The sequence below is a fragment of the Bradyrhizobium sp. UFLA05-112 genome (assembly GCF_053572325.1).
In genome coordinates, this window is the sequence record NZ_JBANBK010000027.1 from 1 (window position 1) to 57,476 (window position 57,476).

Consider the following 57,476-nt stretch of genomic DNA (forward strand, 5'->3'; position numbering starts at 1 on the left):
CTACATCGTCGGCGGTTTCGTCAGTCCGACCAGCGGCTCCGCGAAAGTGAAGGGCAAGACGATCACGGCACCGGGGCCCGATCGCGGGCCGGTATTTCAGGAGTTCGCGCTCTTTCCATGGAAGACCGTCCTCGGCAACGTCATGTACGGACCGCGTCAGCAAGGCGTCCGTGCGACTGAAGCGGAAGCACAAAGCCGCGCGCTGATCGAGATGGTCGGCCTCAAGGGCTACGAGAATTTCTTTCCCAAGGAGCTGTCAGGCGGAATGAAGCAGCGCGTCGCGCTTGCTCGTACGCTCGCTTACCATCCCGAAGTCTTGCTGATGGATGAGCCCTTCGGAGCGCTCGATGCTCATACTCGTACACGGCTTCAGAACGACCTCTTGAACATCTGGGAACGAGATCGGAAGACGGTTCTGTTCGTGACGCACTCCGTCGATGAGGCGGTGTTTCTTTCGGACAAGGTCGTGATGATGTCGCGATCCCCCGGCCGTATCCGGCAGGTGGTCGATATCGATCTGCCTCGGCCGCGCCGGCGCACCGAGCTGCTGCTCGACCCGCGCTATCAGAAATACGTCGTCGATATCGAACGCATGTTCGATGATGGCGACGAGACGGGTGTGAAGGCATGACTTTGCCCGCTGCCATCGGTAGGCGCGTTGCTCCCGTGCTCGCCTGCGTCGGGCTACTCGCGGTGTGGCAGGTTGCGGCGCTTGCTCTGAAGAACGACAGTTTCCCGACCGCGCTCGAAGCCATGCGTGCGGTTCCTGCCATCCTTGGCGACAAGGAGTCCCTGATTAATATCCTGGCGTCGCTGCGTCGCATGACGATCGGATTTGCCGCAGCCGTCGCCGTTTCGATCCCCCTTGGGCTCCTGATGGGCCGAAGCCGGGCCGTGGCGGCGTTCTTCAATCCGCTTCTGATGGTGATCTATCCCGTGCCAAAGGCGGCGTTGATGCCGATCATCATGCTTTGGCTGGGCGTCGGCGATATCGCCAAGACGCTTGTCATCTTCCTAGGTGTCAGCCTGCCGGTAATTTATCACAGCTTTGAAGGTGCCAAGGCGGTCGAGGAGAAGATGCTATGGTCCGGGGCGGCCATGGGCCTGTCATCCGTACAACGCCTGGTCCGCATCGTGCTGCCAGCGGCGTTGCCGGAGATCCTGACTGGTTGTCGTACAGGGCTCGTGCTGGCGCTGATCACCATGATCACCAGCGAGATGATCGCCCGTCAGTCCGGCGCAGGCAATATCCTGTTCAATGCGCTGGACATGGGCCAGTACGACACCGTCTTCGCTATGATCATTATCGTCGGTGCCATGGGAATAGGCCTTGATGCTGCCTTCGAGAAGGTCCGGGCACGCCTGGTGCGGTGGTCGGAGCCTCAGTTCGACATGCCCCTGAGCTTTTCATGAAGTCGCGCGCGCTCTCTACGGACGTATTCCTCGGGCTTCTGCCGATCGCCTTGCTCATTGCATCGTGGCAGGGCTTGGTATCGTTTGGAGTTGCACCAGTCGCGTTGCTACCTCCACCGGGATTCGTATTTACGCGGTTGCTGCAACAGCTTGCCACCGTCGGTTTTCAGCAGGAGATCATCGCGACGCTGTTCCGGCTATTCGCGGGTTTCCTGATTGCGGTCGCGCTGGGCGTCAGCATCGGTATGGTGGCGGCCGCGAGTCCTGCGATCAACGCCATCGTGCGGCCGCTCGTACGGGTTCTCGCGCCGTTGCCAAAAGTCGCGCTTTATCCTGCGCTGCTGCTGCTACTCGGCTTCAGTCATGAATCGAAGATCGCGCTGGTCGCCGCGGATGCGCTGTTCCCGATCCTTTTGTCCACCTATTATGGTGCCTCCACCGTGGAGCAGAAGCTGATCTGGTCGGCGATGGCGGCCGGTACGCCGCGGCGGGAGATCTTGCTCAAGGTCGTGCTGCCGGCTGCGATGCCGTCGATCCTGACGGGCTGCCGCATCGGGCTCGTCATTTCGTGCATCGTGGTGTTCCTGGCCGAGATGATCACGTCGACCGACGGCCTCGGCCACGTGCTCATCACTGCGGCCCGCACGTTCCAGGCCGTTGACATGTTCGTGCCGTTGATCACGATCTCCCTGCTGGGATTGATACTGAACGCGCTGTTGCAAGCTGCGCGGTCGTACCTGCTGCGGGGATTTCCCGAGGCGTGATCTGAGCGAACAAGAGAATAAGAAAGTCGGGGAGCGAACCATGCTGGCGGATCGGATCGAGGCGAAATGGATCGACGCGTTCTGCGAGATTTTTGAGCGGTGTGCCGTCAAGGCTGGCGATACGGCCGCCGTCCTTTCGGAAACCCAGTCGCGTGCGCTCAACGTGCATCTGGCGGAGCTCGCTCTGCTGCGTATAGGCGCACGACCGTTCCATGTCGTTATGCCTACGCCGAGGAACCGCCATATCGTGCCCGTCCGTTCTACCGGGGCGAGCGAGGCGATCCAGCGGATGGCGCCCGTCATCAGTGCCCTGCAGCAGGCCGGTTTCGTGGTCGATTGCACCATTGAAGGCCTGATGCACGCCGTGGAGACGCCGGAAATCCTGAAGGCCGGTGCCCGAATTCTGGTGATCTCCAATGAGCATCCGGAAGCGCTCGAGCGCATGGTGCCGGATCCAGCGCTCGAAAAGCGGGTTCGCGCGGCAGCGAAGATGCTGCGCGGAACGAAGCGGATGCGCGTCACCTCGAAGGCAGGCACGGCTCTCGATGTCGACATGGTCGGGGCTTCGACGGTCGGGGTCTGGGGGTGGACCGACAAGCCGGGGACGCTGGCGCATTGGCCGGGCGGCATCGTCGTCAGCTTTCCAAAGAGCGGGACCATCAACGGGACTGTTATCATGGCGCCGGGTGACATCAATCTCACCTTCAAGCGTTACCTGACATCTCCCGTGACAATGACGCTGAAAGACGACTATGTCGTCGAACTCGAAGGAGAGGGCACCGACGCTGCCATGATGCGCGCCTACCTCGCGGCATGGGGTGACCGGGAGGCCTATGCGGTGTCGCATGTGGGGTTCGGCATGAACCCGGGCGCCCGCTATGAGGCCTTGTCGATGTACGATCAGCGCGACACCAACGGCACCGAACTGCGCGCGGTCTCCGGCAACTTCCTGTTCTCGACCGGCGCGAACGAATTTGCCGGCCGCTACACGGCGGGACATTTCGACCTGCCGATGATGGGAACCACGATCGAGCTGGACGGCGTTGCGGTGGTGCGTGACGGCGTGCTGCAAAACGTGTTCAGCTAGTCGTCGTCGAGCGCGGGCGGTCGCGCGAGGCCAAAATGCCGGAGCAGGTCGACCATCGCCTTGAGCCGTGCCTCGCGATAGGCGTCGATATCGAGCCCCGAATAATCGAGGAAACCTGCGCCGGTACGAAGTCCGATCCGGCCTTCCTGCATGTTTTGGGAAATGACTTCGGGCGCCCGATAGCGCTCGCTACCGAGGGCGCCTTCGAGATAGCGGCTGGCGTAGAAGAGAATATCGCCGCCGCCCCAATCGATGAACTCCAGGAGGCCCAGGACCGCATAGCGGAAGCCGAACCCGTAGCGGATCGCCTTGTCGATCTCCTCGGCGCTGGCAACGCCTTCCTCGACCATGCGCGCAGCCTCGTTCATGGCGAGCGCCTGGATGCGCGGGACGATGAAGCCGGGCGTTGCGGCGCAGACCACCGGCACCTTGCCGATGCCTTCGAGCAGCGCCTTGACTTGAGCCACAACGGCCGGATCGGTGGCGGCGCCTGGCGAGACTTCGACCAGAGGGATCAGATAGGCCGGATTGAGCCAGTGCACGTTGAGGAAGCGGCCTGGATGTTCGATCGCACAGGAGAGATCGTCGACGAGGATCGTCGATGTCGTGGAAGCAATGATGGTGTCGCGTCCGACCTGCCTTGATGCGGCGGCGAGCACGTCGCGCTTGAGTGCAACGACTTCGGGGACCCCTTCGAAGACCAGGCCAGCGCTGGACAGGGCTTCATCGCTTTCACTGGCCGGTACCACCGAGACCCGCCTGATGAGCATGTCAGCTTGCACATCGGTGAGCAGTCCAAGGCGCGTCAGACTCGCGAATGTCTTCCGGGCCTCATTCAACGCGTCGGCCTCGAGTCTTGCGAAGTCTTCCGCAGAGCGCGCCTTGACGTCGATCATCGTGACAGCATGCCCGGCATAAGCAAAGGCGACCGCAATCCCGCGGCCCATGCGGCCAGCGCCGAGACAGGCGATGTGGGCGCGGGCGGTCATCGGTCAAAGCCCTCGCGTAGCAATGTCTGCAATTCGGCTTGGCTGAGTTGGCCGAGACCCAAGCTTGCGAGCGTGCGACCACTTTGTGCAAAATCTTCGCCGCAGATTGCGCCGCCGATGGAGAGGAAGGCCCGCGCGAGCGGCGTTGCAACGCCGGTTAGCTCGGCGACCGAGACGAGGAACGAGAGCCCGAGCCGCAGATCTTCCCGCATGTAGCGATGGTCCCTCAGCACGATCCGCTCGCGCCAATCGCCGGAATCGGTCAGCCGATCATGCGAGCCGCGGCCATACATCCAGATCTCGCCTTCCTTTGCGTAATGGTGGGCAAGTGGGAAGTGCGGAGCTTCGTAGCCGAGCTCTTCGCGCACCGCGATGCGCTCGGCGTCAAGCGCATCCGTTACCCGTCGGATCGCGGCTTGCGTGCCTTCCTTATGGATGTCCCAGCGTTCAAAATGCTCGATCGGACCGGCGTTCATGACGATCAGCGGCGGATGGATGATAGGCCCTGCATTCATCAAGGCGCCGGACAGAGCGTCTCCGCACGGTTCAATCGCATCAGGAAACGCGCGGCCGATCACATCGAGCGCGTGTGGCGCCCGGCTGAGCGGGAATACGCCGACCGGCAATCGCTTAGCGCGGATCGTGATCGCGACCTCGAACGGTCCATGCTTGCGCGTCAGCCAGGGCAGCGTACCGGTTTCGGCAAAGCTCGCCTTTGCGCGGTTGCCGCAGTCGCGCAGAGCCAGAGCGAAGATCATCGAGCCGAAGGTTGCCGGCGGCAGAAAAACGACCTGCCCGTCTCGCAGGTGCGGTGCAAGCAGGCGAGCGATATCCTGCTGGGCAAAGGCCGGTGCGGGGCACAGGATCAGCTCGGTGTTGCTGATCGCCTCGGCAATGTCGGTCGTGACCAGCTCAAGCCAGACCTCGTGCCGGCCGCGGTGGTCCTTGACGAGGACGCGCGAACCGGCTGCGCGGTGCGCCGCCACTTGATCTCCGTCGCGCCGCCAGAGCCGAATCTCGTGCCCGGACAGCCCAAAATCACCGGCGGCCGCGAAGGAACCGTTGCCGCCGCCCAGCACGGCAATCTTCAAGAGACTTCTCCCTGTGCGCACGACTGCGCGTCGAGCTTCTTCAGCAGGAAATGCTGCACCTTGCCCAGCGCCGTGCGCGGCAGGTCGGTGACAAAGACGAACTCGCGCGGAACCTTGTAGCGTGCAAGCTGCGCCTGCAAATGCGCTTTCAACTGGTCGGCGTCGGGCCGACGGCCCGACCGCGGGATCACATAAGCGACCGGCACTTCGTCCCAGCGCGGATCAGGCCTGCCGATCACGGCGCACTCGCTGACATCCGGATGATCCATCAGGACGCGCTCGACCTCGGCTGGATAGACGTTTTCGCCGCCGGAAATGATCATGTTCTTCTTGCGATCCCGGACCCAGAAATACCCGTCGTCATCGCGCAGGCCAATGTCACCGGTGCGATACCAGCCGTCATGCAGCGCATCGCGCGTGGCGTCCTCGTTGCCCCAATACTCGAAGAATACGTTGGGGCCGCGCACTGCGATCTCGCCAGGCGTTCCAGGCGGCACCTCGGTGCCGTCAGTGCCAATCACCTTGGCCTCGCAGAAGAGGCCGGGCAGGCCAGTCGAGCCCGCGCGCGATATGTCTCCGCCGAGCCGGGTGTAAACGGCGATCGGGCAGGTCTCGGTCGAGCCGTAGACTTGCAAGACCGGAACACCGCGCGCGACGAAGCGCTCGATCAGGTGCGGTGGCACGATGGTCGATCCCGTGGCGATGGCCTTCAAGGACGAAACATCGGCCGCAGCCCAGCCGGGATGATCGCTTACCGCCTGGATGATCGCCGGTACCAATACCGTCAGCGTTGGGCGGTCGCGCTCGAAGCTGGCAAGCGCCGCCTCCGGCGTGAAGCGGGAATGAATCGTAACGCTCGCACCTGCGTGCAGAGCCGGCGTGGTCTGGATATTGAGTCCGCCGACATGAAAGAACGGCAGCACCGTCAGCACGTGATCGTCCGACGTCAGATTGTGCATGTGCTGGCTCATGACGCCGTTCCAGAACAGCGCTTCCTGACGCAGCACCGCGCCCTTCGGCCGCCCGGTCGTGCCCGACGTGTAGACGATGAGAAGCGGGCAGGCGAGATCGGCATGCGGATTGCGCCCATCATGGTCGCCGCATTCCAGCAGTGAGGCAAAGGTGCTGCCATCCGGTGGAGCGAAGTCGAGACCCAGAAGGCTGATGCCCGGCAGGCTTCGCTCCAGCTCCGGAATAACGCCGGCGAAAGCCTCTTCGAGTGCCAGCACCTTGGCGCCGGCGTCCGTGAGAATGAAAAGCTGCTCGGCCACCGCGAGCCGCCAGTTTAGCGGGACGAGTATCGCGCCGAGACGTGCGCACGCGTAGAGCAGGACGAGGTAGTCAGGCCGGTTCAAACTCAGGATCGCGACGCGATCGCCGCGGCCGACGCCGAACTGGGCCTTCAACGCGCTGGCGGTTCGCTCGATGCGCGCGGCAAAGGCCGCATAGCTCAAGCTTTCCCCTTCGAAATGGATCGCCGGCTTGTCCGGCGCGAACGCCGCGTTGCGATCGATCAGGTGACAGAGGTCCACCGTCAGTCGTCCGATTCGCCGGGCTCGTAGAGCGCTTCGCGCCCGATGCGATCGAGGCAGAGCTCGGCCGTCCAGGGCAGCATCAGCGAGCCACAGCGGCTGTCGCGATAGATCCGCTCCAGCGGCAGCGATCTGAGCATGGCCTGGCCACCACAAGTGCGGATCGCCAGCGCTGCGAGCTCGTTGGCACCTTCCATGACCGAATATTGTGCGGCGTAGGCCCGCAACACCTGCTCCTTGCTCGGATTGGCGCAAGCCTCGGTGACCGCCTGAAACCAGATCGCCTTGACCTGCTCGAGCTTGATCTGCATTTGCGCGACCGCGATCTGCTTGGTCGGATACATCCTGCGCTTGACCGGCGGCATGCCGGGAACCTCGCCGCGCAAATAGCGCACGGTGAAATCATACGCCGCCTGCGCAAGGCCCATATAGGTCGGCGACAACGTCAGGAACATGTGCGGCCAGCGCATTGCCGCCTGGAAATAGACGCCGCGCGGCATCAGGGCGGCATCTTCCGGCACGAACACGTCCTTGAACAGGAGCGTGCGCGAGACTGTTCCTCGCATCCCAAGCGGATCCCAATCCCCGACGACAGACACGCCTTCCGTCTTGGCGGGAATGGCGAGGTAGAGCGTGTTGCGCCGTGAGGCCTTTTCGCCTTCCTCGACTTCGGTGCAGAGCACGCCGTAGTAATCGGCATGGCCCGAGAGTGAAGCAAAGATCTTCTTGCCGTTGATGATCCAGCCGCCGCCAACGGGTTTCGCTTCGGTGCCGAAAGCAACGCCGCCAGCGGCCGCTGCGCCGCCTTCCGAGAACGGCTGCGAGTAGATCGCGCCATCCTCGACGATGCGCTTGTAGTGGACTGCGCGACGGCGCTCGTGCTCCGCACGCATGGCGTCATCCATGTCGAGGTCGTCGGCCAGCGGACCCGACCACAGGGTCGAACAGACATGCATGTTCCAGGTCAGCGCGGTCGCGCCGCAATAACGACCGATCTCAGCTGCAGCGAGCGCATAGGTCTGGTAGCCGGCCCCCAGTCCGCCATGCTTCTTCGGGACGGCGATGCCGAGCAGGCCGACGCGGTGCAGATCCCGGTAATTCTCGGTGGGGAACACCGCGTCGCGATCATAGCCTGCGGCGCGGCCGGCGAATACGCTCTGACCGATCTCCCGCGCCCGCGCGATGATGGAAGTCTGCTCGGCGTCCAGACGGAATGCGACGGGATCGAAAATCGGCGCGTCGAGCGCGAGCTTGTCGGCTGTGCTGCTCTTGCTGACTTGCATGGTCATTGTCCGGTCACCTGTGTTTTGGTCACGCTCGATTCCAGAAAATCGCCGATTGCTGCGTCGAACTCTTGGGGACGTTCGAGATTGGCGAGATGGCCGACGCCGGCGAGCTCCACGTAACGAGCGGTCGGAATATAGCCCGCCATTTTCGCCATCATCGGGGCAGGCGCATTGTTGTCTCTGGCTCCGGACAGGAGCAGCGTCGGAACGGCGATGCCCTTGAGCGCGCTCCGTCTGTCGAAGCCGATCAAGGCGAGCATCATCGCGCGATAGCTCGCCTCCGGCACGCTGGCCATGCAGTCACGCGCGACATCCACACCCTCCCTGTCCGGATCCTCGCCGACCAGCTCCTTGACGAGGGACGGGGCGAGCGAGCTCATGGTCTCGCCGCGATCGAGCGGGCCAAGCCGCGCCGCAATGAACGATTTCTGCCAGTCACCATCGGCCTTGCCGAAGGCCGGGCTGGTCTGCGCCAATACCACGGCGCGTGCAGCCTGAGGATATTGCGTCAGCCATTGCTGCACGATCATCCCGCCAATGGAATGGCCAACCAGGACGGGCCTGTCGGCTTCGACTTGTTGCAGGAACTCCTGCAAGGCCTCCGCCAGTGCGGCGATGCTAACGTTGCGGAGCGGTTTCGACCCGCCATAGCCAGGCATATCCCACGCAATCGTGCGAAAACGACTGCCGAACGTGGCAAGCTGGTGGCGCCAGGCGCGCGCTGCGCCGCCAATGCCGTGCAAAAAAACCAAAGGCACCGCATCCGGATCGCCAGCGGCCTCATAGGCGAAGCGTCCGTCCCTGGTGATCGTCGGCGTCGGTTGCTGCACGCGGCTTCCTCTTGCTCGGCCCGCCGATGCTAACAGGCCTGTTGGGGATGGGAAGAGATAACTTTATACTTAAAGCAATTTTCGGACCGGCGCCTCGCGAGGCTTAAAAGGGCCATCCATTGCAATAATTTGAAGCTTAAAATATATTCGAAAAGCTCGATCCACCGGTGCCTTCAGGGAGGCTGCGCATGTCGGGACTGCCGCGTTCTTCGCATGCGCTCGTGACAGGCGGTGGCCGCGGCATCGGCCGCGCGATCGCAGCAGCTTTGACAGGAGCCGGCGCCACGGTCACCATACTCGGCCGCAACGCAGCGACGCTCGAAGAGGCCGTCAAGGCAGGTGCCGCGCATTTTACTGCCGTTGCCGATGTCTCGGATGAGGCGGCGCTGAGGGCTGCAATCGCCAAGGCGGCCGAGCGGCAGCCCATCGACATCCTGGTCGCAAACGCTGGGAGCGCCGAGTCCGCGCCGTTCGCGAAGTCGGACGCCGCGCTGTTTGCCCGGATGATGGATGTGAATTTCATGGGCGTGGTGCACGCCGTCCGGGCCGTGTTGCCCGGGATGAAGGATCGGCCTTACGGCCGCGTCGTCGCGATCGCATCGACTGCGGGACTGAAAGGCTATGCATACGTCAGTGCTTATGTCGCCGCCAAACACGCCGTGGTTGGGCTCGTGCGTTCGCTGGCACTGGAAATGGCCGGTAGCAATATCACCGTGAATGCTGTCTGCCCGGGCTTTACGGATACGGACCTCGTTGCCGATAGCATCGAGACCATCATGAAGAAGACAGGGCGGAGCCGCGAGCAGGCGATCGCCGATCTCGCGCGGCACAACCCGCAAGGTCGGCTCGTCACGCCGCAGGAGGTGGCAGACGCTGTGCTCTGGCTTTGCGGTGAAGGCGCCGGCGCAATCACGGGCCAGGCGATCGCCGTAGCCGGTGGTGAAATATAGCCCGCAAAGTAGCGGTGGAACGAGAACGACAGGGAGTCCTCATGAGCAGACCAGCCAATCCCGTTACCGTGCCGTTGGCGGATTATTCGTCTCAGCATTTCCTGCTTGCAGTGGTTGACCATGTGGCCACGGTCACGCTGAATCGCCCGGACCGGAAAAATCCCCTGACGTTCGAGAGCTATCGCGAGCTCACCGACTTCTTTCGCGCCTGCGCGTTCGACGATGCGGTGAAGGCCATCGTCGTCACGGGCGCCGGCGGCAATTTCTCCTCGGGCGGCGACGTGTTCGAGATCATCGGCCCCCTCGTCAAGATGGACACCAAGGGGCTTACCGCCTTTACGCGCATGACCGGCGATCTCGTGAAGGCGATGCGGGCCTGCCCACAGCCGATCGTCGCCGCGGTTGAAGGCATCTGTGCCGGTGCCGGCGCGATCGTCGCCATGGCATCGGATATGCGGCTGGCGGCAAGTGGTGCGAAGGTGGCGTTTCTGTTCAACAAGGTTGGGCTCGCTGGCTGCGATATGGGCGCCTGCGCCATCCTGCCGCGGATCATTGGTCAATCGCGCGCCTCGGAGCTGCTTTACACTGGTCGTTTCATGACCGCGGAGGAGGGCGAGCGCTGGGGTTTCTTCAGCCGCATCGTCACGTCAGATCAGGTCCTGCCGCAGGCGCAACTGCTGGCGAAACAGGTCGCGGAAGGCCCGAGCTTCGCCAACACCATGACCAAGCGGATGCTGGCGATGGAATGGGCCATGTCGGTGGAAGAGGCGATCGAGGCGGAAGCCGTGGCGCAGGCGCTCTGCATGACGACGGCCGATTTCGAACGCGCTTTCGAGGCCTTCGCCAACAAGGTCAAGCCGGTGTTCAGGGGGGATTAGCCGCTCCGCAGCAAGAATATGCGAAGGCGGGAATTTCGAGGAGTTGTTAATTAAGGCTAAGCCCAGGAGCCGGGCGACGCGGAGGGTGAGGGCGACAAAGCCGCTTGCGGCGGAGTGACCGCCCATGCGACGTTAACCCCGTTGCCTGGCATGTATCGAGTGGAGTTTGGGCGATGAAGGCGATTATCGTCGGCGGCGGTATCGGAGGTCTCACGACGGCGTTGATGCTGCGGGCGCGCGGCATTGCTTGTGAGATTTTCGAACAGGCCGATACCATTCGCGAGCTCGGCGTCGGCATCAACACCCTGCCGCATGCCATGCGCGAGCTTGCCGGGCTCGGTCTGTTGCCGAAGCTCGACGAGGCCGCCATCCGCACCGACCAGCTCTATTATCTCAATCGTCACGGTCAGGAAGTCTGGCGCGAGGCGCGCGGCATCGACGCAGGCCATGACGTGCCGCAATTCTCGATTCATCGTGGCCGCCTGCAGGGCGTCATCCATCGCGCGGTCGAGGAGCGGCTCGGGCCCGAGGTCATTCACACCGGTTGTCGCCTGGGCGCCTTCACCCAGGACGAAGGCGGCGTCACCGCCTATTTCTTTGATCGCTCCGGCGCACACGTCCACTCGGCGCGTAGCGACATCCTGATTGGCGCTGACGGCATCCACTCGCGCGTGCGCGAGACGCTGTTTCCCAATGAGGGACCGCCTTGCTGGAACGGCCTGATGCTGTGGCGCGGCGCGCGCGACTGGCCGGTATTCCTCACCGGCAAGTCGATGATCGTCGCCGGTGGCCTGAACGCCAAGGTCGTGGTCTATCCGATTGCGGAGGGCTCGAGCCCCGCGAGCCGACTCACGAACTGGGCGGTGCTGGTGAAGATCGGCGAGGGCAATGCACCGCCGCCGCGCAAGGAGGACTGGTCACGGCCGGGCCGGCGTGAAGAATTGATGCCGCACGTTGCACGCTTCTCTGTGCCTTATGTCGACGTCAAGAGCCTGATCTCGGCAACCCCTGAGTTCTATGAATATCCCACCTGTGACCGCGATCCCTTGCCCTATTGGTCGTCGGGGCGGGTCACCCTGCTGGGCGATGCCGCACATCCAATGTATCCGGTCGGCTCGAACGGCGCGTCTCAGGCCATTCTCGATGCGCGCTGCCTTGCGGATCTGTTGGCGCGCTCCGAGCACCCGCGCCAGGCGCTGGTCGAATACGAGAAGAAGCGCCTGCCGATGACGGCCGAGATTGTCCGCTCCAATCGTCGGGGCGGCCCGGAAGGGGTGATCGACGCGGTCGAGCAACTCGCGCCGAATGGTTTCGACAATGTCGAGAACGTGTTGAGCTACTCGCAGCGCGAGGCGATCGTGCGCGGCTATGCGACGAAGGCCGGCTTCGCCGCGGTGCCAGGCCTTGCGGCTGTCAAGGCGTGATACGCCGCCCTTCGGCTAGGATGGCGGCGGGGGCAGGAAGTGGATGTTGAACTCCGCAGCCATCGCGACAACGTCCTCGGGCTTCTGCTCTTTCATGTTGTGAAGGCCCCAGAACAGGTCATAAAGCTTGCGGCTCGGTGATACCCAGAACAGCACCTTCGCCGTCTGCTCCGCCTTGTTGAAGATGCCGTGCGGGACGCCCATGCCGAGGCGGATCAGGTCACCGGGCGTCGCCTGCGCTTCGGTATTGCCGAGCACGAAATCGAGCTTTCCCTCCAGCATATAGAGATACTCGTCCTGGTCCGGATGGATGTGCGGCGGCACGAAAGTGCCGGGCGGCAGCGTCGCATGCCAGGAGAAGCTGTGCTCGGCATAGCTCTTTGGCACGTAGGTCTGGCCGAGAATGTTCCAGGAAATGCCCTGGATACCTTCATTGGCCCTCGTGATGCCGGTGATCTCGCTCTTCACTTGAATTCCTCCCTTTACTCGACCATCGACTCGGCACTCAGTTCGCCGGTTTGCAGTCTTTTGCGTAACGGTCGCCGTAGTTCTCGAAGACCTTTTGAACGATCTCGGTCTGGAATTTTCCGTCAGGACGCTTGGCGACCTTGGTCAGATAGAAATCCTGGATCGGATAGCCGTTGGTGTTGAATTTGAAGGCGCCGCGCAGCGAGGTGAAGTCGGCTTTCTTCAGGGCCGCGCCTACGGCGTCCTTGTTGGCGAGGTCGCCTTTCACCCCCCTGACTGCGCTGTCGATCAACATCGCGGCGTCATAGGCCTGGAAAGCATAGGTGCCGGGCACGCTGTTGTAGGCAGCTTCATAGGCGCCGACGAACTTCTTGTTTTGCGGGTTGTCGAGGTTGGGCGCCCAGTTCGCGCCGCCGAACATGCCCACGGCCGCGTCCTGCTGCGCCGGCAAGGTTGACTCGTCCACCGTGAAGGCCGATAGCACCGGGATCGTATCGGCAAGCCCCGCCTGCCGGTACTGCTTGACGAGGTTGACGCCAAGGCCACCCGGCATGAACGTAAAGAGCGCATCGGGCTTGAGCGAGGAAATCTTCGAAAGCTCCGGCTGGAAGTCCAGCGTGTTGAGCGGCATATAGGATTCCTCGACGATTTCGCCCTTGTAGTCGAGCTTGAAGCCGGCCGCCGAATCCTTGCCGGCCTGATAGTTCGGCACCATCAAATACATGCGCTTGTAGCCGCGATCCTGGGCCACCTTGCCGAGGATCTCGTGCACCTGGTCATTCTGGTAGGAGGTCACATAGAAGAACGGGCTACAGTCCTTGCCGGCAAATGTCGATGGGCCGGCATTGGGGCTGATCAGGAATGTCTTTGATTCCGTGACCGGGCGGTGGATCGCCTGCAGGATGTTGGAGAAGATCGGCCCGACCACGAAATCGACCTTGTCGCGCTCGAGCAGGCCCTTGACCTTGGTCACCGCCGCATCCGGCTTCAGCTCGTCATCGACGACCACGACCTCGACATCGCGGCCGCCCATCTTGCCGCCGAGATCCTTGACCGCGAGCGCGAAACCGTCGCGAACCTGCTGGCCGAGCGCGGCGGCGGGGCCCGACAGGGTCACGATCACGCCGAGCTTGATCTTCTCCTGCGCAAATGCCGGGTCCAGTGCGGTACCGACGAGCAAAGCCAATCCGGCCAACCTCAGTTTCTTCTTCATGATCTTTTTCCCGATATGCTTGCGCTCACGCTACAGCCCTGTCGTTCGATCCAAGCTTATTCTGATGACGGCATCCGCGGCAAGCAGGGCCGAAGCCTGCTGCATCCTGCGTCGCGCCATCAGCCCGGCGCCATCAGCCCGGCGTCATCAGCCCGGCGCCATATGCAAGCGGCGCGCCAATTGCTTGAAGCCTAAAGAAATTCGACCCGCACTGGTTGTTCGGCGCGTTTTGGGCTTGCGGCGGCGCGAAAATTACTTGAAGCTCAAAACGACAGTTGGCTCGCTTCTGCCGCCAGTGCTGTGACATAGTGACCGCACCACGATGCTCGATTCCGAGACCAAGGCTGTTGAACTTCCGGAAGACCACGCCGAAGAGCTACGGCTGTGGTTGCGCCTGTTGACCTGCACGACCCTGATCGAGGGTGAGGTGCGCAGCCGCCTGCGGGAGCGGTTCGACGTCACGTTGCCTCGCTTCGATCTGATGGCGCAGCTCGACAAGGCGCCGGACGGCATGACCCTGTCCGATGTCTCCAAGCGCATGATGGTCTCCAACGGCAACGTCACTGGGCTCGTCGAACGTCTCGTGGAATCCGGGCACCTCGACCGCCGCACGTCCGATACCGACCGCCGCGTCCAGGTGATCCGGCTGACGAAGCTTGGCCGCGCCGAGTTTCGCAAGATGGCCGCGGAACACGAGACCTGGATCGCCGACGTCTTTGCCGATCTCACGCCAAAGGACGTGCGTGAATTGATGCGCCTGCTGGCCAAGACCAAAGCGTCCGCCCAGAAATCCGCTTCGCGCCGCAAACTGTAGGCCGTTCCGCGGCGAACTCTCCCCCTGCCGTCAGAAAAAACGCGTGATGTCCAAAATCTGCTATTGCGCCAAATTATTTTAAGCCTAAAATGATTTTGCTGCCGGGTGCTCTCCAAGCTGAAAGGAGCGTGCGATGGCTAACGCCGCCAAGGTTCAACTTCCGGGCTCGTATGATGGCAGGGTTGCAACGGCTCACGCCGACACCTTTGCCCTGCAACATCTGCCGCCCCGCGATCTATGGCCCGAATTCATCTTCACGCGGCCGGAGCTGCAATATCCGCCGCGATTGAACTGCGTCAGTTACTTCCTTGATCGCTGGGTCGAAGAGGGGCATGGCGATGCGCCCTGCGCGATCAGTCCTTCCGTGAGCTACAGCTATCGCGAGCTGCAACGGCTCGTGAACCGCATTGCCAACGTGCTGGTTGGCAAGCTTGGCCTCGTGACCGGCGGACGTGTCCTGCTCCGCTCGGCGAACAATCCCATGATGGTCGCGACCTATCTTGCGGTCATCAAGGCCGGTGGAATCGTGGTTGCGACCATGCCGCTATTGCGTGCCAAGGAGCTTCTGTATCCGATTCAGAAGGCCGAGATCACGCTGGCGCTGTGCGACGGCAAGCTGTGCGAGGATATGGAGAAGGCGAAAGCGGCAGCGCCCGGGCTGAAGCACGTCGTCTACTGGGGCACCGGTGCTGCCGACTCGCTGGAAGCGCTGACCGCGGACGCAAGCTCCGAGTTCGAGGCGGTCGACACGGCGTCCGACGATGTTTGCCTGATCGCGTTCACCTCGGGCACGACCGGCGATCCCAAGGGCACCATGCATTTCCACCGGGATATGCTGGCGGTCTGTGACGGCTATGCGCGCAATATCCTGCGGGCGAAGCAGGACGATCGTTTCATCGGCTCTGCGCCGCTCGCCTTTACGTTTGGCTTCGGCGGCGTGTTGTTCCCGATGCATATCGGCGCGTCCTTCGTCGTCCTGGAGAAGACCACGCCGGACGATTTTCTCGCGGCCATCGAGCGTTACAAGACCACGGTCTGCTTCACGGCGCCGACGGCATACCGCGCGATGCTCGGCAAGATCGCAGGCCGCGATATCTCGTCGTTGCGCAAGTGCGTGTCTGCCGGTGAGACCTTGCCCAAGCCGACATTCGACGCCTGGCTGCACGCAACGGGCATCAAATTGATGGATGGCATCGGCTCCACCGAATTGCTGCACATCTTCATCAGCGCGACGGAAGACGAGATTCGCCCAGGCGCGACGGGCAAGCCGGTGCCGGGCTATGAGGCAAAGATCGTCGATGATGACGGCAACGACGTGCCATCAGGCACGATGGGGCGCCTCGCGGTCCGCGGGCCGACCGGATGTCGCTACCTTGCCGACGAGCGGCAGCGCAAATATGTCCACAATGGCTGGAACATCACCGGCGACACCTATGTGATGGATGCCGATGGGTACTTCTGGTACCAGTCGCGCTCCGACGACATGATCGTTTCGGCCGGCTACAATATTGCCGGTACCGATGTCGAAGCCGCTCTTCTGACGCATCCGGCGGTCGCCGAATGCGGCGTCGTCGGGGCGCCCGATGAGGCGCGCGGCATGATCGTGAAGGCGTATGTGGTCCTCGCCCCCGGCGTCGTGCCGGACGCGCGGCTCGCGAGCGATCTGCAGGAGCACGTCAAGCGCGAGATCGCGCCTTACAAGTATCCGCGCGCGATCGAGTTCGTGGCGCAGTTGCCGAAGACCGAGACGGGCAAGTTGAAGCGCTTTGCCCTGCGGCAGATGGCGCAGGCGGCGGCCTCGTCGCCTGGCGTCGGTCCCAAATAAGAGAGGAATGGACGATTGTCTGCAACGACGCCGAAAAGCCCGCAGCTCGCAACGCTGCCAATCAGGGAAGATGCAGCCCCGATCCGGATCCTGCAGCCCTCCGGCTGGCCGATGCCGAAGGGCTATGCCAACGGCGTGGCCGCGGAGGGACGCATCGTCGTCACCGGCGGTGTGATCGGCTGGGATACGGAAGAGCGCCTCGCGGATGGCTTTGTCGCGCAGGTACGTCAGACGTTGAGCAATATCGCGGCGATCCTAGCCGAGGGTGGCGCGCGGCCGGAGCACCTCGTGCGTCTCACGTGGTATGTTGTTGATATGGACGAGTACCTGGCCAACCTGAAGGCGCTCGGCCAGATTTACCGGGAGATTCTTGGCGCGCATTATCCAGCGATGGCGCTGGTGCAGGTCGTCAGGCTGGTCGAGAAGGCGGCGCGCGTCGAAATCGAAGCCACCGCCGTAATCCCGCGCTGATGCACCGATCAGCTCGCCTTGGCGAGATCGTCGTCCTCCGGTGAGTTCAGATAGACGCCGGAGATGGTGTCGACCCAGCACAGGTGGTCGTGCACTTTCTTCACGCCGTCGATGTTCTCGGTCAGGACAATTGCCGCCCGGCGTGCGCTTTCGTCCGTGATGACGCCGCTCAGGTGGACAATGCCGTCGCTGACGATCACGTTCAGTCCGAACGGGCACCAGTCGTTCTTTTCCATCGCGTCAATGATGCGGCCGCGAATGTGATCGTCGTCCGCCGTGGGATCCGGCACCTGGCGGGCAAGGCTCGCTACTGCCTGGAGCAGGTTGGCGCGAGAGACGAGGCCGACGACCTTGTCGCCGCGCACCACGGGCAGGCGCTTGATGTTGTTCTGCTCCATGATGTCGACGATCTCGGCAAGGGCCGTATCCTCGGTGATGGTCACCGGCGACGTCGTCATCACCTCGGAAACCTTGCTGCCGTGTTCCTGAACGAAATCGCTGGCCGATTGGCCGGGGCCTAGGATGAACTTCAGCCAGCGGCCACGCTTGCGCTGGGTCCCGATCTCGCTGCGTCGGATGAAGTCGCCCTCCGACACGATTCCGACCAGCTTGCCGCTCTCGTCGACCACGGGAAGACCGCTGACATGGCGCTTGAGCATGATGTTGGCGGCTTCGACGATGGTGGTGTCGGGCGTGACCGAGATGACCGACCGGGTCATGATCTGGTGGGCGCGCATGGAATAACTCCGCATGTCCTGGCAGAATTCGATCTCACAAGGCTAATGCAGGCCGGGTTTGGCGGTTTGACGCAGGTCAATGGGGCAGCGCGGCCGCGCTTGACGCAGCTCAAGGTGCGCCCGGCCCATGGGCATATTCTGGAATTTATAAGTTCCAGGGCCAGCCAGGAGGTCACCTTGAGCGAACTCGCCAGACTGCAGGATTTTGCGCCCGGGAAGCTGGTATCGGATCCCGCCCGGCAGGTCGCGGAGGCGAACCAGCGTGCGTGCGATCTCATGTTCAGCGTGCAACGGCAGTTCCTTGACGAGATTGTATTTGTCGCCAACGAGCTCCTGGACCGGACGCAGACCGAGACACATTTGTTCGCGGAGTTCCTCTCGAAACTGGCCGCCTCGCACTCGGTCAAGGATTGGAGAACGCTCTGCGCCGAATGCGGCCAGCATCAGCTCGATTTCATCCGGCGCGACTGCGACCGGATCTTCAAGCACGGCGACAGAGTGATCGCGACCACCGCCGGCCTCTTCAATGTTGCGTCTCGCGATTGAGCCCGAAATCGTAAAATACGGACGAAATGCGAGCCATGAGCGCCGGAAAGACCTCTCTCCTCCCGCGGGCTGAGGAGCCTGCTGCAGCGGCGGATCTGATTTCCGACGCGCCGGCAGGCACTGAGGCTTCCGATCCCGAAAAATCGGCCGAAGCAGTGACCGCTGAGCCAGCCCCATCAGCGGAATCCTATCCGGTTGACCGAGCCTTGCATGCGATGCTGGCGCGGCTGACCGGCGGCATCTCGCCCATCGCTCTGTCGCTCGCCTATCTCGATTGGGCCTCGCACCTTGTGGGCGCGCCGCAGCGACAAATGGAGATTGCGAAGGACGCTGTTCGAGATGCGGGCCGGCTGCTCCAGGCCGCGGCACATGCGTCGACACCCAATCAGGACCCCTGGTCCGTAATCAAACCGCAGCCTCAGGATCGTCGCTTCGCCAGGCCCGAATGGGAAAGTCCTCCGTTCAACCTGCTGGCTCAGGCGTTTCTGTTGAGTGAGCAGTGGTGGCACAAGGCGACGACAGGTGTTCGAGGTGTGGCATCCGCCAACGAGGCGGTCGTGGAGTTCTCCGTGCGCCAGGTCCTCGACATGCTGGCGCCGTCGAGCTTCGTCGCGACCAACCCGGAAGTGCTGCAAAGGGCCTTTCGGAGCGGCGGCCAAAATTTCGTATGCGGTTGGCAGAATTGGTGGAGCGACTTTCTGCGGATGCGTTCCGCCAACAAGGCGGTCGGTGACGGAGAGTTCTCGGTCGGCAAGACGGTGGCGGCCTCGGCGGGAAAGGTGGTCTACCGCAACGAATTGATGGAGTTGATCCAGTATCACCCTGCCACGCAGAATGTCCGGCCTGAGCCAGTGCTGATCGTTCCGGCCTGGATCATGAAGTACTATATCCTCGATCTGTCACCAGAGAACTCCCTGGTGAAGTATCTCACCGGCGAGGGTTTAACCGTGTTCGCGATCTCGTGGCGCAATCCCGGCGTCGGCGACCGCGACGTTGCCTTCGACGATTATCGGAAGCTGGGCGTGAAGGCGGCGCTTGATGCGATCGCCTGCATCCAGCCGCGTCGGAAGGTCCATGCCCTCGGCTACTGCCTTGGGGGAACCCTATTGTCGATCACCGCCGCCGCTATGGCGCGCGACGGCGACAACCGCTTGAAGTCCATCACGTTGCTGGCCGCGCAAACGGATTTTACCGAAGCGGGCGAGCTGACGTTATTCACCAGCGAGAGCCAGGTCGCATTCCTCGAGGACATGATGTGGGAGCGCGGCTATCTCGACACCACGCAGATGGCCGGCGCCTTTCAGCTTCTGCGCTCGAACGACCTGATCTGGTCGCGGTTGTCCCACGACTATCTCTTGGGCGAGCGCGCACCGCCGAGCGATCTGATGGCCTGGAATGCGGATGCCACGCGTCTGCCGTATCGGATGCATTCGGAGTATCTGCGTCGACTGTTCCTCAACAACGATCTGGCGGAGGGGCGCTATCATGTCGACGGGCGCAATATCGCATTGTCAGACATTCACGCGCCGATGTTCGTGGTCGGCACGCTGAGGGATCACGTGGCGCCCTGGCGATCCGTCTACAAGATTCACTATCAGGTCGATGCCGACGTGACCTTCCTGTTGACCAGCGGCGGCCACAACGCGGGCATCGTGGCGCCGCCTGGCGAGCCGGGGCACAGCTACCAGGTGATGACCAAGGCGGCAGAAGCACCCTATGTCGGCTGTGACGAATGGTTCAAACGCGCACCGCATTTCAAGGGGTCGTGGTGGCCGGAATGGACCAAATGGCTTGTCGCGCGATCTGGCGATCTTTGCGAATCGCCTCAAATGGGGCTCGGCAATGTCGATCGACTCCCGGATGCGCCCGGCGAATACGTTCTGACCTAGTCAGCAGGCTCCGTGCCGAGCCTCAAGCGTGAAGCTCCAAAAGGCTTCGTCTTGTTTAGCTTCTTGTAGGCAGTCGCCGCTTTCTTCAGCAGCTCTTTCTTGCGCTTGCGACCGAGGAAGTGAAAGCCTACGGCCGAGCCTTCATCATTCAACGTCTTGGCAAGCACGCGGCCTCTCGCATCGTCATTGAGTTGCCCCAGGCTGCGTTGCGCCCGACGCAACTGTTTCAGAATGGCCTTCTGCTTTTCAAGCGACTCATCGACGAACAAGTCCTCGAGGGACTCGATCGCATAGGACAGTCGTTTGTTGAGCAGGCGCAAGTGATGCCGCTTCTTCACGCCGAGTTCGGCGAGCTTGCGAGACCTCTTCAGGAGGATCCTTTCCCACGCGGCCAGCTGCTGCGCCGCGTGTTCGGCAAGCGGGGAGCGGCGCAATCTGATGGCCTCCTTGCCTCGTCGGGTTGACCAGGGTCCACTCTCGATCCAGCCGGATGTCTGCTCGATCAGGCGGCGATATCGGACCGATCGCAGCGCCCGCGCCAAAAGACGATGGCTTTCTGCGCGCTTTTCCTGCCACGACTGAAGCTCGGCAATCAGGGCAAGCTCCTCGCCGCTGGCGGCAACAATTCGTTCGATCGCCACATCGAGATCGCGCACCATGCCGAGTTGCCGGTGTAGCCACTTCAGTTCGGCCCAGACGACCGGCCGCATGGCGTCGTCGACTATGGGAGAAAAGAAGCGGATGGCGGCGCGAAGGCGTGTGAGCGCTATGCGAATCTGGTGCAGGGCGTCGGGATCGCCGCTGCATGTTTCCTCGTGCCGGGCCATGACGGCATTGAGGTGACGGCGAGCCACGATTCGAAATGCGGTATCGCAGGCCATTGCCGCGCTCAGGCGAGCCGGTGAGGCGCTCCGTGCCGACGCCGGCTTGACGCGGGCGGGGGCCTCCGGTGTCGTGCTGCGTCGCGCCATCGCCTTGGTTACCTGTCCCCCGCCATCCCCGTCCGGCAACGGTCGCGCGTTTGCTCTGGTGTTCCTGAGGCGTCAACGATCCTCCAGTCCAGATCGCCGATCTTATAGCGCTCCTGAAGCTCGGCAACCTCTCGCGTTGCATCTGACGCGTCGTCCCGCCGGCTGTCGATACGCGCCTGGCGCGTCGCCAGGTCCGCAATCAGAAAGAGCCCGCTCAGAGGGACGTTGCACGCCCGCGCCAGCGCGGCCATCCCGTTCCGCTCAGACTGCTGCGCAAAGACCGCATCGACGATGACGGAATGTCCCTGCGCCAGAACGTGCCGCGCGCGCTCAGTCAGGACATCATAGACCCGCGCGGTGACGTCGGGCTGATAGGCGGATTGCGGCAGCCGGTCCGTTTCCTGGATCTGAAACAGCCGTTTTCGAACGACGTCGCTGCGCAGCACGACGGCGCCCGGCTGTGGCGGGACGAGGGGTGCGAGCATGCGCGCGAGCAGCGATTTTCCGGTCCCCGAAAGGCCGCCGACTGCGATCAAGCGGGGAGCCGGCGGGTTGATCAGCGCCTGGGCCAGCCGAAAATAACGGCGCGCATCCTCGATGATCCCGCTCTCATCGGCGTGAGGCCTCGCCAGCTTCGCGAGCAGCACCTGGGCGCGGATCGCTGCGCGGATGGACATGAACAGCGGAAGCGCGCCGATCGCGTCGTGGTTTTCGGCCTCAGCCGTGACGAGATAGCGATTGAGGATCGCATTTGCGGCCGATTGCTGCTCGTAGTGCAGCAGGTCCATCAGCGTGAATCCGAGATCATAGAGTACGTCGATCGAAGCCATCTCCGGATCGAACTCGATGGCGTCGAACAGAACCGGTTGATTGTCGATCAGCACGATGTTTCCAAGATGCAGATCCCCGTGGCAGCGTCGCACGAAGCCCCGACGTCCGCGATCTCCGAGCAGGTCGCGGACGCGTAGGAATGCGTCATGTGAAGCCCGTGCCAACTCGTCGATCTCGGTCGTCGCGACATGGCTGCCCCGTCGCAGACCCGCGCCATTTCCGTCGATGAGCGCCGGGATCGTTGCAATCCAGCGAGGTGCCTCGACGCGTGCTGCGATCGCATGCGAGGCCGCGATCGCATCCGCGATTCCTGTGGCGAGATGCGCACCCAGCGGGCCCGCTTGTGCCAGGTGATCCAGCGTCCGGTTCTCATCGAAGCGGATCATGTCCACGGCGAACTCGATCGCCCGACCATCTCCTCCAATTCTCAGCGAGCCGTCATCATCCTCCGTGATCGCCACCACGCCCCGGTAGATTTGCGGCGCCAAGGGCTGGTTGATCCTGATTTCCTCCTCGCAGGCCGCCTTCCTCTTCTCCAGCGTCGAATAGTCAAGGAAGGGAAAGCGGACGGCCCGCTTGATCTTCAATGCGCGGTTGCCGTCGAGAAAAACCGAGGCCGCATGCGTATCGATCCGCGTGACGCCGGGCTGCGTGGTCGGATCGGTCAGGAATGCGAAGATCCGTTCCTGGGTCGAAGTGTCCGGGTGAGAGGTCGTCATGTGCCGATATCGTCAAGGCCGCAGCACGGCCGCTCCCAAAATCTGCCCGCCCCGCAACCTGCCCAGAACTTCGTTGGCCTCGCTCAGTGCAAAAACGGTGGTTTCGGTCCGGACGCCGGCCTGCAGCGCAATTTTCAGAAAATCCAACCCATCGTGACGGGTCAGGTTGGCGACGGAAAGCAGTTGCCGTTCCTCCCACAGCAGGCTGTAGGGAAAGCTCGGAATGTCGCTCATGTGAATGCCGGCGCAGACCACGCGGCCGCCTTTGCGGACCGCGCGCAAGGCGGCCGGCACGAGCTCGCCGGCAGGCGCGTAGATGATCGCGGCGTCGAGCGGCGCATCGGGCAGTTCGTCCGAAGCGCCAGCCCAGACGGCACCGAGATTGCGCGCAAAATCCTGCGCCGCGATGTCGTCGCGGCGCGTAAAGGCGTAGACTGATCGCCCCTGCCAAACCGCGACCTGGGCGACGATGTGGCCCGCGGCTCCGAAGCCATAGATCCCGAGCCTTTCCGCATATCCTGCCATCACCAGCGAACGCCAGCCGATCAGGCCCGCGCATAGCAGCGGCGCGATCGCGACGTCGTCGCCATCCTCGCCAAGCGGAAATGCGTAGCGCGCATCGGCAATGGCATCCGTCGCATAGCCGCCGTCGCGGGTGCAGCCGGTGAACAATGGATGATCGCAGAGATTTTCCATGCCCTCGCGGCAGAACCGGCAGGTGCCGCAGGTGTAGCCGAGCCAGGGGATGCCGACGCGATCCCCTAGCCGATGCGTGGTCACGTCAGGCCCGACGAGATCGACGCGGCCGACGATCTCATGACCGGGGACGATCGGATAGCGGATGTCAGGCAGCTCGCCGTCAACCACATGAAGGTCAGTACGGCAGACGCCGCAGGCACTGACCTTCACCCGGATCTGGCCGTCGCCAGGGATCGGGTCCGGCCGCTCATCCATCCGCAGCCGCGCTCGCGGGCCGGGCAACACCATCGCACGCATCAGTCTCTCCCGAACCCATCGCAGGTATCATGTCAATCCTAGAGCATGATCCGGAAAAGTGTGGAGCGGTTTTTCCGAAAAGATCATGCTCAAACAACCACCTAAAGCGCGATGACGATTCCCCAATCTTATCGCGCTTTAGCGTGCGAACGCGGCAAGTCCTTGACGTCCATCAAATCGGCGACTTGCCGGCCGGCGGCTCCCCTTGGCCTTGATAAGGATCAAGGGCCGGGCGGGGAGGCGGTCTATTTTGACCGACAGAGGAGAATCCCGATGCCCATCAAGGACGTCTTGTTGCCGCTTGTTGGTGAGCCGAGCACGTCGGCACTGGCCGCGATCGAGACATGTGTGGCGGCAGCCGCCGATCTCGGTGCGAAGATCACCGCGTTCGCGGTGGAGGAGGATGTTCTCGTCCGGCCGAAAGTCGTGATCTCATCGGATCTGGACAATGCGGCGGAGGCTCATGCCCTGCGCAGTGTGACGGGGGTGCAGGATCTGTTGAATGCATTCAGGATCGCGGCATCCCGCTTGAACATTCGGGCTGACGGCCAGTTGCACAAAGTGGAAGCGGAGGCGATTGCGGCGGCGGTGGCGGAGCGCGCGCGCTACAGCGATCTCACGCTGGTCCCGGTCAAGGCCAACGACAGCCGGTCGGAACACCTCATCGAGCAATTGATTTTCGAATCCGGCCGACCGCTTTTGCTCTGTCCCGAAGCGCATGCCGACAAGCTGCGGGTTGAATTCGAGAACGTCATCATCGCGTGGGACCGTTCCGCGCCTGCGGCACGAGCCGTCGGCGATGCCCTGCCGATCCTCCAGGCGGCGGCCTCGGTTCGGATCATCACGGTGACGGACGACGCGGCCGACGACATCATGAAATCCGGGACCGGCCTCGTCGACCACCTCAGGGAGCACGGAGTCCCCGCGTCCTTTGAAACCGTGAAGATCGACGGCAGCTCGATCGGCAAGGTGCTCGGAAGCTGGGCAAAGGAGCATGCCATCGATGCGATCGTCATGGGAGCCTACCACCATTCCCGCCTGAACGAGATCGTCTGGGGCGGCGTGACCAAGACCGTCATCGGTGAGCCACCCTGTTGGGTTATGATGTCGCATTAGATGCTTCAGCCATCTGTCATGGCCGGGTTCCAAACACGTCGCCCGGCGCCGAGTGAATGATTGCGACATGTCGACCTATCGTCTGAAGAATTTGCTGTCGCCCCGATCGGTGGCACTCGTCGGGGCCAGCCCACGGCACGTGTCGGTCGGTCGTGCGGTCCTGGAAAACATCCGCAAGGCGAGCTTCAAGGGCGAGTTGGGGCTGGTGAACTCGCGCTATGCCGAGATCGCCGGCGTTCCGGCCGTCGACAGTCTCGACAGGCTGCCATTCGTGCCGGAACTCGTTGCCATCACCGCGCCGGCGGGCGAGGTGCCCGGCATCATCGAGCAGGCCGGCCGCCGTGGCTCGGCGGGCGCGCTGATCGTGACCGCGGGGCTCGGGCATGGTCCCGGATCTCTCGAAGAAGCGGCACTCGTCGCAGCGCAAAGATACGGCATGCGATTGATCGGTCCCAATTGCCTCGGGATCATGATGCCCGGCGCGAGCCTGAATGCGAGCTTCTCAGCTCACATGCCCGGCGCAGGCAGCCTGGCTCTGATCTCGCAGTCGGGCGCGATCGCTGCCGGCATGGTGGATTGGGCGGCACAGCGCGGCGTCGGCTTCTCCGGAATCGTCTCGATCGGCGACCAGCTCGACGTGGATATCGCCGATCTCCTCGACTACTTCGCGCTCGACCACAAGACGCGCGCGATCCTGCTTTATATCGAGGCGATCAAGGACGCACGGAAATTCATGTCGGCGGCGCGCGCCGCGGCGCGGGTCAAGCCGGTGGTCGTCGTGAAGTCCGGCCGCCTGGCGCAAGGCGCGCGCGCGGCCGCGACGCACACTGGAGCTCTCGCCGGCGCCGATGCCGTTTACGACGCAGCATTCCGCCGTGCCGGCATCCTGCGCGTGTCCGACCTGCGCGAGCTGTTCGACTGTGCGGAGACGCTCGGGCGCGTCGAATCGCCGAGCGGAAAGCGGCTTGCCATTCTCACCAATGGCGGCGGTATCGGTGTTCTCGCGGTCGATCGTCTCGTCGAGCTCGGCGGCATTCCCGCGCCCATGACGCCGGAGATGCGGCAAAACCTAGACGCGATACTGCCTTCGACCTGGTCGGGCGCAAATCCCGTCGATATCGTCGGCGATGCGGACGCCTCGCGCTACGCGGCTGCGCTCGAAGTACTGCTCGCCGATCCCGGCAACGACGCCGTGCTGGTGCTCAACGTCCAGACCGCGATCGCGTCCGCGTCCGATATCGCGACAACCGTGACTGAACTCGTCAGGAAATACCGCGAGCAGCATCGTAGCTGGGCCAAGCCCGTGCTCGCCGCCTGGGTCGGGGCCGAACAGACAATCGTGGAGACGCTCTCAAGCGCCGGCATCCCCAACTACCCGACAGAGGACGATGCTGTGCGCGGGTTCATGCACCTGGTGCGGCATCGCGAGCTGGTCGAGGAGATCACGCAGGTGCCGCCCGCGATGCCTGACTCATTTGCGCCCGACGTCGAAGCCGCAAGACAAATCGTGAGGGCCGCCATCGCGGATGGCCGTAAATGGCTCGAGCCGGTCGAGATCAAGCGGGTGCTCGAGGCCTACGATATTGCCATGGTGCCGACCTACGCGGCTGCCGATGTCGAGCAGGCGGTCGCTCATTCCAGGGAGATGTTCGCGCAGGGCGCCACCGTCGTACTCAAGATCCTGTCGCGCGACATCGTGCATAAGTCCGATGTTGGTGGGGTCGTCCTCAACTTGACCACACCCGACGCCGTGCGTGCTGCCGCTACCGACATTCTGGCCCGGGCGAGGAAGCTGCGGCCCGAGGCGCGCATTTCCGGCGTCATCGTGCAGGCCATGGTCGTGAAGGCGAAGGCGCGCGAGCTCATCCTCGGCCTTGCCGACGACCCGACCTTCGGCATGGTCGTCGTCTTCGGGCGGGGCGGCACCGCGGTCGAGATCATCAACGACAAGGCGCTGGCGCTGCCGCCGCTCGATCTGCAGCTTGCGCGCGACCTGATCGAGCTCACCCGCGTCTCGCGCCTGCTGCGCGCCTATCGCGACGTGCCGGCGGTCAAGCAGGACGCCGTCGCCATGGTGCTGGTCAAGCTCGCCCAGATGTCCGCTGACATTCCCGAGATCCGGGAGTTGGACATCAATCCGCTGCTTGCCGACGAGACCGGGGTGACGGCGGTCGATGCGCGCGTCGCGGTCGGGGCGCCGCAGCGAAAGTTCGCAGGCTCAGGGCCGGCCAATTTTGCCGTTCGCGCCTATCCGTCGCAATGGGAGCGTCACCTCGAGCTCAAGGAGGGCTGGCGCATCTTCGTGCGGCCGATGCGTCCCGAGGACGAGCCGACCATTCACGAATTCCTGCGGCACGTGACGCCGCACGACCTTCGCCTGCGCTTCTTCGCGCAGATGAAGGAGTTCACCCACCAGTTCATCGCGCGTCTGACGCAACTCGACTATGCCCGCGCCATGGCCTTCATCGCTTTCGACGAGGCGACCGGCGACATGGTTGGCGCGGTCCGCATCCATTCTGACTCGATCTACGAGACCGGCGAATACGCTATTCTGTTGCGGTCCGATCTGAAGGGCAGGGGACTCGGATGGGCCCTGATGCACCTGATCATCGAATATGCGAGATCGGAAGGACTGAAGGTCATATCGGGCGATGTGCTGCAGGAGAACATCGTGATGCTCGACATGTGCCGCCAGCTCGGCTTCGAAGTGAAGCCGGACCCGGTCGAGCCTGATATCTGCGACGTACGGCTGAAGCTCTGAAGCGTAACGTGGCCGCGGAAGCTCGCTCAACGTCTCTCGCTGGCAGGCAGCGTAATCGCATATGACGTAAGCGCTTGGGGCGCTGAAGTTTCCACATTGTCATGGCCGGGCTTGTCCCGGCCATCCACGCCTTACTTTGCAGCCCAAAGAACGTGGATGCCCGGGACAAGTCCGGGCATGACGGGCTCTTGTTACATTGCCCGCAAGCGAGAGAGGAGGGCACGTGTTTCGCGGCAACTATCATTTGCGTCAAGCATGGAGACGTGTGGCCGGCTTGAGGCAGGTCAATCGGGCTGCCATGCGCCGGCCTAGAAACGACGCATGCTAGCTTGGGACCGGTCGTCCCGAGGAGGTGTGATCTTGAACGCTGAACCTTTGTTGGCGGCGATGCCGTCCGGTGACGTGCTCGAACTGCGCCCAGCCGGGCCGTGGATCGCAGCCAATGTCTCGAAGCTCGAATCGCTGTCGCGCTCGGTGAAGGCCGATGTCGACCGGTCGAGGGCCGTGAAGCTGGACATGAGCGAGGTGAGCGAGCTCGATACGCTCGGCGCATGGTTGCTCGAGAAGCTGTCCCGCCGGGGCCCGTCGACGGGCAGCACCGCCGAGATCGTCGGCGTTGCCGACAATTATAGCGGGCTCATGGACGAGGTTCGTCAGGTCAATCGGCACAACCCGACGTCCCTGCCGATACCCAACCCGGCCTTGCTGCGGCTGAACGAGCTCGGCAAAGCCACGGTCGGCGCGCGGGAAGACATCGCGATCTTCCTGCAAATGTTGGGCGCGCTGTTCATGGCCTTGATCGGCGTCGTGCGGCGGCCGCGGTCGTTGCGGCTGACGTCGCTGGTCTATCAGCTCTACCGCATCGGCTGGCAGGCGATCCCGATCATCATGCTCATCACTTTCCTGATCGGCGCGATCATCGCGCAGCAGGGCTTTTTCCATTTCCGCAGGTTCGGCGCCGAGTCATATACGGTGGACATGGTCGGCATTCTGGTGCTGCGCGAGCTCGGCGTTTTGATCGTCGCCATCATGGTCGCCGGGCGGTCGGGCAGTGCCTATACCGCCGAGCTCGGCTCGATGAAGATGCGGGAGGAGATCGATGCGCTCGCGACCATGGGGCTCGATCCGGTCGACGTGCTGATCCTGCCGCGCGTGATGGCGCTCGTCATCGCCCTGCCGATCCTAGCCTTCATCGGATCGATTGCCGCTCTCTATGGCGGCGGCCTGGTCGCCCAATTTTACGGTGACATGGGGCCGGCTATCTATCTCGCGCGGCTGCACGAGGCGATCTCGGTCACCCATTTCGAGGTCGGCATCCTCAAGGCGCCGTTCATGGCGCTGGTGATCGGCATCGTCGCCTGCAGCGAGGGGCTGCGGGTGAAGGGCAGCGCGGAATCGCTGGGCAAGCAGACGACGACATCGGTGGTGAAGTCGATCTTCCTCGTCATCGTGCTGGACGGCCTGTTTGCGATCTTCTTTGCCTCGATCGGAATGTAACGATGGCGGATACGTTACAGGCATTTGCGATCCGCGTCCGCGATCTCGTAGTCGGCTTCGGCCACCAGACCGTGCTCGATCATTTGTCGCTCGATGTCCGCCGTGGCGAGATCCTCGGGCTGGTCGGCGCGTCCGGTGGCGGCAAATCGGTTCTCATGCGCACCATCATCGGCCTGATCCCACGCCGAAGCGGTGAGATCGACGTGATGGGCCAGCCGATCGGCGCGACGCACGACCGCAGCACCCAGAGCGTCGCGAGCCGATGGGGCATCTTGTTTCAGCAGGGTGCGCTGTTCTCATCGCTGACGGTGCGGCAGAACATCCAGTTTCCGCTCCGCGAAAATCTCGTCCTGTCGCAGGAGTTGATGGACGAGATCGCGACTGCAAAGCTCGAGATGGTGGGGTTGCGGCCGCAGGACGGCGACAAATATCCGGCAGAACTATCCGGCGGCATGACCAAGCGCGTCGCGCTGGCACGCGCGCTGGCACTCGACCCGCCGATCCTGTTCCTGGACGAGCCGACCTCAGGCCTCGATCCGATCGCCGCCGGCGATTTCGATGCGCTGATCAAGACCTTGCAGAGGACGTTGGGGCTCACCGTGTTCATGGTCACCCATGATCTGGCCAGCCTTACGACCGTATGCGATCGCGTCGCTGCACTTGCGGACGGAAAGATCGTGGCCATCGGGCCGATGCGCGAGCTGCTTCAATCCGAGCATCCCTGGGTGCGAGCCTATTTCCACGGCAAGCGCTCCCAGATGCTGCAACCTCAGATGAGATGAGACATGGAAACCCGCGCACCCTACGTTCTGATCGGCGCCTTCGTGATGGCTGCGATTCTTGCTGTCTTCGGCTTCATCTACTGGCTGAACAACACCGGCGGTATTGGGCCGCGGACGAGCTACCACGTGCAGTTCCAGGGCCCCGTGCCCGGACTTCTGGTCGGCGCGGGCGTGCTGTTCAACGGCATCCGCGTCGGTGAGGTCGCCGCGCTTGCGCTTGCTCCGGACAATCCGCGCTTCGTCAATGCGACGATCTCGGTGGCCTCCGCCACGCCAGTGCGTGCCGACACCAGGGTAGGCCTGGATTTCCAGGGCCTGACCGGCGTGCCGGTGGTGGCGCTCGAGGGCGGGATGATCGTCGCAAAGCCGGGCGAGATGCCGGTGCTGATCGCAGATGCCGGCGCCGGACAGAGCATGACTCAGGCGGCGCGCGATGCTCTGCGCCGCGTGGATTCGGTGCTCGAAGAGAACTCCGGGCCGCTCAAGGACACGATCGCCAATTTCAAGACCTTCTCGGAAGGGCTTGCGCGCAACACCGGCAAACTCGACGGCATTGTCGCCGGATTGGAGAAGATGACGGGCGGTGGTGCTCCAGCCCAGAAGATCACCTATGATCTCCGTGCCCCGCAAAATATCGGTCCTGTCGGCAAGACCCTGACGGAGGCACTGGCGATCCCCGAGCCGACCGCGGTCGCGATGTTGCAGACACAGCGGATGCTGTTCTCGCCGACCGGCGACTATCCCGGCTTCGCCGAGTTCCTGTGGGCCGACAGCATTCCCAAGCTTCTGCAGGCGAGGCTGATCGACAGTTTCGAGAACTATGACATGGCGCATGCGCCGTTGCGGACGAGCGACATCGGTCAGGCGGACCATCAGCTCCTGATCGACATCAGGCGCTTCCGGATCTCGACCGACGGTGATCCGGTTGCCGAGATTGGCCTGTCGGCGAGGATCGTCGACAAGAACGGCAAGGTGATCGCCTCGCGTCTTCTGGAGGCCAGCGAAAAGCTCGACAAGATCGAGCCGGCCGCCGCAGTCGAGGCTTTCAACGCTGCGTTTGCGCAGATTGCAAAGGAACTGATCGGCTGGACCGTGCAGTCGGTCTAGCCAGCGCTATTCCAGCGTCTTCAGATAAGACAGGAGATCGTGGATCTGGTCCGGATTGAGCTCGAAGGCGGGCATGTCCGGATGGCCGGTATAGATGCCCTCCGCGAGCGCTTCGCCGAGCGTCTCGATCGGGTAGCGTTGATGCAACGTCCGGAATGCCGGAGCGATCTTCAGCGGGCTTTCCAACCTGCGGTCGATGGCATGGCAGCGCGCGCAATTGGCGCGCGCGTAGGCCTTGCCGCGTTGCTCGGCCTTGGAGGCGGCGAGGGCCGGTGTTGCCAGGAGAAGCGCGATCAGGATCTGACGAAGCGTGAATTGCAGCATGAAGGGATTGGTCTCGAAGGGGCCGGCACAGAGAATACGGAGGCGGCGCATCGCAAAATTGATCTGGGTCAACTGCATCTGTGACAAGGCAGTAAAATGCCGAAGCGCGGCAGACTCGGCTTAAGGCCGGAGGCGGGTGCGCCTGGCTGGAGCGATGAATGAAGTCTTCCCTGGTTGCAATCGAACCCAACAGGCACTTCTGCAGGGAGTGCTCGATACGTGATTTCAGCATGTGCGCTTCGCTCGATGCGGCTGAACTCAGGGAGTTCGAGCATCTGGGGCGCCGTGTGCATTTTATCGCCGGCGAGACGGTATTTTCCGAGGAAGACATCACGACATCCTTTTACAACCTTCTCGAAGGTGTGATGAGGCTCTACAAGCTGTTGCCGGATGGGCGGCGGCAAATCGTCGGCTTCGCGCTGCCCGGCGACTTCCTGGGGATGAATGTCTCCGGTCGCCACAACTTCTCTGCGGACGCAATCGGCCCCGTGACGGTCTGCCAGTTTGCCAAGGCCGCGTTCGGCCGTTTCATCGAGGACAGGCCGCATCTCCTGCGCCGTATCAACGAACTCGCCGTGCGCGAGTTGAGCCAGGCTCGCGACCACATGGTCTTGCTGGGACGCCGTTCGGCGGAGGAGAAGGTCGCTACCTTTCTCCTCGGCTGGCGCGAGCGCCTGACACTGCTCAACGGGCCGTCAGGCACGGTGCCCCTGCCGATGAGCCGCCAGGATATCGCCGACTATCTTGGACTGACCATCGAAACGGTCAGCCGCACCTTCACCAAGCTCGAGCGTGTCGGCGTGATCCAGATCCTCCATGGCGGTATCAGCCTGCTTGATCCGGCGCGCGCCGAAGCACTGGCGGCTGCCTGAGAGACCTCTTTACCATGGTGATCGCTGATTTTTGATCGCGATCAAGGACGACGATCGGCGGCCGCGCATACTGCCCAGGTTGATGAAAGCTCAGGGGGGCAGCACCATGCCGATCGATGCGCTGTTGATGACCATTGCCGTTGTGACCGTCTTCGTCGCCTTCGCGGCGGTGTTGGCATGGGCGGACCGCCAAACGAGGCCTAACCAGCTCAAGTCGAACGAAACAGCCTTCAAACATTGAGGCGGCTGAGGTCATAGCCTCATTGGCGTGACCTGAGATGGAGTTGGTGGAAGGTCCATCTTGGCCCTGCGAGGCAAAGGCCGTGCATCGCCGCGCTTATGGTTAATTCGCAACTCAGCATCGCGCGCATCCCTTTGATGCAGCCTGTGGATGCGCACCTTGGGGCGGCGGGAACGCTCCCTTTCCCGGCACTTGCCCTAAAGTGCATATGTGTGGTTTCCGGTTGAAAAGCCCGGTAACGTTGACTACGCAGGAACCCCAGTACCTCGCAGTCTTAGGAGTCCGACGGCGTGCCTCAGGACAAGACCAGCGATCCCCGACAGTCGTCGGGCAACAAGCTTTCGGTGCTGCGCAAGCATCCGATCTTCGCTGATCTGGAGCCGGAGGCGCTCGACCAGCTCTGCCGCTATGCCAAGCACACCACCGTCAAGCGCGGCGCGACGATCGCCGCGAAGGGCGATCCCGGCAACAACCTTTTTGCGGTCATCACCGGAACTGTAAAAATTTCCTCCTCTTCGCCCGATGGCCGAAACGCCATCCTCAATTTGATCGGTCCAGGAGAAATTTTTGGTGAGATCGCGGTGCTCGATGGTGCGCCACGGTCGGCAGACGCCACCGCCAACACCAATTGCGAGCTCTACATCATCGATCGTCGGGATTTCCTTCCTTTCGTGAAGAGCCAGCCTGAATTGGCGATGAAGTTCATCGAGCTGCTCTGCGGCCGGCTACGCTGGACCAGCCAGCAGGTCGAGCAGGTGATCTTGCAGAACCTGCCGGGACGGCTCGCCAGTGCGCTGCTCGGCCTGACCGAGGAGCGCAAGCTCGATTCCGGCAGCGGAACCCTCGCGATCACCCAGCAGGAGATCAGCGAGATGGTCGGCATGACCCGCGAGAGCATCAACAAGCAGTTACGCGCCTGGGCCGCGCGGAGCTGGGTCCGCCTCGAGCATGGCGCCATCGTCGTGCTCGACATCGACGCGTTGCGCGAGCTTGCCGAAAGCGGTCTCGAAGGCGGGTGACAACGTTCGGTGTCATCCGTCGATGATAGCGACGGCTCGCGTCCAGCCCGCCGAAGCCCGTTCGATCTTCACGGGGAAGCAGGAGACGGTGAAGCCCGTCGACGGCAGCTTCTCCAGATTGTGCAGCTTCTCGAGATGGCAGTAGCCGATGTGACGCCCCGCCTTGTGACCTTCCCAGATCAGCTTCGCATCCTTCGTCTCAGCATATCTCTTCGCGGTATGGACGAACGGCGCGTCCCAGCTCCAGCCGTCGGTGCCGGTCAGCCGCACGCCGCGCTCGAGCAGATACATCGTGGCCTCATAGCCCATGCCGCAGCCTGAATTGACGTAGTCGGCGCGCCCGAATTTCGCGCCGGCGCTGGTGTTGACGACGACGATCTCGAGCGGCGATAGCGTGTGCCCGATACGCGCGAGCTCCTTCTCCACGTCGTCGGCGGTCGCCACATGGCCGTCTGGCAGATGGCGGAAGTCGAGCTTGACGCCGGGCTGCAGGCACCACTCGAGCGGCACCTCGTCGATCGTCCAGGCGCGCTCGCCGCGGTTCATGGTGGGATGGAAATGCCAGGGCGCATCGAGATGCGTGCCATTGTGAGTCGATAGCGATACCTGCTCCACCGCCCAGCCTTGACCATCGGGCAGATCCTCGGCCTTCAGCCCGTCGAAGAACTGCAGCATGCGCGGCAGCCCCTGCTGATGATCGATGTACTGGATCGTCGGATGGTTGCCGGGCGGGTCGGCCGGCACGTCATTCTGCAACGGCACCGAGATGTCGATCAGCTTCCGCGGCATGGCATTCCCTCAAGACGGTCCGGTGTGTCGGGCATCTTGGGGGGCCTCCATTGGCCACGTCAAGTGACGCGCCGGCGACGTCAAGTGACGCGCTGGCGAGGTCAGGGGACGCGCCGGCGACATCAAGCCAGCCCGCCGAAGGCGAGTCGCGGCCAGGTGCATCGATGCAACTCTTGCATTGATCGATGCCGTATTTGGCTTGGACAGGGAATGCCGCCCGCCCTAGGGACGACAAGGGCGACTTCGCGCTGATGCAGCGCGTCCGCTCAGGGACGGGACGACCGTCTCGACCGAACCTCTAAGCCGCAACCAATAGCGGTCGAGCATAAGACGAGAGGAACATCCATGGGTACATTGAGCATCGTTACCACGCGCTGCGCCGGCCGGGGCCTTCGATCCCGCCGCAGCACCACGGCGGGGAGGTCATGAACGGCGACCTTCGCGACGCCGAGGACTTCGCGGCCGCGATGATGAAGCAGCCGAATCCGCCCGAATCCCTCGCACACAATGCTACCAAGGTGGTGCGCTTGTGACGCTTGACTTCGCACCTGAAGAGGAGCGCCTTAAGGCGGCCCGCAGCACCTGCGCAACGACGACATAATCAATTGAGGAGGAAAGACCAGATGAAGACACTAACCGGCATCATCACGGCCGTTGCGCTGGCGGTCACAGCGCCCCTGGCGACCGCACGCGATTTCCGCTCCGCCGACGTACACCCCGCCGATTATCCGACCGTCGAAGCCGTCAGGTCAATGGGCAAGGAGCTCGCAACGGCGAGCGGTGGGAAGCTCGGCGTGAAGGTGTTTCCAAATGGAGCCCTGGGCTCTGAGAAGGACACCATCGAGCAGCTCAAGATCGGCGCGCTCGACATGATGCGGATCAACGCATCGCCGTTGAACAACTTCGTGCCGGAAACCATCGCGTTGTGTCTGCCATTCGTCTTCCGGGACACGCAGCACATGCGCAACGTTCTCGACGGGCCGATCGGCGATGAAATCCTGGCCGCGATGGAGCCCGCGGGTCTCATCGGCCTTGCCTATTACGACAGCGGCGCGCGCTCCATCTACACCGTCAAGGCGCCGATCAAGTCGCTCGCGGACGTCAAGGGCCTGAAGATCCGCGTCCAGCAATCCGACCTTTGGGTCGGCATGATCCAGAGCCTCGGGGCCAACCCGACGCCGATGCCGTATGGCGAGGTCTATACCGCGCTCAAGACCGGTCTGGTTGACGCCGCCGAGAACAACTGGCCCTCTTACGAATCGTCGCGGCATTTCGAGGCAGCCAAGTTCTACAATGTCACCGAACACTCCTTGGCGCCCGAAGTTTTGGTGATGTCTAAGAAGGTCTGGGACACGCTGAGCAAGGAGGATCAGGCGATGATCCGCAAGGCGGCCAAGAACTCGGTGCCCGTGATGCGCAAGCTCTGGGACGAGCGCGAGCAGGCCTCCCGCAAGACCGTCGAAGCGGCCGGCGTTCAGGTCGTCACGATCGCCAACAAGCAGGAGTTCGTCGATGCGATGAAGCCGGTGTACGACAAGTTCGCCGGTGACGAAAAGCTGAAGAGCCTCGTCAAGCGTATCCAGGACACGAAGTAGGAAGAACGCGTCGGCTTCCGGCGTCGCCGAGCGGCGACGCCGGACCCTCGCAAGGAGGCGCGGGAATGACAGACCCACACGTCGCAAGCCACGAGCCGGAAGCGGCGGCACGTCCGTCGACCGGCTTGCTGTCGCGGATCAATGCCGTCATCGCTCGTATCGGTATGTATCTATCCGTGAGCGGCCTGCTGGTCATCGTCACCATCGTTTTCTACCAGGTGTTCGGACGTTACGTGCTCAATTCCAGCCCGACCTGGACGGAGAACCTTGCGCTGGTTCTCATCCTCTATGTCACGCTGATCGGTGCCGCCGTCGGCGTGCGCGATGCCGGACACATCGGCATGGACAGTCTGCTGGTGATGCTTCCGGATCATTTGCGAGAGAAGATCGAGCTGGTGATCCACGTTCTGGTGGCCTTGTTCGGCATTGCGATGGTCTACAACGGCTGGATCCTCGGGGCGTCGGTCGGCACCGTGAAGATCCCCAATCTCGGCCTTCCTGAGGTCGTCCGCTACGTACCGCTGATCGCCTCCGGCGTCCTGATCGTCTCCTTTTCAATCGAGCACATCATTGCTCTCCTGCGCGGCGAAGAGGTCGTCCCCTCATGGAATTGATCATTCTCGGCGCCACCTTCTTCGGCTTCCTCGTCCTCGGCGTCCCGGTCGCGTTTGCGATCGGCCTCTCGGCCATTTGCACCATCCTCTACGAAGGCCTGCCGGTTGCCGTCATCTTCCAGCAGATGATGTCGGGGATGAACATCTTCTCCTTCCTCGCCATACCGTTCTTCGTCTTCAGCGGTGAGCTGATGCTGCATGGCGGCGTCGCCGACAAGATCGTGCAGCTTGCCAAGAATCTCGTCGGACACATCCGCGGCGGGCTCGGCATGTCGAACGTGGTCGCCTGCACGCTGTTCGGCGGCGTATCCGGCTCGCCCGTGGCCGACGTGTCGGCGATGGGCGCGGTGATGATCCCGATGATGAAAAAGGAAGGTTTCGACACCGACTACGCCGTCAACGTCACCACCCACGCCTCGCTGGTCGGAGCGCTGATGCCGACCAGCCACAACATGATCATCTATGCCCTGGCCGCCGGCGGCAAGGTATCGATCGGCGCGCTGATCGCCGCCGGCATCCTGCCAGCGCTCGTGCTGATGGCGTGCATGCTGGTCGCCGCTTACGCGGTCGCGGTGAAGCGAGGCTACCCGGCCGGCAAGTTCCCGGGTTGGGCCGAGGTGTTCCGCTCGCTCGCGGCCGCGCTGCCCGGCCTTCTGATCGTCGGCATCATCCTGGCGGGCATCCTGTCCGGCGTCTTTACTGCAACCGAATCTGCAGCCGTCGCAGTCACCTACACGATCCTGCTGACGTTCTTCATTTACCGCACGATGACCTTGCAGAACTTCCTGCGGGCCGCGGCCAAGGCGGTGAAGACGACGGGCGTAGTGCTGCTGCTGATCGGCGTCTCCACCATGTTCCAGTATCTGATGGGACTCTACGAGGTAGCCGACCTCGCCGGCGACATGATGAATAAGGTGTCCTCGGAACCCTGGATGATCTTCCTGCTCATCAACGTCATCCTGTTTTTGCTCGGCACCTTCATGGACATGGCGGCGACCATCCTGATCTGCACCCCGATCTTCCTCCCGATAGCGATGAAGGCGGGCATGGATCCCGTGCAGTTCGGCATGCTGATGTTGATCAACTGCGCCCTGGGGCTGAACACCCCGCCGGTCGGAACGACGCAGTTCGTGGGCTGTGCCATCGGTGGCATCTCGGTGGGCGCGGTGATGCGCACCATCCTGCCGTTCTACGCCGCGCTGATCGCAGCGCTCATGTTCGTGACCTACGTCCCTGCTTTCTCGCTCTGGCTGCCGCGTCTGCTGATGGGGTACAAGGGGTAGCCGCAACAGGGAGAGGCTATCCGTGACGGACTATCGCAAGCTGTTCGATCTCACCGGCAAGACCGCGGTGGTGCTGGGTGCCGGATCGGGCATCGGCAAGTCGTCGGCCGAGGCGTTGGCCGGGCTCGGTGCCCGCATCGTCTGCGCCGATCGTGCGCTGGACGCAGCGGAAGCGACCGCCGCCGGCATTCGCGACAAGGGCGGCTGGGCTGAGGCGGCTGCGTGCGATACTGCGAGCGCCGCCGATGTCAATGCGCTGGCCGCGACCGTGATGCAGAAATTCCCGCGGCTCGACATCGCGGTGACGACGCCGGGGTTGAACATCCGCAAGACCATTCTCGATTATACCGAGGAGGATCTCGACCGCGTCCTCAACCTGAACGTCAAGGGCACCGTCTGGTTCTTCCAGGCCTTCGGCCGTATCATGGTCGAGCAGAAGGGCGGCAGCATCATCGCCTGTTCCTCGGTGCGTGCTGTCACCATCGAGCCCGGTCTTGGCATCTACGGATCGACCAAGGCGGCGATCGGTCTCCTGGTGAAGGGCTTTGCCTCCGAGGTCGGGCATGCCGGCGTTCGCGTCAACGCGATTGCGCCGAGCATCGCCGAGACCGCGCTGACCGGCCCGTTCAAGCAGCGTCCCGACATCTACGATCTCTATGCCCGGCATACCGTCTTCAACCGCTGGAGCAGCGCCGACGAGGTCGCGACTGCCGTGGCCTATCTCGCCTCGGATGCCGCAAGCTATGTCAGCGGCAGCACGTTGTTCGTCGATGGCGGCTGGACGGCCGTCGACGGTCCGCCGACCGGTCTCACGCAGCTCAGCAAATAGCGCGAGCGCCTTTATCTAAAGCGGAATGGCTTTATTCAGAGTGAGCCGAGGACTCGGATCACCTCTCCCGAAGGGAGAGGTGGACTTCCAGGCGATCGACGGAACTTGATCTCATCAGGACTTAGCCGCAAAGCCCACACGCCGGCGCAGCTCTCTCTGATCTCCGTCGGTTAGCAGTTCGATCAGCACGCGCGCCGCGGCGACATGTGCCGCGCGCGTCGTGACACCCGCCGTATACATCGTCGCGAGTTCGTGCCCCGGCGGGAGCGAGCCGGACAGCACAGTCCCTTCAGTCGCGATGATTTCGGTCGCCTGCGTGCATCCGATCGGCCGTTTGGCATCGGATGCCGCGAGCTGCCGCATCGCGGTCGCGCCGTTCGGAAAGATTCTGAGGCGTGACGCGACCTCGCCGGCGATGCCGAGCCGCTCCATCACCATGGCGACGTGAATTCCGGCTGTTGAGACCTTGGTGTCGGGGACAAAGATTGCATCGGCCGCGCGCAGCGCGTCCCGCAGGTCGGCCTCGGTCTTGACGGTGACCTCCGGGTCGTTGGCGCGGACGGCGAGCGCGGTCTCGACGACGCCGACATCGGCGATTGAAGTCGGATCGACAAGCTTTTCGTCGGCAAGCCTGGTCACGAGCGTGCGCGTCAGGATGACGATGTCGGCCGGCGCGCCTCCGCGCAATCTGTCGGCCATCAGACCGACCGCGCCGAACTGACCTTCGATCCCACAGCCTGTACGCGCTTTGAGGTTCTCGGCAAGCCGGGCGACCAGGCCCTGCGCCGCGCCGCCGCTCAAAATATGGATCGCCGTCACGATACAAGCTCCATTGCTGCGATCAGCCTGTCGCGCGTGATCGGCAAGTCGCGCACGCGGACGCCGAGGCAATCGAACACCGCATTCGCAATCGCGGCCGTCACCGGACCATGCGCGGCTTCGCCGGCGCCGACCGGCGCGACCTCCGGCCGCTGGATGACCTCGACGTCAACGGCGGGCACCTCGCTGAAGGTCAGGATCGGATAATCCGTCCAGGACGTGGAGGCGATGTGCGTGCGGTCGAAGCGGACGCGCTCCTTCAAGACCCAGCTCGTGGCCTGGATCGCGCCACCCTCGATCTGGTTGATCACACCATCCGGATTGATGGCCTCGCCGACATCGACCGCAAGCGTCAACCGCTTGACACGTATGTCGTCCTCGCCCGCGATTTCGGCAATCGCCGCGCAATAGGCACCGGTGTTTTTGTAGCGCGCGAAGCCGATGCCATAGCCGGTCCCGGCCTGCTTCTCCGGCTTCCAGCTCGCTCGCTTTGCGACGGCGCGGATCACATCCTTTGCCCGCTCGTCGCGCAGATGGCGCAGCCTGAACTCAACCGGGTCGTCACCGCTGATGGCCGCGATCTCGTCGAGCATGGACTCGATCGCGAACACATTGCCCTGGGCACCGAGCGTCCGTAGCGCCGAGGTGCGGACGGGCATGGTGAGGAGGCGATGGCTTTCGATCGTCCAAGCGGGCAGGTCATAGAGCGGAACGGAATTGCGGTCGCTGCCTCCGCCATTGGCCGCCGGAGGATCCGACGAGATCAGGCGCGGATAGGGCGTTGCGAGCTCGGTTGCCGCGAGCAAGGCAGGCTGCGCCGCGCGTCCCGGCCGCGCGGTATGGCCGTTGCTCCAGATCGCGTGCCGCCAGCCGACGATCTCGCTATGCGCGTCGAGATCCGCCTCGATCTCGATCGCCATCGCCGCACCGAACGGCGCATGCGACATCTCATCGTGCCGCGACCATTGCACCCGCACCGGACGTCCGCCGGCTGCTCGTGCCAGCAGCACCGCGTCGAGCGCAACGTCATCGGCCGCATTGTGGCCGTAGCAGCCGGCACCCTCCATGTGTTCGACGGTGATGCTCTCGGCCGGCAGCTTCAGCACGATCGCAAGGTCGGCACGCAGCATGTAGACGCCCTGGCTGTGCGTCCAGACGTGGACGCGATTTCCCTCCCATTGCGCCATCGCGCAGGACGGAGCGATCGAGGCGTGCGCGATATAGGGACGCGTGTATTGCCGGTGGATCGTGCGCGCGACCTGCTTCGGCGCGGCTGCGGTTTTGCTGTCGATGATCCTCGTCTCGACCGGCTGGCTCTTCAGGAACCCAGCCAGGTCGTTCTCGTCCGGCAGCAGCTCTCCCGCCGACCAGGACGCGCCCTTCCGCAACGCTCTCGACGCGGTCTCGGCGCCGTCCTCGGTCTCGCTGACGACGCCCACAAAGCTGCCGTCTCGTACGATGGCAATGAACCCGGTAACCGCGCGCGCTGCCGCTTCGTCGAGCGTGACGAGCTTTCCGCCCGACACCTCCGCTCGAAGCACACGACCATGCAGCATGTTCGCCAGCGGCGTGTCGTGAATGAAGCGCGGCCGCGCGAACACCTTGTCGGGGATGTCGATCCGTTGAACGGACTGTCCGGCAACGCGGCGCGCAGCGGTCAGCTTCGCGATCCCTTCCGCCGTCGCGTTGCGATCGAGCGAGACCTCGCCGGCGAGCTCCCAATAGCTGGTCCGGACATTGCCCGGTCCGGACATCGTGCCATCGTCGATGTCGAGCGTCGACGCGTCGACGCCGAGCCGCTCCGACGCCGCTGCGAGGAACAATCGGCGCACCTCGGCGCAGACCTGGCGAAGCGCGCGGCCCGATTGCTGGATCGAGAGGCTGCCCGAGGTCACTCCTTCGTTCGGGCTCGCGCCCGTCGAGGCGCGGATCATCGCGATCCGGCCGATATCGACATCGAGCTCGTCGGCTGCGATCTGCGCCAGCGCCGTGACGATGCCCTGGCCGATCTCGACCTTGCCCGGGGAGATCGCAACGCGCCCGTCGGGCGTGAATTTCACCCATGACGACAGGCTTGGATTGGCCGCCAGGCTGGGCGGCAATTGCGGTGCATGGGGCGGCGTGCTCATGGCGGGGCCATTTCCGATGCTGCGCGCAGCACCGCCCGCACCATGCGGTTCTGCGAGCCGCAGCGGCAGAGGTTGCGATCGAGCGCTTCACGGATCTCCGTTTCCGTCGGCGTCGTATTGCGTTTCAAGAGGGCTGCCGCGCTGATCAAAATACCCGACACGCAATAGCCGCATTGCATCGCCTGTTCGGCGACGAAGGCGCGCTGTAGCGGGTGCGGGTGCTCGGGCGTGCCGAGACCTTCCACGGTCGTGACCTCCTTGCCGGCCACCGACCACAGCGGCATGTCGCAGGAGGCGAGCGCGTGGCCATCGACCATCACGTAGCACGCGCCGCATTCATTGGCGCCGCAGCCGAAATGGCTGCCCATGAGGCCAAGCTTGCCGCGTAGCACTACGAGCAGCATCTGATCCGAGTCGGCGTCGATCGCGGTGTCGGAGCCGTTCAGACGAAATCGAATCGTTGGCATGACCGGCGACGACCTCAGGACTTGTCGAACTTCTTGACGACGTCTGCCCATTTCACGATGTCGCCGCGCAGGAACTTTTCGAATTCGTCCGGCGTCATCGCCATCGGTATCGCTCCCTGTTCGGTCCATAGCTTGACGATATCGGGCCGCTTCACCAGTGCAGTTACAGCGGTGTTGAGCTTGTCGATGACCGGTTTCGGCGTACCCGCCGGTGCCATCAGGCCGAGCCAGATGGTTGCCTCATAGCCGGGCACGCCGGCTTCGCCGGCGGTCGGAACGTTCGGCAGCACTGCGGAGCGCTGCTTGCCGGTGGTCGCGAGCGCACGCACCTGGTTCTCGGTCACGTTGGGCGCCATCGCGGGGACAGCGTCGATCATCATCTGCACCTGTCCGCCGATCACGCCGCTGCGCGCCTCGCCGCTGTTGCGATAAGGGACGTGCACGACGTCGATCCCTGCCATTGCTTTGAACAACTCTCCGGCCATGTGATAGGGCGTGCCCTGGCCCGATGACGCGTAGTTCAGCTTGCCCGGCTGCGATTTTGCGAGCGCAATGAATTCCTGGAGCGACTTCGCCTCGACCTTCGGATGAACGACGATGACGAGATCGGAATAGTTAACCGGCGCGATCGGCACGAGGTCGCGCATCAGATCGTATTTGCGCTGCGCAGGCGTCAGCAGCGATTCGTTCGCGGTCTGGGTGTTGGACATCATCAAGAGCGTGTAGCCGTCGGCCGGCGATTTCGCGACCTCCGATGTGCCGATGACGCCGCCGGCGCCCGTCCGGTTCTCGATCACGAAGGGCTGGCCAAAACGTTCCTGCAGCACGTTCCCGATAAGCCGCGCTGCAACATCCGCGGGGCCTCCGGCGCCGAAGGGGACGATGATCCGGACCGCATGTGCCGGATAGTCCTGCGCGAAACCGCGGGGCGCAGAGAACAGGGCGAGCAGCCCGGCCAATGCCAGCACCAATCTTGGGCTCGTCATGCCCGCCTCCCTGACGTCGTTCTTGTTGGCGCGCACTGTAGCGACAGGCCAAGCCGCATGTCGACGCCTCACAAAGTCGACTTGGCCGGGAATCCTGGCCGGGAATATTGCGCGGTTTCCGGTGTGGCCGCGGCCCCGGCCCCGGAACAGGCCGGGTCGGCCCCTGCTATTTGCATGGGCAATCCCGGATAAATGCGCTCGGCTGGCCGGTAGTTTGATGTTACGAAGTTGCCCATGAACCAGCACGCCAAGATCGCGATCCGACACTCCACCTGTCCGCACGACTGCCCGTCGGCCTGCGCGCTCGACGTCGAGGTCATCGGGGGCCGGAGCATCGGTCGCGTCCGCGGCTCGAAACAGCAGACCTATACGGCGGGCGTCGTCTGCGCCAAGGTCGCGCGTTATGCCGAGCGCATCCATCACCGCGAGCGGCTGATGTATCCGATGCGCCGCACCGGGCCGAAGGGCTCGGGCCAGTTTGCACGGATCTCCTGGGGCGAGGCGCTGGACGAGATCGGGCATCGCTTCAACGCGGTCGAGCGCGAATTCGGCGCCGAGGCGGTCTGGCCCTATTACTACGCCGGCACCATGGGGCTGGTGATGCGCGACGGTCTCAACCGCCTCACGCATGTGAAGAAATACTCGCGCTTCTATTCGACGATCTGCGCCAACGTTGCGCGCGTCGGCTTTGCGGTGGGCGCCGGCAAGATCGCCGGCGTCGATCCGCGCGAGATGGGTGTCTCCGACCTCGTGGTGATTTGGGGCACCAACCCCGTCAACACCCAGGTCAATGTGATGACGCACGCCTCCCGTGCCCGCAAGGAGCGTGGCGCGAAGATCGCCGCCGTCGATATCTACAACAACGACACGGTCAAGCAGGCTGACATCAAGATCATCCTGCGTCCCGGCACCGATGGCGCGTTCGCCTGCGGCGTGATGCATGTCTTGTTCCGAGATGGCTATGCCGACCGCGCCTATATGGACAAGTATACCGATTGTCCCGGTGAGCTCGAAGCGCATCTGAAGACGCGCACGCCGGAGTGGGCGTCCGCAATCTGCGGCGTTCCGGTCGCCGAGATCGAGGCCTTTGCGAAGGCGGTCGGTGAGACCAAGCGGACGTTCTTCCGCCTCGGCTATGGCTTCAGCCGTAGCCGCAACGGCGCGGCCCAGATGCATGCCGCGGCCTGCATCCCCGCGGTGACCGGCGCCTGGCAGTATGAAGGCGGTGGCGCCTTCTTCAACAATTACGCGCTGTGGCACTTCGACGAATCCATCATCGAAGGCCACGAGGCGATCGATCCCTCGACACGCGCGCTCGACCAGTCCCAGATCGGCCGCATCCTGACCGGTGATGCCGAGGCCCTGCACGGCAAGGGTCCGGTCAAGGCGATGTTGATCCAGAACACCAACCCGGTGACGGTCGCGCCGGAGCAGGTGCGGGTAGCCCAGGGTTTTGCACGTGAGGATCTGTTCGTGGCGGTACACGAGCAGTTCATGACCGAGACGGCGCAGATGGCCGACATCGTGCTGCCGGCGACCATGTTCATGGAGCACGACGACCTCTATTACGGCGGCGGCCACCAGCATATCTCGGTCGGTCCCAAGCTGATCGACCCGCCCGGCGAGTGCCGGTCCAACCACGAGGTGTTGCAGGCGCTGGCGCCACGTCTTGGCGCCAACCACCAGGGTTTCGAGATGTCGCCGCGCGAACTGATCGACGCGACGCTGAAGTTGAGCGGCCACGGCGATATCAAGGCGCTCGAGGCGGATATCTGGCGCGATCTCCAGCCGGATTTCCGCACCTCGCACTTTCTTGATGGTTTTGCGCACGCCGACAAGAAATTCCACTTCAAGGCCGACTGGGCGCATCCGCCGTTCGGTCTGATGATGGGCGATTTCGACAAGATGCCGCCGCTGCCGGATCATTGGGCCGTGATCGAAGAGGCCGATCAGAACCATCCGTTCCGTCTTGCGACGAGCCCCTCGCGCAGCTTTCTCAACACGACCTTCAACGAGACGCCGTCCTCGCAGGCCCGCGAGGGCAAGCCGAGCGTGATGGTCCATCCCCAGGATGCTGCCGCGCTCGACATTGCAGAGGGCGATGCCGTGACGCTCGGCAACACCCGCGGCGAGACGACGCTCATTGCGACGCTGTTCGCCGGTGTGCAGCGCGGCGTGCTGATCGCGGAGTCCGTCCATCCGAACAAAAACCACGTCGGCGGCCGCGGCATCAACGTTCTGACCGGTGCGGACACGATCGCGCCGATCGGTGGCGCGCCGTTCCACGACAACAAGGTCTGGCTGAAGAAGGCCGTGCCCGCCTGAGGCGCGAGTTTCTGCCACCATCGCGGTGCAAAGTTGTGTCGAGGCGCTAAGCAGCGACATGTCGGTAGATTGCGCTTGCGCCTGCCGTCCGACCTGCCGCAAATGGCTTGCAAGCAAGTCCAAACAAGCGAGCGCGCCATGACCGATACGAGCAGCGTCATCACCGAGAAACGCGGGCAGGCGTTCTGGATCACCATCAACCGTCCGGAAAAGCGCAATGCGCTCAACGGCGACGTGATCGCCGGCATAGCCAAGGGCTATCGCGATGCGCATGACGACAAGGACGTCCGTGTCATCGTGCTGACGGGCTCGGGCGACAAGGCGTTTTGTGCCGGCGCCGACTTGCAGAATTCCGGTGCCGCCTTCGCGATGGACTTTTCCAGGCCCAACGTCGACTACGCCGATCTGTTGCGGCTGTCGCAGGACGCGACGAAGCCTGCGATCGCGCGCGTCAGTGGCGTCTGCATGGCCGGCGGCATGGGCCTGTTGTGCATGACCGACATGGCGGTCGCCGCCGACCACGTCATCTTCGGCCTGCCCGAGGTCAAGGTGGGCGTGTTCCCGATGCAGGTGCTCAGCCTGTTGCAGAACATCGCGCCACCGCGGCTCGTCAACGAATGGGCGCTGACGGGCGAGCCGTTCGATGCCAGGGCTGCGCAAGCGGCGGGCCTGCTGAACTATGTCGTTCCCGCGGCCGAGCTCGACGCCAAGATCGACTGGCTGATCAGCCGTATCGTCGACAAGTCACCGACCGCGATCCGCCGCGGCAAATACGCCATGCGCGCCATCGCCTCGATGTCGTTCGATGAGAGCATCGCCTATACCGAGAGCCAGATCGCGCTGCTCGCGATGACCGAGGACGCCAAGGAAGGCCTGAAAGCGTTCAGCGAAAAACGCAAGCCATCCTGGACAGGGAAATAACTATCTTAAATCGGCTGGCCTAGGTTCGAGTCTTGGAGGCCCCAATAGCCCAAGATGCTGCTATTCAGACGCGCGGGTAGTGGCGATTCCGATAAGGGCTGCTCTTGCTCGCTCTTCGTGGCGCTTCTTGGAGCCTGCGATCAACTGTTTGCGCGTGCGTTTGGCATAGGTTGGCAGTTGGCGTGCCGATCGATGACGACCCGCTGCGCGTAACTCGGCATCCGTGAGATCGCTGTCCGCTCCTTCCGTAAATCCACCGTGACGGAACGAGGTAAAAGAGAGTTCACTCCGAAGCTCAGCTGCCGCGACAATTCTTTTTACGACGCGGCGCAAATAACGCAGGTCCTTGCGTTGTGTGATCCAAGGGAGCTGCGTAGGCGATCTGCGATGTTCATGGTCGCGCCGAAAGACCAGCCCCGAGACCACGGTCTCCTTGATGGCGTCGAGCTCCGCCATCAGTTCGGGGAAGAGAGGCTCGTCCATTTCATCGAATAGTGGCCACCAGGCTTCCTCGCCATTTTTCGGATGCACAATCTTCACACTGTTCGGCCGCTCCTTTGGCCGGTAGTGCGAAATTTCGAAAGCTCCAAAGACGTGTTCTTCGCGCTGCAACCACTCCCATGTCAACAGCGCGGCAGTTCCGACTGAGCGGTAACCCAGTTTCGTCGCCGCCGCCCTGAACGCGACAAGTTCGTCCCAAGCCGCCGTAGGTGTCTGGCGGACGGGCTGGCCAGGCGCACGGCTCTTTAGGCCCATCCGCGAAAATGGATTGATCGCTGGCACTTTCGTTTCTTGGGCACGCTGCCCAACAAACCATGCGCGCCTGCAAGAGGCCATGGCCGCATTTGCAAAGCGGCGACGCTCGCGCTTGACGACGTTCCCGCATGCGTCCCTGTGTTCCACGACAAGCAGTTTCGCGTAGATTGCGTCGACGAAGCCTTTCGTAAAATCAGAGAGCTGCTTCGAGCCCGCACGGCTACCATCCTTCAGCGTGTGGTTGGAAAAGAGTGCGAGGCCTTGCTTGTAAAGGCGCTGTGTTTTTTCGTCTATTTCTCTCCATTTCTGATGAGCTTGGAAGATGCTGACCAGCCAATCGAAACTGCCGGGCACGGGAGAAGGTGGAATCATGTCGGTCAACCCTCGTGAACGCCAACTGTCGAAGGCGGGAAGAAGGATATTTTCAACCCGTTCAACGGCAGCGGCATATTGTTCTCCTAACGCTTCAGCCTTGACGTTGCAGCCCTGCCGGCGGGCCCAGGTCGGCGGTTCAAAGAAGTAAGCCCATCGATCGCTTTTCAAGAGCTTTCGTCGGCAGTAGCGCGGAAGTTTCGACCGGGGTGGCTTCATACGAGAGAAACCAAATCTTGCGATCTATCTGGATTCATTGTCCTCGCCGGTGCCGCGAAGTTATCGATGGCGGCCTTGGACCAAATTGGCTGTCGCGCGCGCCCGATTCCGCGATAGCCAGTGGGAGGTGGTGCCTCGCCGCGACCAACGGCGCGTGCGAGTTCACCTGTATCGCGATAATCGAGATAGGCAGCGGCCATGTCGGCGCGCATGAGTGCAGGCCATGTGCCAATGGGCGGATAACGGGCAGGAAGGGCAGGGCGAAGTGCCATGAGCACGGGTCAATGGTCTAAATGTCCGGGCTGGGCCATCAACGCCTTAAGTCTTTTGAGATGCTTCTGGCCTATGGCAGGCCCACAAGGTAACGATTTGGATGGTTTCAGCTTGCACTCGAACATCTTGCCTCTTGCGCGCATACTTCCACGCCCCCTGTCACCGGCACCTCGATATGAAGGCCGAGGCGCCAGAGAAAAAGGAGAGCAGAGAGCTCGTGTGGCAATCGGCTGGCATGGCGTGCAAATAGGACGAACGATGTAGCCTAACAGAAACGATCACGATCGCACGGGTATATTCGGGCGCTGACGGGTTCAACAAAATTGCGGCCGCAAAGGCGGCGACAACCTGCGCGTCGGGTCTTGTAGTGGCAGGATCGCGGTATCTGCGCCCAGTAGCCTGGGACGCGTGTCTCTCACGGATCGCTAGCTGCGCTACCAAAATGGCGGCGCTTACGGACCAGACTCCCGCTCGCCTAGAACGCCGATGGGAAAGTTCGATCTGGCGATGGGAGTGCAATTGCCGAATGCGTAGCGAGACCGATCGACGAACCAAGCGCGTCGGAGCCCGCGGAGCAATGGGTTGTGTATGCAACACGACGGATGCCAACTTTTGGCGCTGAAGCGACATCCTTGCCCCCTTGGTGAGAGACAGCTGATTCTGCTGAACTATCAGTATTTGATCCGACAAACCTATTGATCAACTTGCATTAGAGTGCACAGCAAGTCTTCTCTTTGTCGGAATGATACCCCTCGTAGGAACAGCAGCGGTAGTTCGGCTTCTCGTCGGCTCGGCTGGAGTATTAAGACATTCGCGAAGTTGCGATTGGGATGTCGCCGCCAGAACGTAATCGCTGTCGTCGAGACACTTTTGATCTGCGTCATCGCGCGCGCGGCGTTTGCCGCAACGAGCTCTCGTGAACCGAGCCGCTCTGCGTCTCGGCCGACGGCTTCGATCCCGCGCATCGGATGTGTCTCTCGCCGGAGGCACTCGGTTCCGGGTTTCGTCGCGTTCCGCGCCGGCGCTATACTAACCCTCCTGCGGGTGCCTTATTAATCCGGTCTCGAGACTGCAGTCGGTCCCGCGTCCCGCCTGGCGGCGGCGCTATGCTGACGCTCCTGCGGCTGCTTTCTTTGGCCCGCCATCGCAGGCCACCAAGAAGTGTGCCTTAGAGGAGTTGATCGCGGAAACTGCGGGCCTCATTCTTGCATGCCGCACTTCGCATTGCGCCGTCGATGCAGCGCACCGACCGCATCGCCTCATGGCTTGAGGGGCGGCGAGGACAATCGGGCGATTGTCCTCGCAGCAAGCCAAGTTAGTGAGGCGTCGGATTAAATCATAGGCGTTTTGCCAGATCCCGCCGTCGACATAGCAGGTGACGGTACGGAGCGTGAGGCCGCTTGAAGCATCTCGTCGCTACTCGGAGGAAGAGTGAGAGGGGAGGTGGAGTTTCCGCGACGGGTTGGAAGCCAAGAGAGAGGCTCTCGGCCGCCCGCCGTGGAGCACCGAAATGGTGGAAGCTGTCCCGACGATCACCTCGTTTCCGGCCTGTGACTTTACCTTTAACAAGCTGGCGCTGGAGCGCCTCCAGATTGAGTACGTCGGCCATCGGGAGGCTGCGTGATGTCGCGCGGCGCTTCCGAACTGGCGCGTCGCCTCGCGCGAGAGGCCGAGGCGGTGTGCCGTTACTATCTCTCGAACGGTCGGCGGCAAGGGCGCTATTGGCTGGTTGGCGATGCCCGCAACACGCCGGGACGCTCGATGTTCGTCCGATTGAAGGAATCGCCCGAGGGACCAGCGGGGAAATGGACTGATGCTGCAACGAGCGAGCACGGCGACTTGCTCGACATCATTCGCGAAAGCTGTGGACTGCTCAATTTCCGCGACGTGGCGAACGAGGCGCGCCGGTTTCTCAATTTACCTCGCTCGGACTCAGAGCCTTCAGCGAAACTTGCGCGCAGCAGAGCGTCAGTCGGTTCGCCCAAGGCGGCTCGGCGACTCTTCGCTATCTCGCAGCCAGTCGCCGGAACTCTCGGTGAGGTCTATTTGCGTAATCGGGGCATTTTAGCGTCACGCGACGATCGTGCGCTGCGCTTCTACCCGCGCTGCTACTACCGACCCGATAGCGACGCGCCCACCGAGATTTGGCCGGCATTGATCTCCGGTGTCACGGACCTTGATGGTCGGATCACCGGCGTGCATCGCACCTGGCTCGATCCCGACGGTTTCGATGTTGTGCGCCTGGGTAAGGCGCCGATCGATACGCCGCGACGGGCCATGGGTGACCTTCTCGGTAACGCGGTTCGATTCGGGACGGCCGACGACGTGCTGGTGGCAGGAGAGGGCATCGAGACCATGCTGTCGCTCCGCCGGGCAACTCCAGCGCTGCCAGCGGCTGCCGCGCTTTCCGCAAACCATGTTGCTGCCCTGCTACTTCCGCTGCAGCTGCGCCGACTCTACATCGCGCGCGATCGTGATGCTGCCGGCGACTTCGCGTTGGCGGCCCTGGCCAAACGGGCTTTGGACGCCGGTATCGAGGCGATACCGCTGTCGCCCCGGCTTGGGGATTTCAACGAAGATCTACTCACCTTTGGCATCGACCAGCTTCGTGAGACCTTGCGCGCTCAACTCGCTCCGCAGGATGTCGTGCGCTTCATGTCCTTGACGGCTGCTGAAACGGGTTGAACGTGGGTCGCTTAGAGGCGTTGCGATCGGTTGTTCAAGCCGCGGCGGCCGGACACAGTCGCGCCCCGGGCCTTCCAGAGGGCGATCGGACGGCGGGCGAGTGCGGCCCTGCAACGGCAGAGGTTGTGGCTATTTTCCGCCGGCGCCTCACGCCTTTGCATCGCGAAACAAAATAGCCGCATCTCTGCCATCCTCCGCTGTCGCTTCGGCCCTGCGCTTTCACTTCGGGTTCTGGTCCTTTCCGCCCGCGGTCAAGTGATCGCCACGAAGGCCGCGATGGGCGCGGCCGATCCAGCAAAGGGCCTCACCTATGATGACCGACCAGGACGACCCCGATTTCGAAGCGCCGCACCCTCGGTCTGCGACCGACCACATCCTCAGCGAGCTTCAGCTCTATGGGTACCGCCCGTTGCAAGATGAACCCGATCCAAGGCCACTTCCGGAAGGCAAGGCCATCGCCGGTGCGGTCGCCGACATTTTCGATGCCCTAGTCGCGACACTGAATGACACGCGCCTCGAGCCGGATCTTGAGGACTTGCTCTGGTCGGCCGTTAATCTCTTCCATCGTGCGGCGGACCGCATCGAACGCGAGCTCGACACAAACGAGCAGGCGCAGCAGAAGAGTCTACGTGAGCAAAATGGCTCGGAGGTCCGATCCGTCGAGCTAGAACGGCTCACCGCCGAGGGCATCACGATCATGGAGCGCCGCAACGTCATGGAAGTCTTTCGCGACCAAGCTGCCGAATGGTTCGAAGTCCACACTGGCTCGCTCTGGCGGCCGCGCTCTGGATCAATCATCAACCACGGCACGCTCACCGCCGCGATGATCGACAGCCGCGATTTCCTCGCCACCAAGCGTCGCTCCGAAGCCGAGGTGGTGGTGCCGGCCGGGCCGAAGATCGCGCTCACCGGCGGACTTGACTTCAACGACGTTTCGCTCGTGTGGGACCGGCTCGACAAAGTCCACGCGAAGCATCCCGACATGGTCCTGCTCCACGGCGGTTCATCGAAAGGTGCTGAATTGATCGCTGCAAAATGGGCCAACAATCGCAGGGTATCACAGATCACCTTCAAACCAGACTGGACGAAGCACGCCAAGGCTGCACCATTCAAGCGCAACGACGCCATGCTGGCAGTCATGCCGATCGGAGTTATGCACTTCCCGGGGACCGGCATACAGGACAACCTCGCCGACAAGGCGAAGAAGCTCGGTATTCCGGTCTGGAAATTTCACAAAGATGGCGCGTGAGCGCCGTCTTACGCGACTCGAGCCGAAAATCGGTTCGCGTGGGCAACGCCAGATAGAGCCGGCCCGCTCATCAAAGCCCAATTTCATCCGAGACTTCACCTTTGTCATCGCGTCTTGATCTAAACATCGAGATGCGCCGTGACGGTGGAGATTTGTCCTCAATGTCGCTGGGCTTACCCTATCTTTCTGACTGACCTTTGTCTCGCGACATATGTCGTCTCATTCGTGGCAGTTAAGATCGGAGTTCTTCGAGGCTAGAGACGAGTGTCTTCTTTGCCAACGCCTGATCGGGAGCCACTCGGGTCGAAGCGCCGAGCTGATTGAAGTGTTCCTCGCCAGACGGCCTTGAATCTACCGTCAGTCACTCTCGGCGTTGGCCGAACGCGTCTGCGTGTAGTTGTTCAATCTTTGAAACTTCGTCCTCCGTAAGCGAGCAGATTTTCTCTCTCTCTCTCTCTCTCTCTCTCTCTCTCTCTCTCTCTTGCGCGCTTCGACAGCTTGCCCTGATTCGTACCTTAGCACTGCAGGCGGGAAACGCGCGCGCGTGCGATGTGGTTCGCTGGCGTTTGCCGAGGCGCATCTTCCTTGCCGTTAATGCGCTGCCGTCAGCAAGTGTCCGATCGAACCGGCCTAAGTCCTTGTGATGCGTCGGTGTCGGAAGCCATGGTCGCCTCCGTCGGTTCGTTCACGGTGTGCGTCCAACGCAACCTCGAATGGGCTGATCAGGCCCGAGGGCCGGCAAGAGCCTCGATCGCCTTCCCGCAACGGCCGCGCCTGCTTTTTTCCCCTGCCGCGAAGAGGCGGCATTCCTCGCGGGAGACAAAAAGAGCAGGCTTGTGGCCGTCCTCCGCTAGCGCTGCGGGTCTGAAGTCTGCGGGCCGATCGCTCCCCGGCCCAAGGATCGCCATCGAGGCTGCGATTGGCGCAGCCCGAGCAACAAACGGAGACTATCATGGCTACCATCATCGGCACCTTCACCGCTGCGGACAACGGCTACGTCGGCTTGATCAAGACTCTGACGCTGAACATCAAGGCAAGATTCGCCGCGTCCGAGAAGGACAACGACAAGGCGCCCGATTACCGCATCTTCGCCGGTATGACCGAGTTCGGCGCCGCCTGGAAGAAGACGGCCCGCGACAGCGAACGCGAATACCTCTCCGTCAAGCTCGACGATCCGAGCTTTCCGGCCCCGATCTACGCTTCGCTGGTGAAGGTCGAAGGCGACGAGGGCTTCACCCTGATCTGGTCTCGCCGCAACGGCGACTGATTCCTTGGAACCATCGGCCCCGCCTCCTCGGAGGCGGGGCTTTTTTCCTCGTTCCACCGCTTTGAAGAAAGCGGAAAGGAGCTTTCCTTTTGAAGGGATTGCAAAGGGGCCGCCCTCGTGCGGGCAAGGGTGAAGTACGATTCCGCGCCGGCGGAGCGGTTTCCCCGCTCTTCCACGCAACAGATCTTCATTCACGCCGGCCAAATAGTGGCATCTTTCGATCGAGCTGACATAGGTGCGATCGATTATCGCGCGGTGCGCTAACTCTTCCTGCAACAAGCCTCGTGCCTGCCGCAGCTTCCGTGCATTCTGTGCCAAAACCTCCCGGATCTTCATAACCGGGAGGGCAGCGCCTTGATGAGTATTTCTCCACGGAGTATTCCCTACACTTGCGGAGATGGAGCGCCGCCACTGCGCTAACCGAAGAATAATTCATCTCTGGTATGCACAAAACCCGTAGACCGGTGGGCGTGTCGGTACGAAAATGAATGCAGTCAGGATTTGCTCGATCGAAGCTTCTAGGACCATAGGAGTTTCATACTGTGCCGCCGCGTGATCCAAAAGTTGCAGATTTGGCGCCCAGCGAGCCCATGCTAACATCGTATGACGAGCAACACGCTGTCACGTATATGCGTCTCCTCGACGCCGAAGCTGACAACGCCGACTGGCGCGAAGTTGCGCGGATTGTCCTTCACCTTGACCCTACTCTCCAGCCGGATCGCGCTCGCCGCAGTTTCGAAAGTCACTTGGCTCGCGCGAAGTGGGCTGCGCGCCACGGCTATCGTCATTTGCTGCAGAGGGGTTGGCCGAAGGATGAAAAATGAATGGCGTTTGAAGCAATCATGACTTCTTGGTGACGCTCGATAGTGAGGGCCAATCGGGCTATTCGGGTGACCTATCGACGCAACCTGAAATTGTCGCATTTGTTGTGCTGCAATTCCTCGTATTACCAGTGAGGAATGAGTACGATGTCAGTCTTTGATTGGAAATCACAGTCCGCCTATGACAAGGTCCACGAGGCCGAGACCACGGATGTCGCTTGGGAGTGGCTTCGCCGAGATGGCGAATATCAAAGAGCCTATAAAGACCTGACCAACGCCCAACGATCGAGCGGGATGACCGACGATTTCCGACAGCAATGGGGGCTGTCTTTTCGCAGCTGATCCTCAGAAGGCGTTCGATCAGCAGACAATCTTCTGGTCACCCGAGGCTCTCTCCACCGTGCTGACTGTCCGCACGTTAGTCGCGCCGTCGGATTCCAGACGGTACGATCTCAACCTGACGATGCTGCGAAGTGGTGAGCTTCGTCATGCGGCGGACGGATGGCACGCCATCCTGCCGCTGGGAGGGACGAATCACCGCCTGTGGCTACAAGAACTGCCGGCGAGCGGTTCATCAATTGCTGTCGAACTGCAATTCGATTCCGATTTCGGTACTCGATCGCAGGCAGCATTTCGGTTCTGGTCGGCGCTCGACCGGCGGCCGCTCGGGCCATCTCTTCTTCCACTTTCCGTCCAGCGGCGTCAGCGCACGATCCTCGCGATGCGCGCCCTGGACGGGTGGTTGGCGGGAAATAGCTATCGCAACATCGCAACCGGCTTGTTCGGGCGACAGCGCCTTCCCGAGCGAGGCTGGAAGACACATGATTTGCGTAACCGTACGATACGCCTCGTTCAAACGGGGATGTCGATGATGCGCGGCGGCTATCGCGCGCTACTACGTCGAGCAAAGCGAAACCGGTAACTCATCCCTCGAACTATCCTATCCGCGACCGGGTATCGAAAATCGCTACCCCTATCTTCGGCATCCCTCTACGCAGGTCCACTCCGCGATTATGACCGTCGACACGCGCTGCAAGTCGGGAGCGCGCCAGATGATCACGGAGCCCTTCAAATGTCCGATCCGAATGCCGGCTTGCCGCCGCGATACCTGCGCACGCCCGAGGCCGCGCGACTCCTTGGCCTGTCCGGCCGCACACTCGAAAAGCATCGCACCTTTGGCACGGGCCCAACCTATCGCAAGCTCGGTGGGCGCGTCGTTTATGCGCTCGATGACCTGAAGGACTGGGTTGATCGCGGCGCCAAGACGTCGACCAGCGATCCCGGCGCTGGTGGTGTGTTGCCCGCCAAGCGGCACGCGCCCATTCCCTATGCGGGCAAAGAGCGGCGCTGACCATGTCCGACAGCAAAACCTCTACGCACCCGGCGCTCCGAGCGCGATCCGCTCGATCTATCCCGTGCTCTTCCCGGCGATCTTGCACCACGCGATGCTCAAGACTTGACGGCTTATCCTTTCTTTTTGCTGGCGAAGTCCAAGCGGATCGCGCCGATCAACTTCCATGTGGGAACAGTCTCGATTCGTGTCGAAGCGGTGGCGCAACACGGCATGGCGACGATTGGGGATGCGGACGTCCTGATTTGGGCCGCCTCGCAGATTGTCGAAGCGCGCGACGTCGGCCTGAAGACCTCCAGGCTGATGGCCACGCCGTACGAGATCCTAACTTTCGTCGGCCGTGGCACCAACGTGCGCGATTGCGACTGCCTCAAGGCTGCGCTCGACCGGCAGTCGACCAAGGTGGTGGTAACGTCAATCCGCCAGCCGACGGAACGCCGGCGGTATTGCTTCGCCTGGATCAATGAATGGAAGGAAACGGCCGACATGCACGGCGATCCCCGCGGGCTGGAGCTCATTCTGCCCGATTGGTTCTACACCGGTGTCTTGAATGAAGCCTGCGCGCTTACCATCGACCGCGCGCACTTCGATCTCACGGGCGGGTTGGAGCGGTGGCATTGTTATCGCCTCGTGCGCAAGCAGGATGGCCGCCAGGAAGGCGGCTGGAGCTTCGATATCGTGCATCTCCACGCGAAGTCTAGCAGCTTGTCACCGCTCAAATACTTTACTTACGACCTGCGCGAGATCGCCCGTCGTCAAACGCTGCGGGATTACCAACTCGTCACCACATGGGATCCAAGCGGCAGCGAACGATTGAACTTTGCGCCCGCTCTCGTTGATCCCTTTGTAGGACGCTCCCGTAAGCGCGACGGCCGTAAGGGGGATAAGTTGTGAATCAACTCGTGTTATCGGGGACCAAGACTCTCGTGCCATCGGGGACCGGATCCTCGTACTATCAAATCCGGTCGACATCTTGCTGTGCAAGGACTTCCCGCTCTCTTAACTTTCCTAGCTTAGAATCCTTCGGACTCTTTCTAACGGAAGCGAACGCGTCGTGCGTTGGTTCACAAGGTCTCGCGAACTGGTACCGGGCCTTGCGAAACTGCTCCTCGACTGGCGAACTCGAACTACTCGCCTGGAGCCGGATCCCGTGCCGATCCGCCTCTCGCCACTGCCACCTTCCACGCGCAGTCAGACGGTTAGCAGGAGAGAAGACACCGGGCTTTCCGACGCTAGTGCGGTTCATCCAGGAATCGAATGGATCTGCAATTGGCCGGTCCGACCGCATTACTTCTCGGCGACACGGAGCTGCAACATGAACGACTTCACGACCGTCGAGCTTATGTGGGTCGAAAAGCGTATCGAGAACCGGATCCGGTTCGGCCATCCGGTATGCGAACAGATCATTGACCGTCATCGCCGCCTCCTCTCGTTCGCGCCCGGCAGCATGTTCGCGTTCGTCCGTTGGACCTCCAATGACTTCGGCACGGTATTGTCCCGCGTCGATATCTTGCGCGCGGCGGAGCAAGGTCGGCGCCACTCGACCGTCCCTTGGATCAGTCCCGGTGGCGAGAGCCTGCTGCGACTATCTGGCTGGCCGAAGGTCGCGCGCGTCCTGCAGCTCGTTGACGCCGTCGAGGCGCTCGGCATCGATCCGGCTGAGGCCGCTCCCGACTATTGGCATCACGTGCACAACCGCCTGTCGGTCAACGAAACGCCAAGAGCCTACACGCGCGCCCGTCACCAGGCTTGGCTGCACCGCCGGAGGGTAGCGTCATGACGAACCGGACGTGTACCATCGTTCTCACTCTTGGAGCCCTGGCTCTTGTGCTCTCCACGATCAATGAGGCCCCTCCATCCTACATCTGGAACGTCTCAGAGAGCGTTCCGGTCGGCCTGTATCATTTGCGACCACTGAAGCAACTGACCGTCACCGAGCTTGTGGCAATACGACCGCCGGAACCGCTTGCGAGTTTTCTCGACTTGAACGGTTACCTGCCGATCGGCGTGCCCATGCTCAAGCGAATCCTCGCATTGCCCGGGCAAACCGTCTGTAGGAGCGGACTCACGATCACGGTCGATAGCATTGAGTTAGGGCAGGCCCGCGAGCGCGATAGCCGCGGCCGGCCATTGCCAAGCTGGCAGGGATGTCGCGTGATCGACGCCGGCGAAATCTTCGTCATGAATTGGCAGTCGGCGGACTCTCTCGATGGTCGGTACTTCGGGTTCATTTCGGCATCCACTGTCATCGGACAAGCGCTTCCTGTGTGGACCAGAGAAGAG

The 57,476-nt window shown here is 62.6% G+C and carries 54 protein-coding genes and 1 pseudogene (1 of these 55 running past the window's edge); 36 read left to right on the top strand and 19 right to left on the bottom strand.

All coding sequences use genetic code 11. From position 1 onward, the window contains the following. The 4 genes from SO180_RS17555 to SO180_RS17570 all read left to right on the top strand — a co-directional run. The coding region (locus SO180_RS17555; protein ID WP_449380090.1) for an ABC transporter ATP-binding protein at positions 1–631 on the top strand (631 nt) is incomplete at its 5' end. Further along, entirely contained in the window at positions 628–1,413 is a 786-nt protein-coding gene (locus SO180_RS17560) for an ABC transporter permease (RefSeq protein WP_449380091.1), read from the top strand. The genes SO180_RS17555 and SO180_RS17560, both read left to right, overlap by 4 nt. Next, a complete protein-coding gene (locus SO180_RS17565) occupies positions 1,410–2,177 on the top strand; it encodes an ABC transporter permease (RefSeq protein ID WP_449380092.1) in 768 nt (255 codons plus the stop codon). Before SO180_RS17560 ends, SO180_RS17565 begins: the two co-directional genes overlap by 4 nt. 40 nt (positions 2,178–2,217) lie before the next feature. Beyond that, positions 2,218–3,264, top strand: a complete 1,047-nt coding sequence (locus tag SO180_RS17570; protein ID WP_449380093.1) for a 2,5-dihydroxypyridine 5,6-dioxygenase NicX family protein — start codon at positions 2,218–2,220, stop codon at positions 3,262–3,264. Here the strand turns inward: SO180_RS17570 and SO180_RS17575 are convergent. The 5 genes from SO180_RS17575 to SO180_RS17595 are packed head-to-tail and all read right to left on the bottom strand — an operon-like array spanning position 3,261 to position 8,992. After that, positions 3,261–4,253 carry a 3-hydroxybutyryl-CoA dehydrogenase gene (locus SO180_RS17575; protein ID WP_449380094.1) on the bottom strand — a complete coding sequence of 331 codons (993 nt, stop codon included), beginning with the start codon at positions 4,251–4,253 and terminating at the stop codon, positions 3,261–3,263. The two genes, SO180_RS17570 and SO180_RS17575, sit on opposite strands and share 4 nt — an antisense overlap. Then, the gene (locus SO180_RS17580; protein WP_449380095.1) at positions 4,250–5,344 is read right to left on the bottom strand and encodes an NAD/NADP octopine/nopaline dehydrogenase family protein; all 1,095 of its coding nucleotides are present in this window, start codon (positions 5,342–5,344) and stop codon (positions 4,250–4,252) included. Before SO180_RS17580 ends, SO180_RS17575 begins: the two co-directional genes overlap by 4 nt. Next, a complete protein-coding gene (locus SO180_RS17585; RefSeq protein WP_449380096.1) occupies positions 5,341–6,876 on the bottom strand; it encodes a class I adenylate-forming enzyme family protein in 1,536 nt (511 codons plus the stop codon). Before SO180_RS17585 ends, SO180_RS17580 begins: the two co-directional genes overlap by 4 nt. Before the next feature lie 2 nt (positions 6,877–6,878). Continuing rightward, a complete protein-coding gene (locus SO180_RS17590) occupies positions 6,879–8,165 on the bottom strand; it encodes an acyl-CoA dehydrogenase family protein (protein ID WP_449380097.1) in 1,287 nt (428 codons plus the stop codon). Continuing rightward, positions 8,162–8,992: an alpha/beta fold hydrolase gene (locus SO180_RS17595; RefSeq protein ID WP_449380098.1), complete on the bottom strand. Its 831-nt coding sequence runs from the start codon at positions 8,990–8,992 to the stop codon at positions 8,162–8,164. The genes SO180_RS17590 and SO180_RS17595 overlap by 4 nt, the downstream gene beginning before the upstream one ends. Before the next feature lie 188 nt (positions 8,993–9,180). Here SO180_RS17595 and SO180_RS17600 point away from each other — a divergent pair, with 188 nt between their 5' ends. From SO180_RS17600 to SO180_RS17610, 3 genes are all read left to right on the top strand, one after another. After that, entirely contained in the window at positions 9,181–9,942 is a 762-nt protein-coding gene (locus SO180_RS17600; protein ID WP_449380099.1) for an SDR family NAD(P)-dependent oxidoreductase, read from the top strand. A 41-nt stretch (positions 9,943–9,983) separates the two neighbouring features. Continuing rightward, entirely contained in the window at positions 9,984–10,820 is an 837-nt protein-coding gene (locus tag SO180_RS17605; protein WP_449380100.1) for an enoyl-CoA hydratase family protein, read from the top strand. A gap of 173 nt (positions 10,821–10,993) precedes the next feature. Beyond that, entirely contained in the window at positions 10,994–12,244 is a 1,251-nt protein-coding gene (locus SO180_RS17610) for a flavin-dependent oxidoreductase (RefSeq protein WP_449380101.1), read from the top strand. Between the two features lie 15 nt (positions 12,245–12,259). On the opposite strand, the gene SO180_RS17615 is transcribed toward SO180_RS17610, so the two are convergent. Further along, positions 12,260–12,712 carry a cupin domain-containing protein gene (locus tag SO180_RS17615; protein WP_449380102.1) on the bottom strand — a complete coding sequence of 151 codons (453 nt, stop codon included), beginning with the start codon at positions 12,710–12,712 and terminating at the stop codon, positions 12,260–12,262. 37 nt (positions 12,713–12,749) lie between these two features. Further along, a complete protein-coding gene (locus SO180_RS17620; RefSeq protein ID WP_449380103.1) occupies positions 12,750–13,925 on the bottom strand; it encodes an ABC transporter substrate-binding protein in 1,176 nt (391 codons plus the stop codon). Between the two features lie 322 nt (positions 13,926–14,247). Between SO180_RS17620 and SO180_RS17625 the strand changes: the two genes are divergently transcribed. The 3 genes from SO180_RS17625 (at position 14,248) to SO180_RS17635 (ending at position 17,035) form a co-directional block, all read left to right on the top strand. Then, positions 14,248–14,739, top strand: a complete 492-nt coding sequence (locus SO180_RS17625) for a MarR family winged helix-turn-helix transcriptional regulator (protein ID WP_449380104.1) — start codon at positions 14,248–14,250, stop codon at positions 14,737–14,739. Positions 14,740–14,872: 133 nt separating this feature from the next. Next, positions 14,873–16,564, top strand: coding sequence for a benzoate-CoA ligase family protein (locus SO180_RS17630; protein ID WP_449380105.1), 1,692 nt, complete (start codon positions 14,873–14,875; stop codon positions 16,562–16,564). A gap of 15 nt (positions 16,565–16,579) precedes the next feature. Next, positions 16,580–17,035: a RidA family protein gene (locus SO180_RS17635; RefSeq protein ID WP_449380106.1), complete on the top strand. Its 456-nt coding sequence runs from the start codon at positions 16,580–16,582 to the stop codon at positions 17,033–17,035. A gap of 8 nt (positions 17,036–17,043) precedes the next feature. On the opposite strand, the gene SO180_RS17640 is transcribed toward SO180_RS17635, so the two are convergent. Further along, positions 17,044–17,772 (bottom strand): CBS domain-containing protein, encoded by a 729-nt coding sequence (locus tag SO180_RS17640; protein ID WP_449380107.1) that lies wholly within the window; start codon positions 17,770–17,772, stop codon positions 17,044–17,046. Positions 17,773–17,871: 99 nt separating this feature from the next. Between SO180_RS17640 and SO180_RS17645 the strand changes: the two genes are divergently transcribed. Further along, positions 17,872–18,318 (top strand): hypothetical protein, encoded by a 447-nt coding sequence (locus SO180_RS17645; protein WP_449380108.1) that lies wholly within the window; start codon positions 17,872–17,874, stop codon positions 18,316–18,318. 35 nt (positions 18,319–18,353) lie between these two features. Next, on the top strand, positions 18,354–20,207 hold the full coding sequence (locus tag SO180_RS17650; protein ID WP_449380109.1) for a PHA/PHB synthase family protein: 1,854 nt from the start codon (positions 18,354–18,356) through the stop codon (positions 20,205–20,207). Here the strand turns inward: SO180_RS17650 and SO180_RS17655 are convergent. From SO180_RS17655 to SO180_RS17665, 3 genes are read right to left on the bottom strand one after another with little or no spacing between them, the layout of a single operon-like run. Beyond that, positions 20,204–21,178 carry a CHAD domain-containing protein gene (locus tag SO180_RS17655; RefSeq protein ID WP_449380110.1) on the bottom strand — a complete coding sequence of 325 codons (975 nt, stop codon included), beginning with the start codon at positions 21,176–21,178 and terminating at the stop codon, positions 20,204–20,206. The two genes, SO180_RS17650 and SO180_RS17655, sit on opposite strands and share 4 nt — an antisense overlap. An 8-nt stretch (positions 21,179–21,186) precedes the next feature. Further along, a complete protein-coding gene (locus SO180_RS17660; protein ID WP_449380111.1) occupies positions 21,187–22,728 on the bottom strand; it encodes a bifunctional aminoglycoside phosphotransferase/ATP-binding protein in 1,542 nt (513 codons plus the stop codon). Positions 22,729–22,740: 12 nt separating this feature from the next. Next, complete coding sequence (locus SO180_RS17665; RefSeq protein WP_449380112.1) at positions 22,741–23,724, bottom strand: zinc-dependent alcohol dehydrogenase family protein; 984 nt, start codon at positions 23,722–23,724, stop codon at positions 22,741–22,743. Between the two features lie 273 nt (positions 23,725–23,997). Here SO180_RS17665 and SO180_RS17670 point away from each other — a divergent pair, with 273 nt between their 5' ends. The 5 genes from SO180_RS17670 to SO180_RS17690 all read left to right on the top strand — a co-directional run bounded on the left by SO180_RS17670 (position 23,998) and on the right by SO180_RS17690 (position 30,987). Then, complete coding sequence (locus SO180_RS17670) at positions 23,998–24,840, top strand: universal stress protein (RefSeq protein WP_449380113.1); 843 nt, start codon at positions 23,998–24,000, stop codon at positions 24,838–24,840. 67 nt (positions 24,841–24,907) lie between these two features. Continuing rightward, positions 24,908–27,601, top strand: a complete 2,694-nt coding sequence (locus SO180_RS17675) for a bifunctional acetate--CoA ligase family protein/GNAT family N-acetyltransferase (protein ID WP_449380114.1) — start codon at positions 24,908–24,910, stop codon at positions 27,599–27,601. A gap of 360 nt (positions 27,602–27,961) precedes the next feature. Beyond that, on the top strand, positions 27,962–29,098 hold the full coding sequence (locus SO180_RS17680) for an ABC transporter permease (RefSeq protein ID WP_449380115.1): 1,137 nt from the start codon (positions 27,962–27,964) through the stop codon (positions 29,096–29,098). A 2-nt stretch (positions 29,099–29,100) separates the two neighbouring features. Beyond that, a complete protein-coding gene (locus SO180_RS17685) occupies positions 29,101–29,880 on the top strand; it encodes an ABC transporter ATP-binding protein (RefSeq protein WP_449380116.1) in 780 nt (259 codons plus the stop codon). A gap of 3 nt (positions 29,881–29,883) precedes the next feature. Continuing rightward, entirely contained in the window at positions 29,884–30,987 is a 1,104-nt protein-coding gene (locus SO180_RS17690; RefSeq protein WP_449380117.1) for an ABC-type transport auxiliary lipoprotein family protein, read from the top strand. Between the two features lie 6 nt (positions 30,988–30,993). Here the strand turns inward: SO180_RS17690 and SO180_RS17695 are convergent, their stop codons facing one another. Beyond that, positions 30,994–31,311 (bottom strand): c-type cytochrome, encoded by a 318-nt coding sequence (locus tag SO180_RS17695; protein ID WP_449380171.1) that lies wholly within the window; start codon positions 31,309–31,311, stop codon positions 30,994–30,996. Positions 31,312–31,469: 158 nt separating this feature from the next. Here SO180_RS17695 and SO180_RS17700 point away from each other — a divergent pair, with 158 nt between their 5' ends. The 3 genes from SO180_RS17700 (at position 31,470) to SO180_RS17710 (ending at position 33,443) form a co-directional block, all read left to right on the top strand. After that, entirely contained in the window at positions 31,470–32,183 is a 714-nt protein-coding gene (locus SO180_RS17700) for a helix-turn-helix domain-containing protein (RefSeq protein WP_449380118.1), read from the top strand. A 31-nt stretch (positions 32,184–32,214) separates the two neighbouring features. Then, the gene (locus tag SO180_RS17705) at positions 32,215–32,424 is read left to right on the top strand and encodes a hypothetical protein (RefSeq protein WP_449380119.1); all 210 of its coding nucleotides are present in this window, start codon (positions 32,215–32,217) and stop codon (positions 32,422–32,424) included. Positions 32,425–32,714: 290 nt separating this feature from the next. Further along, positions 32,715–33,443: a Crp/Fnr family transcriptional regulator gene (locus SO180_RS17710; protein WP_449380120.1), complete on the top strand. Its 729-nt coding sequence runs from the start codon at positions 32,715–32,717 to the stop codon at positions 33,441–33,443. A 12-nt stretch (positions 33,444–33,455) separates the two neighbouring features. On the opposite strand, the gene SO180_RS17715 is transcribed toward SO180_RS17710, so the two are convergent. Continuing rightward, positions 33,456–34,232, bottom strand: a complete 777-nt coding sequence (locus tag SO180_RS17715; protein ID WP_449380121.1) for a cyclase family protein — start codon at positions 34,230–34,232, stop codon at positions 33,456–33,458. 623 nt (positions 34,233–34,855) lie between these two features. Here SO180_RS17715 and SO180_RS17720 point away from each other — a divergent pair. From SO180_RS17720 to SO180_RS17735, 4 genes are all read left to right on the top strand, one after another. Beyond that, complete coding sequence (locus SO180_RS17720) at positions 34,856–35,827, top strand: TRAP transporter substrate-binding protein (RefSeq protein WP_449380122.1); 972 nt, start codon at positions 34,856–34,858, stop codon at positions 35,825–35,827. 65 nt (positions 35,828–35,892) lie between these two features. Then, a complete protein-coding gene (locus SO180_RS17725) occupies positions 35,893–36,441 on the top strand; it encodes a TRAP transporter small permease (protein WP_449380123.1) in 549 nt (182 codons plus the stop codon). Next, positions 36,432–37,724, top strand: coding sequence for a TRAP transporter large permease (locus SO180_RS17730; RefSeq protein ID WP_449380124.1), 1,293 nt, complete (start codon positions 36,432–36,434; stop codon positions 37,722–37,724). The genes SO180_RS17725 and SO180_RS17730 overlap by 10 nt, the downstream gene beginning before the upstream one ends. Positions 37,725–37,746: 22 nt before the next feature. Then, on the top strand, positions 37,747–38,553 hold the full coding sequence (locus SO180_RS17735) for an SDR family NAD(P)-dependent oxidoreductase (protein ID WP_449380125.1): 807 nt from the start codon (positions 37,747–37,749) through the stop codon (positions 38,551–38,553). A gap of 114 nt (positions 38,554–38,667) precedes the next feature. Here SO180_RS17735 and SO180_RS17740 read toward each other — a convergent pair whose 3' ends face one another. The 4 genes from SO180_RS17740 to SO180_RS17755 are packed head-to-tail and all read right to left on the bottom strand — an operon-like array spanning position 38,668 to position 42,954. Next, on the bottom strand, positions 38,668–39,372 hold the full coding sequence (locus SO180_RS17740; protein ID WP_449380126.1) for a molybdate ABC transporter substrate-binding protein: 705 nt from the start codon (positions 39,370–39,372) through the stop codon (positions 38,668–38,670). Continuing rightward, positions 39,369–41,501, bottom strand: coding sequence for a xanthine dehydrogenase family protein molybdopterin-binding subunit (locus SO180_RS17745; RefSeq protein WP_449380127.1), 2,133 nt, complete (start codon positions 41,499–41,501; stop codon positions 39,369–39,371). Before SO180_RS17745 ends, SO180_RS17740 begins: the two co-directional genes overlap by 4 nt. Continuing rightward, positions 41,498–41,968: a (2Fe-2S)-binding protein gene (locus SO180_RS17750; protein WP_449380128.1), complete on the bottom strand. Its 471-nt coding sequence runs from the start codon at positions 41,966–41,968 to the stop codon at positions 41,498–41,500. The genes SO180_RS17745 and SO180_RS17750 overlap by 4 nt, the downstream gene beginning before the upstream one ends. Before the next feature lie 14 nt (positions 41,969–41,982). Next, the gene (locus SO180_RS17755) at positions 41,983–42,954 is read right to left on the bottom strand and encodes a tripartite tricarboxylate transporter substrate binding protein (protein WP_449380129.1); all 972 of its coding nucleotides are present in this window, start codon (positions 42,952–42,954) and stop codon (positions 41,983–41,985) included. Positions 42,955–43,188: 234 nt separating this feature from the next. On the opposite strand from SO180_RS17755, the gene SO180_RS17760 reads away from it, so the two are divergent. Then, positions 43,189–45,279, top strand: a complete 2,091-nt coding sequence (locus SO180_RS17760) for a molybdopterin-dependent oxidoreductase (RefSeq protein WP_449380130.1) — start codon at positions 43,189–43,191, stop codon at positions 45,277–45,279. A 138-nt stretch (positions 45,280–45,417) separates the two neighbouring features. Continuing rightward, complete coding sequence (locus tag SO180_RS17765; RefSeq protein ID WP_449380131.1) at positions 45,418–46,200, top strand: enoyl-CoA hydratase/isomerase family protein; 783 nt, start codon at positions 45,418–45,420, stop codon at positions 46,198–46,200. A 60-nt stretch (positions 46,201–46,260) separates the two neighbouring features. Here SO180_RS17765 and SO180_RS17770 read toward each other — a convergent pair whose 3' ends face one another. Next, positions 46,261–47,499, bottom strand: a complete 1,239-nt coding sequence (locus SO180_RS17770; protein WP_449380132.1) for a hypothetical protein — start codon at positions 47,497–47,499, stop codon at positions 46,261–46,263. Positions 47,500–49,443: 1,944 nt separating this feature from the next. Between SO180_RS17770 and SO180_RS17775 the strand changes: the two genes are divergently transcribed. The 3 genes from SO180_RS17775 (at position 49,444) to SO180_RS17785 (ending at position 53,021) form a co-directional block, all read left to right on the top strand. Continuing rightward, positions 49,444–50,505 (top strand): DUF7146 domain-containing protein, encoded by a 1,062-nt coding sequence (locus tag SO180_RS17775; protein ID WP_449380133.1) that lies wholly within the window; start codon positions 49,444–49,446, stop codon positions 50,503–50,505. Between the two features lie 313 nt (positions 50,506–50,818). Further along, positions 50,819–51,754, top strand: a complete 936-nt coding sequence (locus SO180_RS17780; protein WP_449380172.1) for a DUF2493 domain-containing protein — start codon at positions 50,819–50,821, stop codon at positions 51,752–51,754. Positions 51,755–52,706: 952 nt separating this feature from the next. Then, a complete protein-coding gene (locus SO180_RS17785; protein WP_449380134.1) occupies positions 52,707–53,021 on the top strand; it encodes a DUF736 domain-containing protein in 315 nt (104 codons plus the stop codon). Between the two features lie 225 nt (positions 53,022–53,246). On the opposite strand, the pseudogene SO180_RS17790 reads toward SO180_RS17785, so the two are convergent. Then, positions 53,247–53,357, bottom strand: a pseudogene (locus SO180_RS17790) (helix-turn-helix domain-containing protein); the annotation flags it as partial. 254 nt (positions 53,358–53,611) lie between these two features. On the opposite strand from SO180_RS17790, the gene SO180_RS17795 reads away from it, so the two are divergent. The 7 genes from SO180_RS17795 to SO180_RS17825 all read left to right on the top strand — a co-directional run. Then, positions 53,612–53,845, top strand: a complete 234-nt coding sequence (locus SO180_RS17795) for a DNA -binding domain-containing protein (RefSeq protein WP_449380173.1) — start codon at positions 53,612–53,614, stop codon at positions 53,843–53,845. Between the two features lie 144 nt (positions 53,846–53,989). After that, complete coding sequence (locus tag SO180_RS17800; protein ID WP_449380135.1) at positions 53,990–54,184, top strand: transcriptional regulator domain-containing protein; 195 nt, start codon at positions 53,990–53,992, stop codon at positions 54,182–54,184. A gap of 58 nt (positions 54,185–54,242) precedes the next feature. Then, on the top strand, positions 54,243–54,764 hold the full coding sequence (locus SO180_RS17805; RefSeq protein WP_449380136.1) for a DUF2285 domain-containing protein: 522 nt from the start codon (positions 54,243–54,245) through the stop codon (positions 54,762–54,764). Positions 54,765–54,914: 150 nt separating this feature from the next. Further along, positions 54,915–55,193, top strand: coding sequence for a helix-turn-helix transcriptional regulator (locus SO180_RS17810; protein WP_449380137.1), 279 nt, complete (start codon positions 54,915–54,917; stop codon positions 55,191–55,193). Positions 55,194–55,298: 105 nt separating this feature from the next. After that, positions 55,299–56,087, top strand: a complete 789-nt coding sequence (locus tag SO180_RS17815) for a replication initiator protein A (RefSeq protein ID WP_449380138.1) — start codon at positions 55,299–55,301, stop codon at positions 56,085–56,087. 421 nt (positions 56,088–56,508) lie between these two features. Further along, entirely contained in the window at positions 56,509–56,973 is a 465-nt protein-coding gene (locus SO180_RS17820; RefSeq protein WP_449380139.1) for a DUF2840 domain-containing protein, read from the top strand. Further along, a protein-coding gene (locus tag SO180_RS17825) for a S26 family signal peptidase (protein ID WP_449380140.1) crosses the window boundary here: on the top strand, positions 56,970–57,476 show its 5' portion. 3 nt of this gene lie beyond the right edge of the window; 507 of the gene's 510 nt are visible here — the first part of the coding sequence; the start codon lies at positions 56,970–56,972; its stop codon lies beyond the right edge, outside the window. The genes SO180_RS17820 and SO180_RS17825 overlap by 4 nt, the downstream gene beginning before the upstream one ends.

Excerpts from the sequence above, each read along its gene's own strand:
- SO180_RS17690 (WP_449380117.1), top strand. The coding sequence starts at position 29,884 with ATGGAAACCCGCGCACCCTACGTTCTGATCGGCGCCTTCGTGATGGCT.
- SO180_RS17605 (WP_449380100.1), top strand. The coding sequence starts at position 9,984 with ATGAGCAGACCAGCCAATCCCGTTACCGTGCCGTTGGCGGATTATTCG.
- SO180_RS17725 (WP_449380123.1), top strand. The coding sequence starts at position 35,893 with ATGACAGACCCACACGTCGCAAGCCACGAGCCGGAAGCGGCGGCACGT.
- SO180_RS17695 (WP_449380171.1), bottom strand. The coding sequence starts at position 31,311 with ATGCTGCAATTCACGCTTCGTCAGATCCTGATCGCGCTTCTCCTGGCA.
- SO180_RS17800 (WP_449380135.1), top strand. The coding sequence starts at position 53,990 with ATGTCAGTCTTTGATTGGAAATCACAGTCCGCCTATGACAAGGTCCAC.
- SO180_RS17670 (WP_449380113.1), top strand. The coding sequence starts at position 23,998 with ATGCCCATCAAGGACGTCTTGTTGCCGCTTGTTGGTGAGCCGAGCACG.
- SO180_RS17665 (WP_449380112.1), bottom strand. The coding sequence starts at position 23,724 with ATGCGTGCGATGGTGTTGCCCGGCCCGCGAGCGCGGCTGCGGATGGAT.
- SO180_RS17745 (WP_449380127.1), bottom strand. The coding sequence starts at position 41,501 with ATGAGCACGCCGCCCCATGCACCGCAATTGCCGCCCAGCCTGGCGGCC.
- SO180_RS17685 (WP_449380116.1), top strand. The coding sequence starts at position 29,101 with ATGGCGGATACGTTACAGGCATTTGCGATCCGCGTCCGCGATCTCGTA.
- SO180_RS17810 (WP_449380137.1), top strand. The coding sequence starts at position 54,915 with ATGTCCGATCCGAATGCCGGCTTGCCGCCGCGATACCTGCGCACGCCC.
- SO180_RS17655 (WP_449380110.1), bottom strand. The coding sequence starts at position 21,178 with ATGGCGCGACGCAGCACGACACCGGAGGCCCCCGCCCGCGTCAAGCCG.
- SO180_RS17675 (WP_449380114.1), top strand. The coding sequence starts at position 24,908 with ATGTCGACCTATCGTCTGAAGAATTTGCTGTCGCCCCGATCGGTGGCA.
- SO180_RS17650 (WP_449380109.1), top strand. The coding sequence starts at position 18,354 with ATGAGCGCCGGAAAGACCTCTCTCCTCCCGCGGGCTGAGGAGCCTGCT.
- SO180_RS17560 (WP_449380091.1), top strand. The coding sequence starts at position 628 with ATGACTTTGCCCGCTGCCATCGGTAGGCGCGTTGCTCCCGTGCTCGCC.
- SO180_RS17565 (WP_449380092.1), top strand. The coding sequence starts at position 1,410 with ATGAAGTCGCGCGCGCTCTCTACGGACGTATTCCTCGGGCTTCTGCCG.
- SO180_RS17820 (WP_449380139.1), top strand. The coding sequence starts at position 56,509 with ATGAACGACTTCACGACCGTCGAGCTTATGTGGGTCGAAAAGCGTATC.
- SO180_RS17620 (WP_449380103.1), bottom strand. The coding sequence starts at position 13,925 with ATGAAGAAGAAACTGAGGTTGGCCGGATTGGCTTTGCTCGTCGGTACC.
- SO180_RS17720 (WP_449380122.1), top strand. The coding sequence starts at position 34,856 with ATGAAGACACTAACCGGCATCATCACGGCCGTTGCGCTGGCGGTCACA.
- SO180_RS17630 (WP_449380105.1), top strand. The coding sequence starts at position 14,873 with ATGGCTAACGCCGCCAAGGTTCAACTTCCGGGCTCGTATGATGGCAGG.
- SO180_RS17795 (WP_449380173.1), top strand. The coding sequence starts at position 53,612 with ATGCTAACATCGTATGACGAGCAACACGCTGTCACGTATATGCGTCTC.
- SO180_RS17600 (WP_449380099.1), top strand. The coding sequence starts at position 9,181 with ATGTCGGGACTGCCGCGTTCTTCGCATGCGCTCGTGACAGGCGGTGGC.
- SO180_RS17755 (WP_449380129.1), bottom strand. The coding sequence starts at position 42,954 with ATGACGAGCCCAAGATTGGTGCTGGCATTGGCCGGGCTGCTCGCCCTG.
- SO180_RS17660 (WP_449380111.1), bottom strand. The coding sequence starts at position 22,728 with ATGACGACCTCTCACCCGGACACTTCGACCCAGGAACGGATCTTCGCA.
- SO180_RS17775 (WP_449380133.1), top strand. The coding sequence starts at position 49,444 with ATGTCGCGCGGCGCTTCCGAACTGGCGCGTCGCCTCGCGCGAGAGGCC.
- SO180_RS17760 (WP_449380130.1), top strand. The coding sequence starts at position 43,189 with ATGAACCAGCACGCCAAGATCGCGATCCGACACTCCACCTGTCCGCAC.
- SO180_RS17730 (WP_449380124.1), top strand. The coding sequence starts at position 36,432 with ATGGAATTGATCATTCTCGGCGCCACCTTCTTCGGCTTCCTCGTCCTC.
- SO180_RS17765 (WP_449380131.1), top strand. The coding sequence starts at position 45,418 with ATGACCGATACGAGCAGCGTCATCACCGAGAAACGCGGGCAGGCGTTC.
- SO180_RS17575 (WP_449380094.1), bottom strand. The coding sequence starts at position 4,253 with ATGACCGCCCGCGCCCACATCGCCTGTCTCGGCGCTGGCCGCATGGGC.
- SO180_RS17700 (WP_449380118.1), top strand. The coding sequence starts at position 31,470 with ATGAAGTCTTCCCTGGTTGCAATCGAACCCAACAGGCACTTCTGCAGG.
- SO180_RS17785 (WP_449380134.1), top strand. The coding sequence starts at position 52,707 with ATGGCTACCATCATCGGCACCTTCACCGCTGCGGACAACGGCTACGTC.
- SO180_RS17610 (WP_449380101.1), top strand. The coding sequence starts at position 10,994 with ATGAAGGCGATTATCGTCGGCGGCGGTATCGGAGGTCTCACGACGGCG.
- SO180_RS17640 (WP_449380107.1), bottom strand. The coding sequence starts at position 17,772 with ATGCGCGCCCACCAGATCATGACCCGGTCGGTCATCTCGGTCACGCCC.
- SO180_RS17715 (WP_449380121.1), bottom strand. The coding sequence starts at position 34,232 with ATGCCGCGGAAGCTGATCGACATCTCGGTGCCGTTGCAGAATGACGTG.
- SO180_RS17590 (WP_449380097.1), bottom strand. The coding sequence starts at position 8,165 with ATGACCATGCAAGTCAGCAAGAGCAGCACAGCCGACAAGCTCGCGCTC.
- SO180_RS17625 (WP_449380104.1), top strand. The coding sequence starts at position 14,248 with ATGCTCGATTCCGAGACCAAGGCTGTTGAACTTCCGGAAGACCACGCC.
- SO180_RS17750 (WP_449380128.1), bottom strand. The coding sequence starts at position 41,968 with ATGCCAACGATTCGATTTCGTCTGAACGGCTCCGACACCGCGATCGAC.
- SO180_RS17570 (WP_449380093.1), top strand. The coding sequence starts at position 2,218 with ATGCTGGCGGATCGGATCGAGGCGAAATGGATCGACGCGTTCTGCGAG.
- SO180_RS17780 (WP_449380172.1), top strand. The coding sequence starts at position 50,819 with ATGACCGACCAGGACGACCCCGATTTCGAAGCGCCGCACCCTCGGTCT.